We start from the raw sequence: 57,671 nt of genomic DNA on the forward strand, positions 1-57,671 counted from the left end.
GAAGCCCAGCAGCAGCTTCCACAGCATGGTGGGGTCGCGCTGCAGCAACGCCGACGCGGGCGGCACGGTGAGCGGGCGTGAGGCACCGCGCTCCAGCGCCAGCAGGAATTCTTCGGCGGTTTCGAAGCGCAGCGACTTGTCGCGCGCCACGGCTTTGAGCACCACGTGGTCGAGCCAGATGGGCACTTCGGGGTTGTGGCGGCTGGGGGCGGTGGGGTCGCGGTAGTAGCGGCCCAGCTGGTAGGGCAACACCTCGCCATAGGGCAGCTTGCCGGTGAGCAGCTGGTAGAGCGTGACGCCGAGCGCGAACAGGTCGCTCTGGGCGTCGGGCAGTTCGGGTTCGCCTTCGGTGGCGTGGCCATGGGCGGATTTGCCGTGGTGGCCCCACTGCTCGGGGTTGATGTAGCTGGGCGTGCCGGCGTGCAGCCGGCGCATGCTCTCGGGCTCACGCCCGCTCAGGGCCACGCCGAGATCGAGCACGCGCAGCACGCCGTCGTCGCCCTGGTGCAGGTTGGCGGGTTTGATGTCGCGGTGGATCACGCCCTGGCGGTGCAGCAGGCCGAGCACGCGCAGGGTCTGCATGGCGGCGCTGACGGCCTGCAGGGCGCCGAGTTTGTGTTGCTGGTCCAGCGTCTGCTGCAGGGTTTCGCCACCGTGCCAGTCGTAGAGCAGGTAGTAGGCCGAGCGCGCCTGGCCGGTGGGCAGCTGTTCGTGCACCTGGACCAGGTTGCCGGCGGCGCGGGACGACACCATGCGCCGGGCGAGCCAGGCTTCGTGCGCGAGCATGGCGCGTTCGTCCTGGTCGTGCGCGCGGGCGGGGTGGAGGGTCTTGAGGGCGTAGAGGCTCTGGGTGGCGGGGTCGCGCAGCTGGTAGAGGAGGTTGATGCCGTTGTCGGCCACGAGCGCGGTGACGGTGAAGCCGTCGATGGCTTCGCCCACGCGCAGGCGCGGCGGTATGGGCAGGCGCTGGGCGGCGCGGTTGGCGTCGTGCAGGTTGGCGTCGAGCAGGCCCAGCACGCGCACCACGACGGCGGTGAGGTTGTCGTCGCTGCCGGCGGCGTGGGCGGTGTCCACCAGCCAGCGGGCGGCTTCCTGCGCGGTGGGCAGGGCGGCGCATTCGCGCCAGCGGCGCTCGGGCAGGCGGCCGTGCACGCCGTCGGTGAGCAGCACGAAGCTGTCACCGACCTGCAGCTCGCCCTGCAGGTAGTCCACGACAAGGTGGTCTTCGGCGCCCACGGAGCGCAGCAGCTGGTGTTTGAAGTCGGGGTGGTTGACGACGTGGTCGTGCGTGAGCTGCAGGGTCTGCCCCTCGCGCAGCAGGTAACAACGCGAATCGCCCACATGGGCCAGGGTGTACGACTGGCCGCGCAGCACCAGCGCGGTGAGCGTGGTCAGGCCCATGGCGGGGTGGCGGCGGCGGTTGATGCCGGCGAGCCAGGCGTTCTGGGCGCCGATGATGCGGTCGAGCGCGACGGTGGTGTCCCAGGTTTCGGGGGTGCCGTAGTAGTCGCGCACCAGGCTGGTGACGGTGGTCTGCGCGGCTTCGCGGCCCATGCCACCCGCGCTCACGCCGTCGGCGATGGCGACGATGGAGCCCATGTCTTCCTGCCCTTCGGCTGGCAGCATGGCGGCGCAGAAGTCTTCGTTGACGGCTTTGCGGCCCGTGAGGGAAACAAAGCCGATGTCGAGTTCAAAGGCCATGCGTCAGCCCATCAGCATCTGCATGCTGCGCTCGTACTGTGCGGACAGGGTTTCGAAGTTGTCGAGCAGGCTTTCGCTGGCGGTGGCCAGACCTTCAAGGCGCAGCAGGCGGTCGCGCCCGGCCGGGCGGTGCACGTGGTCGGCGCCCGCGAGCAGCGCCTGCCAGCCCTGGGCGGCGTCTTCCAGCGTGCGGCGGATGTCGGGCGTGGACAGCGGCAGGCCCTGGAGGTAGGCCAGGCCTTGCTCAAACGCCTGGCGCGCGGCTTCCATGTCGGCCTGGTGTTGCAGCAGGGGATCGCCACGCTCCAGCAGACCCAGCAACGCCAGCTTGGCAAAACGCTGCGAAAGCATGCGCTGGCGCCCGGCCATGTTGAGCATGCGCAACGGGCTCACGGACCCGGCGCTCTCCAGGCTGGCGGTCAGGCGTTCGGCGTCCTGCAGCAGTTGCTCGGCGAGCGCGTTGATGGGGCCGACCTGATCGTGCGCGGGCTCGGCCTTGAGCGCTTTCTTCAGGACTTTCCAGGTGGCCACGACGCGGTCCAGCAGATCGCCAAAAGTGGGCTGCGAGAGGTTCTTGCCGAGCAGCGCGAGGTTGGCGTCGATGCGCTGGGCCGATTCGGTCTGCAGCGTCAGGTGACGCGCGGCCTGCACCCCCGCAAGCCGCAACAGCCAGTGTTTGACCAGGCGCTGCGACAACATGCGCAGCTGCCCGGCGCGGTTCACGCCTTCGGCAAAGTGGGCCGACTGGATGATGTGCTGCGCCACCTGGCCGAGGCGCTGGTTGCTGTGCATCGAAGCGGTGCGCAGGATCTCGAAAGCGGCGTCGTCGCTGACCTGGCGCGCGCTCATCAGGATGCCTTTGGCGCGCTCCACGGCTTTGCGCTCCTCGAAGCGCGTGGTCACGTCTTTCAGTTCGTCGAGCAGGGCCTGCTCGCGGCGAAAACGGGCCTGCGCCAGCTGCAGCAGGGGGCGCAGGCGCTGCGCGCTGTAGCCGTTGATCACCCAGGCGTGGATGCCCGAGGTCACCGCGCGCTCAATGCGGGCGGCGTCGCCGTCGTGCGTGAACACGATCACCGGGCACGGGGCCACGCTGGCCAGCGTTTGGGTGGTCTCAAACAGCGCGTCGCCGGGCTGCGGCACCTCGCCAATCACCAAGTCTGGTGCATGGCGCACCACGCCCTGCACCAATTTGCTGCCGGCATCCAGCACGGCGAGCACCTGGACCCCACAGGCTTCCAGGTCGTTCACCAGCGGTTGAGGACTCGCGGAGCCTTCGAGAAAAACCAGCGCAGAAGTCATATGAATCAAGGACTTGGATAAACCGGAGCGTTCCCCGGACAAGGCACACATCATCGTCGCTGGCGCCCCGACGTGCCACCCGCAGCGAGCGCCGGATCATATGGCACAGCTTTTGCATTGTCTGTGGCGAGCGTGACGAAGCGCTCGACCCCGACCGCAGCGTCGTGGGCTCTGCATACAACGACGTGTGCAGCGTGATACCGGTCTTGCAACTTGGCAAGCCCGGCTTTGGCCAACGGCCACTGAATCTGCATTTTCCCCAGACCTTTCCTGGTGCCACATGGCGCCCGTGCGCCTCTGCGCCGGCCATGACCAGCACCCCCTTTTGCGAATCACAACTGGAGTAGCCGCGATGAAAAAATCTAAATTGGTGATGGTGGGCAACGGCATGGCCGGTGTGCGCACGCTCGAAGAGCTGCTGAAGATCGCGCCGGAGTTCTACGACATCACCGTCTTCGGCGCGGAGCCGCACCCGAACTACAACCGCATCCTGCTGTCGCCAGTGCTGGCGGGCGAGCAGACGCTGGAAGAAATCGTGCTGAACGACTGGTCCTGGTACACCGACCACGGCATCACCCTGCACGCCGGCTACAAGGTCACCGAGGTGGACCGCATCAAGCGCATCGTGCACGCGGTCGGACCGAACGGCGAGAAAGTGTCGGCCGAATACGACCGCCTGATCATGGCCACGGGCTCCAACCCCTTCATCCTGCCCATCCCCGGCAAGGACCTGGAGGGCGTGCTCGCCTACCGCGACATCGCCGACACGCAGGCCATGATCGACGCCGCCAAGACCTACAAGCACGCGGTCGTGATCGGCGGTGGCCTGCTGGGTCTGGAAGCGGCCAACGGCCTGATGAAGCGCGGCATGAGCGTGAGCGTGGTGCACGTCGCACCCTGGCTGATGGAGCGCCAGCTCGACGACGTGGCGGGCAAGATGCTGCAGGCTTCGCTGGAAGAGCGCGGCATGAAATTCCTCATCGGCGCACAGACGCAGGAGCTGGTGGGCGACAAGGACGATGGCAAGGGCGGCCGCGTGAAGGCGATCCGCTTCAAGGACGGCACCGAGCTGCCGGCCGACCTGCTGGTGATGGCCGTGGGCATCCGCCCCAACACCGCACTGGCCGAAAGCATGCGCCTGCATGTGAACAAGGGCATCGTGGTGAGCGACACCATGCAGACCATCACCGACGCGCGCATCTACGCGGTGGGCGAATGCGCGGCGCACCGCGGCATCGCCTACGGCCTGGTGGCCCCGCTCTTCGAGCAGGGCAAGGTGCTGGCCACGCACCTGGCCGAGTTCGGCATCGGCCGCTACACCGGCTCGCTCACCTCCACCAAGCTCAAGGTCACGGGGATCGACCTGTTCAGCGCCGGCAACTTCACCGGCGGCGGCGACACCGAAGAGATCGTGATGAGCGACCCCTCGGGCGGCGTCTACAAGAAGCTGGTGATCCAGGGCGACAAGCTGATCGGCGCCTGCCTCTACGGCGACACGGTGGACGGCAGCTGGTACTTCAAGCTGCTGCGCGACGGCCGCAGCGTGGCCGACATCCGCGACAAGCTGATGTTTGGCGAGAGCAACATCGGCGACGTGGGCCACCAGGGCCAGAACAAGGCCGCCGCCATGAAAGACAGCGACGAGGTCTGCGGCTGCAACGGCGTGACCAAGGGCACCATCTGCAAGGCCATCCGCGACAAGGGCCTGTTCACCCTGGACGAGGTCAAGAAGCACACCAAGGCCAGCGCGTCGTGCGGCTCCTGCACCGGCCTGGTCGAGCAGATTCTCATGTTCACCGCCGGCGGCGACTACTCGGCCACGCCCAAGCTCAAGGCCATGTGCGGCTGCACCGACCACGGCCACGAGGCCGTGCGCGAAGCGATCCGCACGCCGCTGGCCGACGGCAGCAAGCTGCTGACCACCGCTGCGGTGTTCTCGCACCTGGGCTGGAAGACGCCCAACGGTTGCGCGAGCTGCCGCCCGGCCATCAACTACTACCTGATCAGCACCTGGCCCAAGGAGGCGAAGGACGATCCGCAGAGCCGCTACATCAACGAGCGCTCGCACGCCAACATCCAGAAAGACGGCACGTACTCGGTGATCCCGCGCATGTGGGGCGGCGAAACCACGGCCGATGAACTGCGCCGCATCGCCGACGCGGTGGACAAGTACAAGATCCCCACCGTCAAGGTCACCGGCGGACAACGCATCGACCTGCTGGGCGTGAAGAAGGAAGACCTGGTCAACGTCTGGAAAGACATCGGCATGCCCTCGGGCCACGCCTACGCCAAGGCGCTGCGCACGGTGAAGACCTGCGTGGGCAGCGAGTGGTGCCGCATGGGCACGCAGGACAGTACGCAGATGGGCAAGGACCTGGAGCGTGCGATGTGGCGCATGTACGCGCCGCACAAGGTGAAGTTCGCCGTCTCGGGCTGCCCGCGCAACTGCGCCGAGGCCGGCATCAAGGACGTGGGCGTGATCGGCGTGGACTCGGGCTGGGAGATGTACATCGCCGGCAACGGCGGCATCAAGACCGAGGTGGCGCACTTCCTGGTGAAGGTGAAAACCGCCGAGGAAGTGATGGAGTACACCGGCGCCTTCTGCGAGCTGTACCGCCAGGAAGGCTGGTACCTGGAGCGCACGGTGCACTACGTCAACCGCGTGGGCCTGGACTACGTGAAGAAGCGCATCCTCGACGACGCCGCCGGCCGCAAGGCGCTGTGGGAACGCCTGCAGTTCGCGCTCGACGGCGAGCCCGATCCCTGGTTCGACTTCAAGGAAGCGGCCGTGGACACGCGCCAGTTCATCCCCCTCGTGCCCGCCTGAGGACCGTCGCCATGCAACGCCGACATCTGATGATCCTGGCCGCAGCAGCGGCCACCACCCCGGGCGTGCGGGCCCAGGTGGTGGACCTCAACGACGCCATCAACAAGGCCGGCCGCCAGCGCATGCTTTCGCAGCGCATGGGCAAGGCCTGGCTGGCCCTGGTGCACAAGACCCAAAGCGCCAACGCGCAGGTGGTGCTCGACAAATCGATGGCCCTGTTCGACCGCCAGCTGGTCGAGCTCAAGGCCTACGCGCCATCGAACGACATCCGCGACACCTACATCAAGCTCGAAGGCGCCTGGAGCGACTACAAGACCGCGCTCGTGGGCGCAGCGCCGGGCAAGCCGGGCGCAACCGCCGTGCTGCAGGCCGATGCCCGCGTGCTGGCGCTGGCCCACCAGGGCACGCTGCAGTACGAAGCCGCCTCGGGCCGCCCGGTGGGCAAGCTGGTCAACGTGGCCGGCCGCCAGCGCATGTTGTCGCAACGCATGGCCAAGTTCTACTTCGCCGCCACGCTGCCGGTGGATGCCCAGGCCGCCACCACCGAAATCGGCAAGGCCCGCACCGAATTCCTGGTCGCCATGGACCTGCTGCGCAACGCCCCCGAGGCAACCAGCCGCATCCGCGACGAACTGGCGCTGGCCGATGGCCAGTGGTTCTTTCTCGACCAGGCCCTGCAGCGCATGCAGAACTCGGGCGCCGCCGCCAAACCTCTGTCCGATGTGTTCGTGACGAGTGAAAACCTGCTGAGCGTGATGGACCGTGTGACCGGTCTGTACGCCGCCATCAAAACCTGAGGACCCCGACATGAACCCATGGAAAGCCATCTGCCGCGTTGAAGACATCCCCGTGCTCGGTTCGCGCCGCGTGGCGCGCGACCAGGGCCTCGATGTCGCTGTGTTCCGCAACGACAAGGACGAGGTGTTCGCCCTGCTCGACCGCTGCCCCCACAAGGGCGGCCCGCTGTCCCAGGGCATCGTGTTCGGCACCAGCGTGGCCTGCCCGCTGCACAACTGGACCATCGGCCTGTGCACCGGCCAGGCCGCCGCGCCCGACGAGGGCTGCACGCCGAAGTTCACCGTGAAGGTGGAAGACGGGCAGGTGTTCCTGGACGCGAACGAACTGGCCACGCAGGCGCTGGACCAGACCCGCCCCATCGCCGGCCCCGCCCGCCGCACCACCTGCGCATGACCATGAGCACGTCCATCACCCGATCTACCTGCCCCTACTGTGGTGTGGGCTGTGGCGTGCTCATCGAAACCGAGGGGCAGCAGATCACCGGCGTGCGCGGTGACCCGGACCACCCGGCGAACTTCGGCAAGCTCTGCACCAAGGGCACCACGCTGCACCTCACGGCCACGCCCGAACTGGCGCGCCAGACCCGCCTGCTGCAGCCGCTGCAACGCCTGGCGCGCCAGGCCGCTCCCACGCCCATCGCCTGGGACGCGGCGCTGGATCTCGCCGCCGACCGCTTTGCAAAGACGATCACCGAACACGGCCCCGACGCCGTGGGCTTCTACATCAGCGGCCAGCTGCTGACCGAGGACTACTACGTCTTCAACAAGCTGGCCAAGGGCCTGATCGGCACCAACAACGTGGACACCAACTCGCGCCTGTGCATGAGCAGCGCGGTGGCCGGCTACAAGGCCACGCTGGGCGCCGACGCGCCGCCGGCCTGCTACGACGACGTGAACCACGCCGCCTGCCTGTTCATCGTCGGCAGCAACGCGGCCTATGCGCACCCGGTGCTGTTCCGCCGCATCGAGGAAGCAAAGAAAAAGAACCCGGCCATGAAGGTGATCGTGGCCGACCCGCGCCGCACCGACACCGCCGAGCTGGCCGACCTGTTCCTGCCCCTCCAGCCCGGCAGCGACGTGATGCTGTTCCACGGCCTGCTGCACATCATGTTGTGGGAAGGCTGGATCAACGCCGATTACATCGCCGCACACACCACCGGCTTCGACGAACTGAAGGCGCTGGTGCGCGAGTGCACGCCCGAGCACGTGGCCCAGGTCTGCGGCCTGAAGAAGGAAGACCTGTTCACCGCGGCCCAGTGGTTCGCCACCTCGCCGGCCACGCTCAGCCTCTACTGCCAGGGCCTGAACCAGAGCAGCAGCGGCACGGCGAAAAACGCCACCCTGATCAACCTGCACCTGGCCACCGGCCAGATCGGCAAGCCCGGCGCCGGCCCATTCAGCCTGACCGGCCAGCCCAATGCCATGGGCGGGCGCGAAGTCGGTGGCCTGGCCAACCTGCTGAGCGCGCACCGCGACATGGGCAACCCGGCGCACCGCGCCGAAGTGGCCGCGCTCTGGGGCGTGGCCGACGTGCCCTCGAAGCCCGGCAAGACCGCCGTGGAGATGTTCCAGGCCGCGGCCGACGGCGAGATCAAGGCGCTGTGGATCGCCTGCACCAACCCGGCGCAGTCCATGCCCGACCAGGCCGCGGTGCGCCGCGCGCTGGAGCGCGCCGAGTTCGTCGTGGTGCAGGAGGCCTACGCCACCGCCGCCACCTGCGACTGGGCCGACCTGCTGCTGCCCGCCACCACCTGGGGCGAAAAGGAAGGCACCGTCACCAACAGCGAACGCCGCATCAGCCGGGTGCGCACCGCCGTGCCCGCGCCCGGCGAGGCCCGGCACGACTGGCGCATTGTGGTCGACTTCGCGCAGCGGCTCGAAACCGCGCTGCGCCCCGGCCAGCCCACGCTGTTCCCCTACCCCGACGCCGAATCCATCTGGCTCGAACACCGCGAGTCCACCCGTGGCCGCGACCTCGACATCACCGGCCTCTCGTACGAAATGCTGGACGAGCAAGGCCCGCAGCAATGGCCGCTGCGCGAAGGCGAAACACAGGGGAAGGTCCGCCTCTACGCCGACGGTGTGTTCCCCACCGCCGACGGCAGGGCCCGCTTCGCCGCCCTGCCCTTCCGCCCGCTGGCCGAGCCGCGCGAATCGCGGTTTCCGTTCTCGCTCACCACCGGCCGCCTGCGCGACCAGTGGCACGGCATGACACGCACCGGCACGCTGGGCCGCCTGTTCGGCCACGTGGCCGAGCCCGCGGTGCAGCTGCACCCGCAGGACATGGAGCGCCGCGGCCTGAAAGACGGCGACCTGGTGCACGTCACCAGCAAGCGCGGCTCCATCGTGCTGCCGCTGCAGGCCAGCAAAGAAATCGGCCTGTCGCAGGCCTTCATCGCCATGCACTGGGGCGCGGAATACCTGAGCGGACGCGACAGCCACGGCGAGCCGCTGGCCGGCGTCAACGCGCTGACCACCTCGGCCTACTGCCCGACGTCGAAGCAGCCCGAGCTGAAACACGCGGCGGTCAAGATCCTCAAAGCCGAACTGGCCTGGAACCTGCTGGCCGTGGCCTGGTTGCCCGCCGACCGGGCGCTGTCCGCGGAATCCGAACTGCGCGCGCTGATGCCTTCGTTCGAATTCGCTTCCTGCGTGCCCTTTGGCCGCGAACGCAGCGGCGTGCTGTTCCGCGCCGCGGCGCACGAGGCGCCCGAAGCCGCGGTGATCGAACGCATCGAGGCCCTGCTCGGCCTGGGCGGCACCGATGCGCTGCGCTACGTGGACAAGCGGCTGGGCCAGCGCCGCACCGCGCGCCTGCTGCGCACCGAAGGCGCCACCCGGCTCGAAGGTTTTGTGCTCGCGGGCGACGTGCGCGCCGAAGCCTGGATCAAGCCGCTGCTGCAGGACGAACTGCCGGCCGAGGCCTACGGCCGCCTGCTGCTGATGCCGGGCGCCAAGGCGCCGGTGGCGGTGGTGGCCAAGGGCAAGCAGGTCTGCACCTGTTTCAACGTGAGCGAAGACGACATCGGCGCACAGTTGAAGTCCAACCACGGCACCAACGACCAGCGCCTGGCCGCGCTGCAAAGCGGGCTCAAGTGCGGCACCAACTGCGGTTCCTGCATCCCCGAGCTGCGGCGCCTGGTGCGCGCCCACCCGGCGACCGGGCATGTGCTGCAGGTGGCGTGACAGCCTGCATATAACCCGAAGTCATCTGGCTTGCCGGACAATCGCCACCCATGAGCATCAGCCACTACATCAAGGACATCGGTCGCGGCAAAGACGGCGCGCGTTCGCTGCAGCGCGAGCCGGCCACCGACCTGCTGGGCCAGGTGCTCGACGGCGCGGTGACCGACCTCGAAATCGGCGGTTTCTGCCTCGCCATGCGCATCAAGGGCGAGACGCCGCAGGAGATGGCCGGCTTCCTGGATGCCACCCATGCCCGCCTGCAGCGCGTGCCGGACAACGGCCTCACCACCGTGGTGCTGCCGAGCTACAACGGTGCACGCAAACTGCCGGTGCTCACGCCCCTGCTGGCCCTGCTGCTGGCGCGCCGCGGCGTGCCGGTGCTGGTGCACGGCACGGCCACCGAAGACCGCCGCGTGACCAGCGAGGCCGTGTTCGCGGCACTGGGTATCGCAGCGGCGCGCAGCGTGCCCGCGCTCGGTGCGGGCGAGCTGGCTTTTGTGCCCACCGAGGTGCTGTTGCCCGGCCTCAAGCGCCTGCTCGACGTGCGCCGCGCCGTCGGCCTGCGCAACCCGGCGCACAGCCTGGTCAAGCTCATGAACCCTTGCGAAGGCCGGACGCTGATCGTGGGCAGTTACACGCACCCCGAATACGCCGTCTCCATGGCTGAAACTTTCGCCCTGACCGGTGCGCACGCGCTGCTGCTGCGCGGCACCGAAGGCGAGCCGGTGGCCGATGCGCGCCGCACGCCGCAGATGGAAGCCTTCCGCGACGGCCAGCGCCACCTGCTGCAGGCCGCGCAGGACGGCCCACTGGCCAGCCTCCCCGATCTGCCACGCGAAGTGGACGCGGCGAGCACCGCGGCCTACATCCGCTCGGTGCTCGACGGCGAACGCCCGGTGCCCGCACCGATCGCGCTGCAGGTGGAACACATCTTGCGAGAAGTGCAGCATCAGCCCACAACACAGACCGCAGAGACAACTGCCGTTCCAGAGGTCAACCCACCATGAACATGCCCGCCACCGTCACCGCATCCACCACCCGGTTCGACCCCGGCACCGTCACCCTCGTCGGCGCCGGCCCGGGCGACCCGGAACTGCTCACCATCAAGGCCGCCAAAGCCATCGCCGCCGCCACCGTGCTGCTGGTGGACGACCTGGTCAGCGATGCGGTGCTGGAGCACGCGTCCCCCAAGGCGCGCATCGTGCATGTGGGCAAACGCGGCGGCTGCAAGAGCACGCCGCAGGCCTTCATCGAAAAGCTCATGATCATGGCCGCGCGCGAAGGCGAGGTGGTGGTGCGACTCAAGGGCGGCGACCCCTTCATCTTCGGGCGCGGCGGTGAAGAAGTGGAGCACCTGCGCGAAGCCGGCATCGAGGTGCAGGTGCTCAACGGCATCACCGCCGGCCTGGCCGGCCTGACTTCGCTCGGCGCCCCGCTCACGCACCGCGATCACGCGCACGGCGTGGTCTTCATCACCGGCCACGCCAAGCCCGGCGACGCGGGCACCGACTGGCAGCAGCTCGCCGCCACCGCACGCGACGCCAGGCTCACGCTGGTGATCTACATGGGCGTGTCCAGCGCCGAGCAGATCGAGGCCGATCTGCTGACCGGCCTGCCCGCCAGCACGCCGCTGGCCATCATCCAGCACGCCAGCCTGCCCCAGCAGCGCCACGCGCTCAGCACGCTGGGTGAGTTGCGCGCCACCATCGCCCGCGAACAGCTGGGCAGCCCGGCCGTGATCGTGGTGGGTGACGTGGTGCGCGGCGTGGCCGCCATCGCCCAACCCGACACCTTCCACGACACCCCCGATCGCCGGGTCGCCAACCTCCGTTTCTGAAGTTTCACAGCCCGCGCACAGCGCCGTCACGCCGGCGGGCGCGCGTCGCTCACGACCGCGGGTCTGGCGCTGCGGCGTGTCTCGGCGAAGACGCTGGCGCCGAGCCAGCGCCAGAGGCTCTGCGCTTCGTGACGCGCCCCTTCCACGCGCAGGTCCCGGCTGCTCAGCACCTCTTGCGGTGACCTGTCGCCGGTCCAGACCTCGGTCAGTGCGCGCACCGTCGAGTCCACGACCAGGGTGAGTTCACGGCCGGGGTCGTCGCGGCACAGGTCAGCCGCACCTTCTTCGACCACCAGCCACCAGGTTTTTTCGCCCGAGCGGGCGTCGCGAAACCGGAAATGCACCACCACGGCATGGGCCGGGCATTCGTCCAGGCGCACGAAGCGCCGGATGTCCCACATCAGCAGCCCCGCGTCCAGCTCGTCATCGCGCAGGCGGCTGCCGATCCAGCGCGCACCCCAGTGGCCCAGCGCCATGATGATGGGACGCAACTCTTCGCCCGCGTCGGTCAGGGCGTACTCCCAGACCTTGCCCACCGCGCTGCGCCGCACCACGCCGATCTCCTCCAGGTGCCGCAGGCGCTGCGCCAGCAGGCTGGTGGACATGCGCGGCACCCCACGGTGCAGGTCGTTGAAGCGCCGGCTGCCACACAGCAGTTCGCGCACCACCAGCGGTGTCCAGCGCTCACACAACGCTTCGGCGCCCCGCGCCACGGTGCAGAACTGGCTGTAGCTGTCCGTCATCGGGTGACCCTCGGTTCCGGCTGCTGATCGGCAAACGCTTCAGATTCTGGACTGGTCAAGCCGGCCTGTCACGCGCAATCTGGGGACGTCTCCAGCCCGGAGCGCCCCAAGGAACCAGCCATGACCACCGTCGCCATCATCCAGCGCCCGCCCGTGCTGCTCGACCAGCGTGCCACCCTGGACCGTGCCATCGCCGCCGTCGGTGAAGCCGCTGCCGCCGGCGCTACGCTGGTGGTGCTGCCGGAGTCGTTCATTCCCGGTTATCCGGCCTGGATCTGGCGGCTCGCCGCTGGCAGGGACGGCGCCCTGATGGGGCAGTTGCACGCCCAGCTGCAGGCCCACGCGGTGGACCTGGCCGCCGGCGACCTGCACCCGCTGTGCGAGGCGGCGCGCCAGCAGGCCGTCACGGTCGTCTGCGGCCTCTGCGAGGCGGAGCGCGCCACCGGGGGCGGCACGCTCTACAACAGCGTGGTGGTGATCGGGCCCGATGGCCAGGTGCTCAACCGCCACCGCAAGCTCATGCCGACCAACCCGGAGCGCATGGTGCACGGCTTCGGCGATGCCTCGGGCCTGCGCGCCGTGGACACGCCGGCCGGGCGCATCGGCACGCTCATCTGCTGGGAAAACTACATGCCGCTGGCGCGCTACGCGCTCTACGCCCAGGGGGTACAGGTGTATGTGGCGCCCACCTACGACTGCGGCGACGCCTGGATCAGCACCCTGCGGCACATCGCACTCGAAGGCCGGTGCTGGGTGATCGGCAGCGGTGTCGCGCTGCGCGGCAGCGACATCCCCGACGATTTCCCCGGCCGCGCCCAGCTGTTCCCGGACCCGGACGAATGGATCAACGCCGGCGACTCCGCCGTGGTGGACCCGCAGGGTCGGGTGGTTGCCGGACCGATGCGGTGCGAGGCCGGCATCCTGTACGCGGAGATCGACACCGCGCGCGTGGCACCGGCGCGGCGGGCGCTCGACGTCAGCGGGCACTACGCGCGCCCCGACATCTTCCAGCTCCGGGTGAACCGCGCGCCCGCAGCGGCGGTGCACTTCAGCGACGACAACAGCGCCGGGGCCCCGGCGGCTCCTTCAACCACCCACTGACCATCAGGAGAAACACCATGAACATGCATCTGACAGGCCTGGACGGCCGCCCGGTCGAGGTTCCGGCCGACGCCTGCGCGGCCTTCAAAGCCGGCTTCAGGGGCGTGCTGCTGACGCCGCAGGACGCCGCCTTCGACGAGACACGCAAGCTCTGGAACGGCATGATCGACCGCCGCCCCGGGCTGATCGCGCGCTGCACCGGCACGGTCGATGTGGTGCAGGCCGTGCGCTTCGCGGCGCAGCACCGCTTGTTGCTGTCGGTGCGCTCGGGCGGCCACAACATCGCCGGCCTGGCCACCAGCGAGGGCGGCCTGATGATCGACATGTCGCTGCTGCGCGGCATCTGGGTGGACCCGGCGGGGCGCACGGCCTGCGCGCAGGCCGGCTGCACCCTGGCCGACCTGGACCGCGAGACGCAGCTCCACGGGCTGGCGGCGGTGCTCGGCTTCGTGTCCACCACCGGCATCGCCGGGCTCACGCTGGGCGGTGGCTTTGGCTACCTCACACGCCGCCACGGCTGGACCTGCGACACCCTGGTCTCGATGGAGGTGGTCATGGCCGACGGCCAGGTGCTGCGGGCGTCTGCCGACGAGCACGCCGAGCTGTTCTGGGCCCTGCGTGGCGGGGGCGGCAATTTTGGCGTCGTCACCGCCTTCGAGTACCGGCTGTTCCCGGTCGGGCCCGAGATCCTGGGCGGCGCCATCGCCTGGCACGGTGCCGACGCGCGCCAGGTGCTGCAGGCCTACCGCGACGTCAGTGCCCGGGCGCCGCGGGAGATGACCAGCGTGGCGGTGCTGCGTGTCGCCCCGCCCGCGCCCTGGCTGCCGCCCGAGATCCACGGCCAGCCGATGGCCGCGATCTTTGTCTGCCACACCGGCGACGCGGCCGAGGCCAACGCCCTGCTCGCCCCCCTGCGCGAGGTGGCCCGGCCGGTGGCCGACACGGTGATGCGGCGGCCCTACGTGCAGATGCAGAGCCTGCTCGACGCCACCCAGCCCAAGGGCCGGCGCTACTACTGGAAATCGCACTACCTCTCGGACATCGGGCCCTCGCTGATGGACCTGGCGGTGGAGCACGCCGGGCGCATCACTTCGCCGTTTTCGGCCTTGCTGATGTTCCAGATCCAGGGCGCACTGGGCGAGCAGAGCGCCGGCCATTCGCCCGCCGGCAACCGCGACGCCGCCTACGTGCTCAACATCGCGGCCTCCTGGGAGAAGCCCGAAGACGACAGCACCCAGATCGGCTGGGCGCGCGATTGTTTCGAGGCCACCCGGGACTGCTCCACCGGCGGAACCTACATCAATTTTCTGACCGAAGAAGAAGGTGCCGAACGCATCCAGGCGGCCTACGGCAGGGCCAACCTCGACCGGCTGGCGGCGCTCAAGGCCCGGTACGACCCACACGACCTGTTCCGCCGCACCAAGGGCCTGACCGGCTGAGCCGCGATGGATCTGCCGCTGTCGCGCGCCGCCTGGGCGTTTCGCGGGCGCAAAGCCGTGCGCCGCCAAGACATGCTCAACGGTGGCCCGGCGATTGCTTGGTGTCGGCCATGACACAACTCGCCACCCGAAGCCCCGCCCCATCGCGCCAGGACACGCCGGACCACATCGCCGGCCTGTCGCTGGTCAACCTCGCCGCGCGCCAGCGCATGCTCTCGCAGCGCATGATCCTGCAGACCGTGCTGGCCGCCAGCGGTGACGCCGAATGGCACCGCGCCGCCCAGCGCAGCCTGCGCATGTTCACCGAAAGCCAGCAACACCTGCAGGCCACCACCGCACAGCTCGATCCCGCCAGCGCGCGCAAGATCACCGAAACCTACCAGGGCCCGCGCGGGGTCGGCCCCGTCGTGCAGGCTTTCATGCAGCTCATGCGCAGCGCGCTCGACCAGATCGAGGCGCACAGCCCGCGCGTGTCCGCCACCACGGCCGAACTGGTCGGTCACACCGATCGCATCCTCGAAGCCCTCAACACCGCGACCACCGCGTTCGACGAGGTCGCCAAGGCCCACTCGGACGCCCTGATGAAGGAACTGGTGGGCATCGTGGACGACATCCAGAGCGTGGCCAAGGAGGCCAAGGTGGTGAGCTTCAACGCGCAGGTCATGGCCGCGCGGGCCGGGCAACACGGCCGCGAATTCGCCGTGGTGGCCAACGTGCTGTCGGACATCACCGGCGAAATCGACCGGCTCACGCGCAAGGCGGCGGTGCTGGCCGAACGCAGCAGAGGACGGTAGAGCACCCCCGCCGGTCCGTGCGCCTACACTGCGCGCCATGCAAGATTTCGACGCCATCGTCATCGGCGCGGGTGCGGCCGGTCTTTTCTGTGCCGGTGTCGCGGGCCAGCGCGGCCTGCGTGTGCTGGTGCTCGACCACAGCGAGAAGGTCGCGGAGAAGGTCCGCATCTCGGGCGGCGGCCGGGCCAACTTCACCAACCGCGACATCGATCCGCGCGCGCCGCACAAACACTTCCTGAGCGAGAACCCGAACTTCTGTCGCTCGGCGCTCTCGCGCTACACGCCGGCCGACTTCATCGCGCTGATGCAGAAACACGGCATCACCTTCCACGAGAAACACAAGGGCCAGCTGTTCTGCGACCGCTCGGCCGAAGACCTGATCGCCCTGCTGCTGGCCGAATGCGAGGCCGGCGGCGTACAACGCTGGCAGCCCTGCGGCGTCAAGGCCCTGCGCGTGGCGGGCGACGGCTCGTACCAGATCGACACCGAGCGCGGCACGGTGTCGAGCCGCGCGGTGGTGATCGCCACCGGCGGCCTGTCCATTCCGAAGATCGGCGCCACCGATTTCGGCTACCGAATGGCGAAGCAGTTCGGCCTGCGCACCGTGGAGCCGCGCCCCGGTCTGGTGCCGCTCACTTTTGATGGCGAAGCCTGGGCACCGTATGCAGGTCTGTCCGGACTGTCGTTGCCGGTGCTGATCGAGACCGGCGACAAGAAGACCCGCATGTCCTTCGCCGAAGACCTGTTGTTCACCCACCGCGGCCTCTCCGGCCCGGCCGTGCTGCAGATTTCCAGCTACTGGCGCGAAGGCACGCCGATCCGCATCAACCTGGCGCCCGAGGTGGACCTGCCCGCGGCCCTGGCGCGCGCCAAGGCCACGTCGCGCAAGCTGATCGCCAACGAGCTGGCCGCCCTCGTGCCCAGCCGGCTGGCCGATGCCTGGGTGGCGCAGGACAAGGATTGGCAGCGCCCCATCAGCGAAGCCTCGGACAAGGCCCTGGCCCGGCTGGCCGAACGCCTCTCGCGATGGGAACTCACGCCCACCGGCAGCGAAGGCTACAAAAAGGCCGAGGTCACGCTCGGCGGCGTGGACACGCGCGAACTCTCGTCCCAGACCATGGCGTCGAAGCAGCCCGGGCTGTACTTCATCGGCGAGGTGGTGGACGTGACGGGCTGGCTGGGTGGCTACAACTTCCAGTGGGCCTGGGCCAGTGCCCACGCCTGCGCCGTGGCCCTTTCGGAACAGAAAACCGCCTGAAGCCGGCCGCTGGCGCCCATGAAAGGCGGCAAAGGGCTGGAAAATCAGCGTGACAAGGCTATAATCCAAGGCTTTGCTGGCAAACCCCCGTCGGCCAATACTAGTTAACAGGCGGGGGAACTTTGCAGAAACGATGCCTGGGCCCGATCTTCCCGTTCATCCTCTTTCTGTGCATTCTGGAATTTCTTCTTCAATGACGACCATCCGTGTAAAAGACAACGAGCCCTTTGACGTCGCTCTGCGTCGCTTCAAGCGCACCATCGAAAAACTCGGCCTGCTGACCGACCTGCGCGCCCGCGAGTTCTACGAAAAGCCCACCGCTGAGCGCAAGCGCAAGAAGGCCGCCGCCGTCAAGCGCCACTACAAGCGCGTGCGCTCGATGCAGCTGCCCAAGAAGCTGTACTGATCGCTGTCCCGGCCTGCCGGGGCGCACAAAAAACCCGCTCGGGACGCTGCAGCGGGTTTTTTTACGTCTGTACGGTCCGGGCCAGCCGCGCCTGCAAGGCATCCACCGCCTCGGCCAGCGCCGCCTCAAAAGCGCCCCGCAGCGGGTGTTCGGCCCGCCAGGCTGGCCGGATCAGCGCCACATGAAACGGGATGCTCACCGACAGCGGCCGCACGACCATGCCCTCCCCTGTCAGCTCCAGCGCCGTCAGCGGGTTGACGATCCCCAGACCCAGCCCCTGGCGCACCAGCGCACACACCGACACCGCGCTCGGCGTCTCCAGCCGCAGGCCGCGCTCCACCCCGGCGGCCGCGAACAGCGCGTCCACCTGCTGACGGTAAGGGTCGGTCGGCGCGAAGCTGATGAAGGACTGGCCCGCGAAGTCGTCCGGCGCCAGCCGCACCTTGCACGCCAGCGGATGGCTGGCGGGCAACACACACACCTCGTCAGCCACCAGCAGCGTCTGCAGCGTGCAGGCTGCGGGCGCCTCAAAGCGCTCAGACAGGCCCAGGTCGAAGCGCTGCTCGGCCAGCGCCGCCTCCAGCTGGGGCGACTCGATGGGTGTCAGGCTCACGGCCGCTGCGGGCTGTCGCTGCACAAACCGTCGGACCGCGTCGGGCAACAGCGCGTGCGACAGCGCGGGCAGGCAGGCCAGCTGCAACCGCCCCTGGGCATAGGCCTGCAGCGCCACCGCCGTGGCCGCGATGCGCTCCAGCCCCACGTAGGACTGCTCGACCTCCTCCATCAGCGCCAGCGCCCGCACCGTGGGTTTGAGGCGCCCTTTGATCCGATCGAACAGGGCAAAACCCAGCACCTGTTCCAGCCGCGCCAGCTCGCGGCTCACCGTCGGCTGCGAGGTGTGCAGCAACTCGGCCGCGCGCGTGACGTGGCCGGTGCCCATCACGGCGCGGAAGAAGTCGATCTGGCGGTGGGTCAGTTTCATATCAAATTTGAATGACAACGCGATTATCTGGCATTGCTCAATATGAAAGAAACCCGGATCATCGGCGGCATGAATCCCTTTGCCCCCGCCCTCCTCCAGTCCCTCGCCCGCCAGCACGGCACCCCGCTGTGGGTCTACGACGCCGCCACCATCCGCCAGCGCATCGCCGACCTGCGCGCCTTCGACACCATCCGTTTTGCCCAGAAAGCCAACTCCAACACCCACCTGCTGCGGCTGATGCGCGAGCAGGGCGTGGTGGTGGACGCGGTCTCGCGGGGCGAGATCGAGCGCGCACTGGCCGCTGGGTACACCGCAGCACCCGACGCCCAAGGCGCCTCCGGCATCGTCTTCACCGCCGACCTGTTCGACCAGGCCACGCTGGCCACCGTGGTGGAGCACCGGGTGCCGGTGAACGCCGGCTCCATCGACATGCTGCACCAGCTGGGCGCCGTCTCGCCCGACCACGCGGTCTGGCTGCGCATCAACCCCGGCTTCGGCCACGGCCACAGCAACAAGACCAACACCGGCGGTGAACACAGCAAACACGGCATCTGGCACACCGAGCTGCCCGCCGCGCTGGCCGCGGTGGCGCAGCACGGCCTGCGGCTCGTGGGCCTGCACATGCACATCGGCTCGGGCGTGGACTACGGCCACCTGCAGCAGGTGTGCAGCGCCATGGTGGACCTAGTCAAGGGCTGCGGCGCCGACCTGCAGGCCATCTCGGCCGGCGGCGGCCTGTCCATCCCTTACCGCGAGGGTGAAGCGCCCATCGACACCGCGCACTATTTCAGCCTCTGGGACGCCGCGCGGCGCGAGATCGGCGCCCACCTCGGCCACGCGGTGCACCTGGAGATCGAACCCGGCCGCTACCTCGTGGCCGAGGCCGGCGTGCTGCTCACCGAGGTGCGTGCCACCAAGCCCATGGGCGGCAACCGCTTCACCCTGGTGGACGCGGGCTTCTCGGACCTGATGCGCCCGTCCATGTACGGCGCCTTCCACGGCATGAGCCTGATCCCTGCCGATGACACCCCGCGCCCGCAGACCACCACCGTGGTCGCCGGCCCGCTGTGCGAGTCGGGCGACGTGTTCACCCAGGCCGAAGGCGGCGTGGTGCTCACGCGCGAGCTGCCCGAAGCCCGCGTGGGCGACCTGCTGGTGCTGCACGACGCGGGAGCCTATGGCGCGTCCATGTCCAGCAACTACAACACGCGCCCTCTCGCGGCCGAGGTGCTGGTGGATGGCGATGCGCACCGCCTGATCCGGCGCCGGCAGACGGTGGACGAGCTGCTGGCGCTCGAAAACACCTGATCCACAAGACCGTCTGCGAAAATCGCAGGTTTTGCGATTGAACGAGAGCACACCATGAGCCTGAAAGAACAGATCACCGAAGACATGAAGGCCGCCATGCGCGCCAAGGACAGCGAGCGCCTGGGCACCATCCGCCTGCTGACCGCCGCGATGAAGCAGAAGGAAGTGGACGAGCGCGTGGAGCTGGACGACACCATGGTCATCGCCATCGTCGACAAGCTGATCAAGCAGCGCAAGGACAGCGTCGAAGCCTTCACCAAGGCCGACCGCATGGACCTGGCCGACAAGGAGTCCGCCGAAATCAAGGTGCTGCAGGCCTACCTGCCCGCGCGACTGTCGGCAGAGGAAGTGGCCGCCGAGGTCAAGGCCATCGTGACCGAGCTGGGCGCCACCGGCCCCGGCGACATGGGCAAGGTCATGGGCGCGGTCAAGACCCGCCTGGCCGGCAAGGCCGACATGGGCCAGGTCTCGGCCGCGGTGAAAGCCGCCCTCGCCAGCTGAATCCGCTCCGGTGGGTGCGGGTCAGCGCCCGCCCCGGCCCCAGCGGCCACCCAGCTGGTTGACCCCCATCCCGGTCAGCACAGCCGCCGTGCCCACCCACTGCCAAGGCGCCACCCGCTCGCCCAGAAAGTACGTGGCCGCGAGCAGCCCCACCACCGGCACGAGCAGCGAAAACGGCGTCACCCGCCCGGCCGGGTGGCGTTGCAGGAGGCGGGTCCACAAGGTGTAGGCCAGCAGGGTCGCCAGCAGGCCCAGGTAGAGCACCGCGAACGCGGCCTTGCCATCGAACCCGGCCAGTTGCGACCCCACAGCCTGCGGCCCGTCGACCCAGGCCGCCAGCGCAAAGAACGGCAGGATGGGCACCAGACTGCTCCAGACGATGAAGGCAAAGGGTTCGTAGCTGCCCGTTTGCGTGGCCCGACGAACCACCAGGTTGGACACCGCCCACATGAAGGCAGCGCCCGCGGTCAGCACGAAGCCGATCAGCGTCATCTGCTGCGCACCCTCGCCGTGTGAGCCGGCGATCAGCAGCAGGCCGGCAAAGGCGATGCCCAGTCCCAGCCATTGCGAGCGGCGGGCCGGTTCGCCCAGCAGGGTTGCCGCCATGAGCAGCGTGAAGAAGGCCTGTGTCTGCATGACCACCGAGGCCATACCCGCCGTCATGCCCCAGTGCAGCCCGAGAAACAACAAACCGAACTGCCCCACGCCCTGGGCCAGACCGTACGCCACGAGGAAACGCCAGGGCAAAGCCGGCCGCGGCACGAACAGCAGGAACGGCAAGGAGGCCACCACGTAGCGCAAGGCGCCCAGCAGCATGGGGCTGAGCGTCTGCAGGCCGAGCTTCATGACCACGAAGTTCAGACCCCAGATGACGATCACGGCGAAGGCGCGCAACAGGTCGCCCGTTGACAGGGGCGTGGCGTTCACGCCTGTGGCCCCTGCGCCAGCGGCCGGCCCTGCCGCGCCCGAGCGGCCACCAGGGCGTCGAAGGCCTGTGCGCTGGTCTTGGCCGGCACGTAGCCCAACTGCTGCTTGAGCGCCGTGTTCAGCAAGACCGGCCGGTAGCGCAGGAAATCCAGTTGCTCAGGGCCATAGCGCGTGAGCCCCAGGCGTGAGCCCACGGCCAGTGCCGCCTGGAGCAGACCGGCCGGCAACACGCGGGTGCGTTTGCCCAGGCGTGCCGCGATCTGCTGGAGCGTCAGCGCCCCGTCGCCCGCCAGGTTGTAGCAGCCCGGTGCCAGTCCCTCCAGCGCACGCAGCAGGGCGCCGGTGACGTCCTCATCCCAGATGAAGACGAACGGACTGTCGCTGCCCCGGATGGCCAGCAGGCGCGGCTTTTCGAACAGCGCCGTGATCTGGTTGTCCACCCGCTCGCCGAGGATGGTGCCAATGCGCAGCACCGTCTGCGCCAGCGCGGGGTGCTCCTGCCGCCACTGGGCCAGCATCTCTTCCACCAGCCGCTTGTGGTGCGAATAGGCGAAGCTGTCGTTGCCGCGCAAGGCATCGGACTCGGTGATCCATGCCGGGTTGTCGGCGTGGTAGCCATAGGCAGCGCCACTGGACGAAACCACGATGTGGCGCACGTTCGCGGCCAGGCAGGCCTGCAGCACATTGCGCGTGCCGTTGACGTCCACGTCGTATTCGAAGGCCCGGCTCGAACCGCGGCCGGGAGTGACGATCGAGGCCAGGTGGACCACCGTGTCGATCGCGTGCTCGCGCAGGGTGTCGGCAACCAGCGGGTCGCGCACGTCCTGCGGGTGGTAGGTCACGCCCGGCACGCGGCGCTCGGCCGGCACCTCGCGCACGTCCAGCGCCACCACCGCGTCGGTGCCCTCGCGCCGCGCCAATGCAGCCACCACGCCGCGTCCCAGGAAACCATCACCGCCCGTCACCAGCACCCGCCGGGCTCGCACAGTGGCCGCTTGTTCCCCCGCTGCGCTCACTGGTGTACCTTCGCCCTGCGGGCTGCGGTGCGAGCTTGCTTGGGAACGGCCCGGCGCTGCGCTCACTGGTGTACCTTCGCCCTGCGGGCTGCGGTGCGAGCTTGCTTGGGAACGGCCCGGCGCTGCGCTCATGGGGCCACCTCCTGCGCCGTCAGGGGCGGGTGCCGGCCCCACCAGCTCGCCAGCGCGAGACCGGCGATGATGTCCCAGAACCCCCAGACACCGGCGACGACCGCCATGCCGCCCAGTCCGCCGAAGAAGCCGAAGACCAGCACCAGACCCAGGCCGGCATTGCGGATCCCCACCTCGATGGACAGCGCGCGGCGGTCGTAGTCGGCCAGGCCGAATGCCCGTGCGCAGACCCAACCGGTGCCAAAGGCGAGGGCATCGTGCAGCGCCACCGCGACGATGACCAGACCCACATAGTCCAGGAAATAGCGCCAGTTGCCCGCGATGGCTCCCACGATGAAGGCGATCAGCGTGAGGAAACTCAGTATCCGCATCGGCTTCTTGAAGCGCGCTGTCCAGCTGGGAAAACGGTGGGCGCAGGCAATGCCCAGCGCAAAGGGCAGGCCGATGATGATGAGGATGTGCACCGCCATCTCCAGCGGGTCCAGCGAGATGGTGCGCAACAGCGCCGAGGCCGTGGGGTGCAGGCCGCCCCAGAACGCGAAGTTCAGCGGCATGGCGACGATGGCGATGGCGTTGGAGACCGCCGTCATCGACACGCTCAGCGCCACGTTGCCTTTGGCCCGGTGCGTGAGGATGTTGCTGATGTTGCCCGGCGGACAACAGGCCACCAGGATCATGCCCAGCGCAACGCTGGGCGTCACGCCCAGCATCAGCGTGAGCACGTAGGTGATGGCCGGCAGCACCACGAACTGCGCCCCCACGCCCACCGCAAAAGCCAGCGGCATGCGAAGCACGCGCCGGAAGTCCTCCACACGGGTGTCCAGCGCGATGCCGAACATCAGGAACGCCAGCACCGCGTTGAGCGCCACCAGCGCGGCGGGGTTGAAGTTCAGACGGATCTCGTCGACAGGCAGCATGGCAGGGCTCCGGTGGGCTTACTGGAAGGCCTGCGCGGCGGCGCGGACCGCGTTGCGGTAGGTGTCCTTGTGGACGTAATAGGCCATGCGTTCGAGCTGCAGGTATCTGTAGCCGCCCGAGAGGTCGGGGGGAGGCCCCAGCTTGGCGGCCTGGAGCGCGGTGGCCTGTGGCCCACCGGTGTCCAGCGCCTTCAGGTAACGGGCCACCAGCTCGGCCTGCTCGTAGCGGCCTTGCCAACCCAGACCGCTGGCCTCCACCATCCCCAGCACCGCCAAGCGGTCGAAACCGGGCGCGAAGATGTTGAGGTGGAGTTGTGGCGCCATGCCCTGCCAGTTGAGCAGGGCATGGTCCAGAAAGGGGTAGTGCAGCTTGTACCCGGTGGCGGTGACGATGAGGTCGTAGTCCTTCGCCGTGCCGTCCTTGAAGTGCACGGTGGGGCCGTCGAGCCGTTCGATGTCGGCGCGCACGCCCACGTCGCCGTGCCCGATGTGGTACAGGATGAGCGAGTTCACCACCGGATGCGACTCGTACATCCGGTAGGTCGGCCTGGGGAAACCAAAACGCACCGGGTCGCCAGTGAACCACTTGAGGATGGTGCTGTCGATGCGCTGCTTGAGCCAGGGTGGCAGGGTGAGCTTGCCGCCGACCGTGTCGGCCGGCTTGCCGAACACGTACTTGGGCACGAAGTAGTAGCCACGGCGCACCGAAATGTCCACGCTGCTGGCGTGATGCACCGCGTCCACCGCGATGTCGCAACCCGAGTTGCCCGCGCCCACGATCAGCACGCGTTTGCCCGTGAACTGCGTTGCGCGCTTGTAGTGGGCGGTGTGCCAGAGCTCGCCCGAAAACGCGCCCGTGAACTTCGGCACGTTGGGCTCGGCCAGGGTGCCGTTGGCGATCACCACCCCTTTGTATTCGGCCACCTCGGGCGCCGCGTCACCGGTCTGGGTGGTCAGGCGCCACAGCGTGTCGGGGGCATCGGACACCGGCTCGACCTTGAGCACGCGGGTGTTGAAGCGGTAGTGCCGGTACAGGTCAAAAGCTTGGGCAAACGCGCGGAAGTAATCCAGCAGCTCGCGGTGACTGGGGTAGTCGGCCACCGATTCGGCCATGGGAAATTCGGTGAACTCCGTCATGCGCTTGCTGGAAATCAGGTGTGCCGACTCGTAGACCGTGGAGCTCGGGTTGGCCATGTTCCACAGCCCACCCACGTCGCTGTAGGCCTCGAAGCCCTGGAAAGGAACGCCCAGTTTCTGCAGGTTGCGGGCGCCGGCCAGGCCCGAGGGGCCCGCGCCGATGAGCGCGATCATCTGCCGGGTGGCGCTCGGCGGGGCGGTGCTGGCAAGGGGGGCTGATGCGGCCATCGGAAGGGGTCTCCTCGGTTCTGGTTGTGTTCTGGGTCAGCGGTCGTTCGGATCGTGGCGTCAACGGGCAGGAGGCCCCAGCCCGGGAATGTCCGTGGCACCCGACTCGCCGACGCGGGGTTTGCGTGGCTGGCCACGCAACAGAGCGTCGTGCCAGCGTGCGGGCAGCCAGCCCAGCGCGTTCGCCAACCAGCCGATGCGCCGCGGCAGCACGATGTGTTCCCGCCCGGCCGCCACACCATCCAGCAGCGCCCGAGCCGCGTCCCCCGGCTCCAGAAGGCCGGGCATGGCAAACCGGTTGCCCGCCGTGAGCGTCGTGCGCAAATAGCCCGGGCTCACGGTGTGCACCCGGATGCCGCTACCCCGGCATTCGGCGCGCAGGCTCTCCAGGTAGCGGATCAGGCCGCCCTTGCTGGCGCAGTAGGCGCCGTTGCCCGGCATGCCGCGCCAGCCGGCGATGCTGGCCACACCGACCAGTGCGCCACGCTCCGCGCCGCCCTGCCCGCGCCAGGTCTGCAAAAAAGGCTGAAAGGTGGTGGCCGGGCCCAGCAGATTGATCTCCAGCATGCGCCGCATCACGGCCAGGTCCGACGCCTCGGCGGTGTCAAAGCCGCCAGCCACGCCGGCATTGGCGACCACCAGATCGGGCACACCGGCGCGCCCGATCCAGTCGACCGCCATGGCCTGCATGGCGGCACTGTCGGCCACATCCGGGGTGTAAACGGCGCAACGGTCCGGGGCGATGGCCGCCAGGGCCTCCAGCACCGGGCGGTTCATGCCCACCAGCGCCACCTGGGCACCCGCAGCCAGCAACTCGCGCGCCAAAGCCCGGCCCAGGCCACCACAGGCGCCCGTGAGCACGGCATTGCGAAACGGCAGTTCAGAGCGCGGCATAAAAAGGGAGGCCCACAAAAAGTACTGGACTGGAATGTAGGCGCCTGCAAGAATGTTCCGAAATATTTCTAATATTCGTCTCGGATTTCGAGACAACCGATGGAAAACCCCAACACCACACCCGGCCTGCGGCTCTTCGATCTGATCGAAGTGCTGTTGCGCGAAGGCCGTCCCCTGAGCCTGGCCGAAGCCGTCGCCGCCAGCGGATGGCCCAAGCCCACGGTGCACCGACTGCTGTCCCAACTGGAAAGCGGTGGCCTGCTGCTGCGCGAGCCCGATGGGCGCCGCTACGCGCTGGCACCCCGCTTGTTCCGGATCAGCGAAGACGCACTGGCCAGCAGCAGCCAGCACGGTGTGCGCCATGCGGTGCTGCGCCAGCTGGTGGCCGATGTGGGCGAGAGCTGCAACTACACCATGCTCTCGGGTGGCGAAGTGCTGTACCTGGATCGCATCGAATCGGCGTTCCCGCTGCAGTTCAACCTGCGGCCAGGCACACGCGTTCCGGTGCACTGCTCGGCCAGCGGCAAACTGCTGCTGGCCCATTTGCCAGCGCCACGCCGGGAGGCCATGCTGGGCGGCCTGCCGCTGAGCCGACACACCGGCACCACGCTGTGCACGCGCGAGGCGCTGGAAGCGGAGTTCCGGCGCATCCGGCGTGACGGCTATGCCGTGGATGCGGAAGAGTTCGTCGAAGGCTTGGTCTGCGTGGCGGTGCCCGTCCCGGGCACCGATGGCCTGCCGCGCAGCGCGGTGGCTCTGCAAGCACCTGCCGCACGCATGTCACTGGTCCAGGCGATGGAAAAACTGCCGCGTCTGCAACAGGCAGCGTTGGCGCTGGCGCGCAGCTGGAACTGAGGGGTTTTGGAAGCTGAGCGTTCTGTCAAGGTGGGCCGACACCGGCAAAAGCGCGCCCAAGCGCTCAGCTGCCCGCCACCTTCATGCGGTTGGTCAGGATCGAGCCCACGGTCTTGGCACCGTAGTTGTAGGCATCGGCGCCCACGGCCTCGATCCCCTGGAACATGTCCTTCAGGTTGCCGGCGATGGTGATCTCGTGCACCGGGTAGGCGATTTCGCCGTTTTCCACCCAGTACCCGGACGCACCGCGCGAGTAATCGCCGGTCACGTAGTTCACGCCCTGCCCCATCAGCTCGGTGACGAACAGGCCGCGGCCCAGCTTCTTCAGCATGGCCTTGAGGTCGTCGCCGGGCTGGGTCAGGCGGCTGGTGAGCACGAGGTTGTGCGAGCCACCCGCGTTGCCGGTGGTGCGCATGCCGAGCTTGCGTGCCGAGTAGGTGGAGAGAAAGTAGCCCAGCACCTTGCCGGCGCTGAGCACCTTGCGTTTCTGCGTGCGCACGCCTTCGTCATCAAACGGCGCGCTGCCCTTGCCGTTGATGACATGCGGGTCTTCGACGATGTCGAGGTGTCTGGCCATCACGCGTTTGCCCAGGCTGTCGGCCAGGAAGGTGGTCTTGCGGTAGAGCGCGCCGCCGCTGGTGGCCTGCACATAGCCGCCCAGCAGGCCCGCAGCCAGCGGCGACTCGAACAGCACCGGGCATTCGGTGGTGGCGATCTTGCGGCCGTTCAGACGCGCCAGCGCGCGCTCGGCGGCGTAGCGGCCCACCGCCTGCGGGCTGGCCAGGTCTTCGGGCGCGCGCATCGAGCTGTACCAGTGGTCGCGCTGCATGTTGGCGCCCTTGCCGGCGATGGGCGCCACCGACAGGCTGTGGCGCGAGCTGGCGTAGCCGCCGCTGAAGATGCCGGACCGGCCGCGCTCGCCACCGCGCATGTGGGCCGTGAAAAAGTGCGACTGCTGGGCCGACACGCCCGCGCCTTCGCTGTTGCTGATCTTCTTGCTGGTGGCGAAGGCCGCGGCCTCGCATTCGAGCGCGATGCGCAGCGCGTCTTCGGAGTTGATCGCCCAGGGGTGGAACAGGTCCAGGTCGGGGTAGCTGTCGGCAATGTCTTCGGGGTCGGGCAGGCCGGCCACCGGGTCTTCGGCGGTGAAACGGGCGATGTCGTAGGCCGCCTGCACCGTCTGGCGGATCGCGTCGGGTGAAAAATCGGAGGTGGACGCATTGCCGCGCTTCTGCCCCAGGTAAACGGTGACGCCGAGCGACTTGTCGCGGTTGCGCTCCACGTTCTCCAGCTCGCCCTTGCGCACGCTCACGCTCAAGCCCGCGCCTTCGGACACCTCGGCGCCCGCATCGGACGCACCCAGTTTCTTGGCGTGGCCGAGTGCCATGTCGACCAGTTCCTCGAACTGACTCCGGGCGTACTGGAAGCCCGCGAGCGGCTGGCCGGCATGGGCGGCGGAGGAAGAAAGGGCTTGGGACGGGGTGTTGAGGGCTTTTTTCATGTCGACGGCTATGATACTTGCCGGTCTCCTTTTTTGTTTTCCTACCCATTCCCCCTTCCCGCCACGCAAGAGGCACGGCCGTCCAGGCCAGCGCAGAACCGGCTTTGCCGGGCTGCAGCTGGCGCCCCCTTGAGGGGGTGACGCCGCAGGCGGCGCAGGGGTGTACCTATACCGATGTCCCGCAAACCCACCAAAGGCTATTTCGTCCGTGGCCAGTTCGTTGCCGAGGGCAGCGAACTCGACCTGGAGCTCAAACGCGAGCTCAAGGGTTCGGTCGACATGAGCAAGACCGACCTGAAGAAGGAAAGCGACCGCCTCCAGTTGCTCGGCGAAAACCTGCTCACGCTCAATGCGGGGTTGATGACGCGCCTGATCGAAAACAACGGTCTGCCCGAGAAGCTGGTGGATGCCGTGAACGATGCCAAACGCATCACCAACTTCGAAGGCCGGCGCCGCCAGATGCAGTTCATCGGCAAGCTCATGCGCAAGCTCGACGAAGCCACCGTGGCCGCCATCGAAGCCGCCATGGAAGAACAGCGCAAGCCTTCGGCCCAGGCCACGCTCGCGCTGCACCAGGCCGAACAGTGGCGCGACAAGCTGATCGCCGACGACAACGCGCTCACGCGCTGGCTGGAGCAAGACCCGGCGGCCGACGTGCAGCACCTGCGCGCCCTGATCCGCCAGGCGCGCAAGGACGCACAGGCCGTGACCGAGCGCCCGGGCGAAGCCCTGCGCCACGGCAAGGCCTACCGCGAGATTTTCCAGATCGTGCGCACCGCCCTCACGCCCGACGACACACCGGAAGACAACGCCGAAGACCCGCAGGAAGACTGATCCATGACCGACCACCTCAACCACGATCCGGTGCGCATCGGCATCGTTTCCATCAGTGACCGCGCCAGCAGCGGCGTTTATGAAGACAAGGGCCTGCCCGCGCTGCAGGACTGGCTCACGCGCGCCCTGAAAAACCCCATCACCTTCGAACCGCGCCTGATCCCCGACGAACAGGCCACCATCAGCGCGACGCTGATCGAACTGGTGGACGCCGGCTGTGCCCTGGTGCTCACCACCGGTGGCACCGGCCCGGCCAAGCGCGACGTGACGCCCGAAGCCACGCTGGCTGTGGCGCACAAGGAGATGCCCGGCTTCGGCGAGCAGATGCGCCAGATCAGCCTGGCCTTCGTGCCCACCGCCATCCTGTCGCGCCAGGTGGCCGTGATCCGCGACAAAAGCCTGATCATCAACCTGCCGGGCCAGCCCAAGGCGATCGCCGAGACGCTGGAAGGCCTGAAAAACCCGGACGGCAGCCAGAAGGTCAACGGCATCTTCACGGCCGTGCCCTACTGCATCGACCTGATCGAAGGGCCTTACCTGGAAACCAACGACGAGGTCTGCAAGGCCTGGCGGCCAAAAAACGCCGTGCGCCCGGCCCGCTGAGGGCCATCGGCCTTCACGCGCCACGGGCATTGTCAGGACACAAAGAGAACCGGTTTCAGGGAAGTTTCTATGCCTGTCTATCGCTGCAACCAGTGCGGCCATGTGAGCGAATCGCCCGTCGCTGGCACACAAGTGCCATGTTCCGCGTGCCAGGCGCCTTGCTCTGTTTTTGATACGGCGTTCTACGTCCGCAAGTTGATAGAGCGCTACGCGGCGGCCATGCGTGAGGTCAAGGCCCTGCAAGCCGAAGAACGACGCGATCCTGAAAATGCCACGGCCACGGCGCCAGAAGAAACCTCCGTGGCAGAGGCAGGAAAAGAGGCTGGCAACAACGACAACCTGGCCACGGCAGCCCAACACGCGCCCATCGAGAAGTGGCTCAAATCGCGTCAGATTGAAGCCCAGTTCGACCACAGCAACGTGGATACGAGCGGCTACTTTGATGAAGCTGCACAGCAGATCGGGCGTCAATACGACCTGTTTGGTGAGCTCGTCCAACGGGTTGCATACGCTTACCGCAAGAGTCACACCGGGCTCAACATCGACCTCACGGGCATGAGCCAGAAAGACGCGCAGGCTTTGAACAACCTGTGCAGGCAGCTCTACAGCCACACGCTGTTCTCTCGCTACTTCTACCAAAAGCAGGAGAAGGTGGTTCGGCTTTCATTGCAGCCAGCGCCTACGGTACGCCAGTTTTTTGCAGGTGCCTGGCTGGAGTGGTACGCACTGCTGGAACTGCTGGAATCCCTGCAAAACAAGAAACTGGCCTTCTCTTGCGCTCGGGGCGTGAACGTGCTGTTCCCCAATGAAGATGTGCATGAACTCGATGTCGTGGCGCTGCCTGCTGGCCAGTCGCCGATCTGTATCGAATGCAAGTCCGGTGAATTCCGCCGAGATATCGACAAATACCAGCGCCTGCGCAAGCGCCTGGGCGTCGAGCGCAGCCGCTTCATCATCTGTTCGACGGACATCACCGATGAACAGGCGGGCAGCCTCACCGCCATGTACGACCTCACCTTTGTCAGCCTGCAGACCTTGCCTCGCCACCTGGCCAGCATCGTCTGAACCCACCCCAGAGTGAACCCATGAAAATCACCAAAGACACCATCGTCACCATCACCTTCCGAGCCACCGACGCGCAAGGCAAGCTGCTGGAAGACGGCAAGGAGCCGCGCGCGTATTTGCACGGCGGCTACAACAACACGCTGCCCGGCATCGAGAAAGCGCTGGAGGGCCAGGACATCGGCTTCTCCGCGCAACTGGTGCTCCCGCCGGAGGACGCCTTTGGCGTGCGCGACGAGAGCCTGGCCACCACGATTCCCAAGAGCGAGTTCCCGCCCGGCGTGAAGGTCGGCGGGCAACTGCAGGGGCACGATGATCAGGGCAACCAGCAGGTCTTCACGGTCATGAAGATCAAGGGCGATACCGTGCACCTCGACGGCAACCACCCGCTGGCCGGGCAGACGCTGCGCTTCGCGGTGAAGGTGGTCGATGTGCAGCCAGCTTCAGCCGAGGAGGTCGCTCACGGCCATGCCCATGGTGCCCACGGGCATCACCACTGACCCTCCCTCGCACCCCCTGCCGAAGGAACTTCGCGCGAACAAGCGCCCCTCGTGACCCGGAGCACCGGGTGGCTGACGCAGCGAAGTCAAGGAGGAGGATCGGGCGCAGCCCGATCCGGGGGACATGAGCGGAGTCAGCCGCCCGGTGCTCCGGGTCACATGGCAAACAAGCCAGAGCGAGGGGAAGCTTACTTCCCCACCAGCTGATTCAGCTTCTCTGCCTCGAAGCACTCGCTGCGAGCCGCGTCCGAAGGCACACAGTCACCCTTCTGCTGCGAAGACAGTTTCTCGATCGCCTGCCACAGCAAGGCAATCTGATGTTCCTGTCCGGAAGCGCTGTCGATCAACCCACGCATCGCCTGCGACAGCGGGTCGTCTTCCTGCGTGATGCCGTAGGCCTGGAACTTCGGGTGCGCTTCGGTCACGTCGGCACTCTCGCCGGTTTTGCTCGGAATGATGCGCGCCGGAATGCCGACCGCCGTGGCGCCCGCAGGCACCGGCTTGATCACGACCGCGTTGCTGCCGATCTTGGCGCCGTCGCCCACCTCGAAACCGCCCAGCACTTTGGCGCCCGCGCTGACCACCACGTCCTTGCCCAGTGTCGGGTGCCGCTTGGCGCCTTTGTAGAGCGAGGTGCCACCGAGCGTCACGCCCTGGTAGATCGTGCAGCCGTCACCGATTTCGGCCGTCTCGCCGACCACCGTGCCCATGGCGTGGTCGAAGAACACCCGGTCGCCGATCTTCGCGCCCGGGTGGATCTCGATGCCGGTCAGCCAGCGCGCGATGTGCGAGGTGAAACGCCCCAGCCACTTGAAGCCATGCGTCCAGCACCAGTGCGCCGGGCGGTGCAGCCAGACGGCGTGCAGACCGGGGTAGCAGGTGATGACTTCCCAGGTGCTGCGCGCCGCGGGGTCGCGCTCGAGGATGCACTGGATGTCGGAGCGGAGTCGGGCAAACATGGAACGGGCCGTTGGTTTTCTGTATCGGGTCGGCCAGTCTAGCGCTTTGCCTGCGCGGCGGTCTGCAGCATGGCCTTGGCCACACCACGCAGGATGTGGATTTCTTCTTCGGTCGGTGCAGCGCGGTTGAAAAGCTGGTTCAGGCGCGGCATGAGCTTTTTCGGCGCCTCGGGGTCCAGGAAGTCCACCGCCACCAGCGCCTGCTCCAGGTGCTGCAGCATGCCCGCCAGGGCCTTGGCGTCGGCCAGCGGGCGTTCGGGCGCGCTGGCGGGCGGCAGGGCGTAGCCGCCCAGCGCCTGGCGCCAGTCGTAGGCGATCAACTGCACCGCGGCGGCCAGGTTGAGCGAGCCAAACAACGGATCGGTCGGAATGCTCAGGCAGGTGTGGCAGCGGTAGACGTCCTCGTTGCGCATGCCGAAGCGCTCGGAGCCGAAGAGGAAGGCCACGCCGCCGGGGCGGGTGGGCGCGGGCGTTTCGGGTACGCCCAGCAGCGCGGCAAAGTGGTCGCGCGGGTGGCGCGTGGGCGGCCCGAAGTCGCGCGGCGTCATGGCCGTGGCGCACAGATGCTCGATGCCGTCGAGCGCTTCGTCCAGCGTGTCCACGATGCGCGCCTTGGCCAGCACGTCGTTGGCGCCGCTGGCGCGCTGGATGGTCTCTTCGCGCCGCAAGACGTTGGCCCAGCGCGGCGCCACCAGCACCAGGTCGTCAAAACCCATCACTTTCATGGCGCGCGCGGTGCCGCCCACGTTGCCGGCGTGGCTGGTCTGGATCAGGATGAATCTCGTCTTCATTTGGAATCCCCCCGCGCCGCTTCGCGTCACCCCCCAGGGGGGCCACACCAGCAGCCTGGCAAAGCCAGTTCTGCGGTGTGTGCTGGGTGGGGCACTTGCTCCGGTGAGGTGTTTGGTGTGTTGAAACGGTAAAATCCCCGATTGTCGCCGCCCCGCATCGCCTGGGGTCCAGCCATTCCCCGCTCTTCCACTGTCACGCGAGCCGCCCAGCGGCCGCGCAAAGGTATACAACCCATGTCGTCCACACTCCACCCCATGCTCAACGTGGCCATCAAGGCCGCTCGCCTTGCCGGCACCATCATCAACCGCGCCGCGCTGGACGTGGAGTCGGTCCGGGTCTCTGCCAAGCAGACCAACGACTTTGTGACCGAAGTCGATCACGCGGCCGAAGCCGCGATCATCGACACCCTGCTCACCGCCTACCCCGACCACGCGATCTGGGCCGAAGAGTCGGGCAAACGCGATGGCAAACACGGTGGCGCAGACCATGTCTGGATCATCGACCCGCTGGACGGCACCACCAACTTCATCCACGGCTTCCCGGTCTACTGCGTGAGCATCGCGCTCATGGTGGGCAACAAGCTGGAACAGGCCGTCATTTACGACCCGAGCCGCAACGACCTCTTCTGCGCCACGCGCGGGCGCGGCGCCTACATGAACGACCGCCGCATCCGCGTGGCCAAGCGCATCGCCCTGCGCGAGTGCCTGTTCTCCACCGGTTTCCCGTTCCGCCCGGGCGATGCCTTCCAGACCTACATGCAGATGCTGGGCGACGTGATGCCCAAGTGCGCAGGCGTGCGCCGCCCCGGCTCGGCCGCGCTGGATCTGGCCTATGTGGCCGCCGGCTTCACCGACGGTTTCTTCGAAATGGGTCTCTCGCCCTGGGACGTGGCCGCGGGCGCGCTGCTGGTGACCGAAGCCGGTGGCCTGGTGGGCAACTTCACCGGCGAAGCCAACTTCCTGGAACAGAAGGAATGCCTGGCCGCCAACCCCAAGATCTACGGCCAGCTCGTCAGCACGATCGGCAAGTACAGCAAGTTCGCCAGTGCGGGTGACAAGGCGGCTGTGCGTCAGGCAAGGGGCCCGCTTGCGGCTTCGACCGAAGAAACCGACACCAGCGGCCACAACGAGCCGTCTGGGGACGATGCTCCGCCCGCCGAGCAAGCTGCTCCCTTCTGAAGCCGCGCGGCCTCAACGGCCTCAGCACAGGGGCAACGTCCACCAGAACGTGGCGCCTGCCCCGGCCGTTGCGTTGGCCCAGATGCGTCCGCCGTGGCGCTCGATGATGCGCGCCACGATGGCCAGGCCAACACCGGTGCCCGGCACCTCGGAGCCCGCATGCAGGCGCTGGAACAGGCCGAACAGCTTGCCTGCATGGGCCATGTCGAAACCCATGCCGTTGTCACGCAGGTAAAAGGCCTGCCGCTCCGCGTCAAAGCCCAGCGCCAGCTCGGGCTGCGCCTGGTGGCGTGAGTACTTCAGCGCGTTGTCCATCAGATTGACGAGCACCTGCCGCAGCAGGGTGGCGTCGCCCATGACAGCGGGCAAAGGCTGCAGATCGATGCGCGCCTGCGGCACATCGGGCGCCAGGGTATCGACCACCGAATGCGCCAGCGCATTCATGTCCACCGGCACGGCGGTCAGATCCACCCGCACCACGCGCAGCAGCTCCAGCATGTCTGAAATCATCTGGCCCATGCTGCGTGAAGAGCGGGCGATGCGCCCGAACATGTCTTTGGCCACCGGACTCAAGCCATCGCCCTCTTCTTCGGCAATCAATGAAGCAAAGCCGTTGACCGAGCGCAGCGGCGCGCGCAGATCGTGCGCGATCGAATATGAAATGGCCTCCATGTCCTTCATGGAACGCTCCAGTTCGGCGGTGCGCTCGGCCACACGCCGCTCCAGGGTGGCATTGAGCGCGCGCACTTCTTCCTGTGCGGCCACCCGGTCGGAGATGTCGAGGTGGGTGCCCGACATGTACAGCGCCTTGCCACTGTCATCGCGCCGGTGAACCTGGCCGCGATCGTTGATCCAGACCCAGTGACCCGCCTTGTGGCGCATCCGGATGTCGCACTCGTAGTAGGGCAACTCGCCCGACCAGTGTCGCTGCAACACCCGCTGCGCACGTTCCAGGTCCCGCGGGTGAACCAGCGCGCGCCAGGTGTCGAACGTGGTGGGTTGCAGTTCCGCGACCGTGTAGCCCAGCATCTCGGCCCAACGGTCGTTGATCGTCATGGCCCAGGTCTCGATATTGGTTTCCCAGATGCCTGGACGCGTGGCCTCCAGCACCCATTGCAACCGCTGCCGCTCCTCGCGCAGGGCGTCCTCGGTTTCGACATAGGAGGTGACATCGGTGTAGGTGCGCACCATGCCCCCCTCGGGCAGCATGCGGGTGTAAATCTCCAGCACCCGGCCGTCGTGTGTGCGCCGCAGGTAGGTTTCGGGAGGCACCACACGCGGCTCCTGCCCGAGGATGGCCCGGAGCGCGACATCCACCAGGTTCAGGTCTTCCCCAAAATCGCCCCGGTTCACCTGAAACGCCGCCACCTCGCTGAAAAGCGGCTGGCTGGCCAGCAACGCCTCCGGTAGGTCCAGCAGCGCCAGCATGCGCTGGTTGTAGAACCGCACCCGCCCGTCCGAGTCCACCATGGTCAGACCCTGGCTCATACTGTCGAACGTCACTTGCAGCGCTGCGCTTTTTTCGACCAGCAGGGCGCTCGTGGCCTGGAACTGCAGGCGCGCCCGCTTGCGTTCGGCATGCCCGCGCCAGGCCAGCACCAGCTGGCGCACGGCGCCCAGCAGCGGCTGCAGAAACTCCACATCGGTGGGGCTGTAACCACCGGGCTGGTTCGCCAGGCCGACCATCGCGACCAGGCGGTCGCCCACTGCGATCGGAATGCCCAGGAAGTTCGTCATTTCCGGGTGGCCCGAAGCCAGTCCACCCGATCGCGAATCGTGGTCCGGATCGTTGGCGATCACCGTCTCGCCGGTGAGCATGGCGTGGCCGAACAGGGTCTTGAGGTTGCGGAACTCCATGCCCGAATCGACTTGGGCGTCGTACAGGCGCCGCGAGGCTTCGTCCCAGGCGATGTCGGTGATGGCGTGGGTCTTGAGGTAGGGCTGCTCGCGCATGTCGTACAGCACCTCGCCCACGAACCCGTAGCCGCTGCCGGTCACGCCCAGGAACGCGTCCAGCAAACCTTCAAAGGCATGCCGCTTGTCATCGGCTTCGATGAAAACCGCTTGCGCCTGGCGCACTGCGTCGAGCATGCGGTGCTGGCGCTCCAGCGCCTGGGCCGCGATCCGGGCCTCGGTGACGTCGAAGGTGAATCCGTGCCAGAGCACCGACCCATCGGCTTCGCGCTGCGGCACCGCCTCCGCGCTGTACCAGCGCAGCCCTGCGCGGGGCAACTGGATGCGATAGACCTGCCGCCACAGCGTGAGATCGCGCGCGGACGCCGCCAGGGACGTCACCATCTGGGGAAGATCGTCCGGGTGCACCCGTTCAAAAAACAGTCTGGCGTCGCGCGCGAGGTCGCTGGGGTCCAGCTCCACCATCTCGTGCACCGCGTCGTTCACATACGGAATCGTGCTGCTGCCGTCGGGATACCGGCGTATCTGGTACACCAAACCCGGCACCCGGGCCGCGATGTTCTGGATGAACCGCAGCTGGCCCGCCAGCGCCTGGGTGGCTTCGCGCTCGGCCGTGATGTCCTGGACCACACCGAAGTCGGTCTGCGGATTGCCCGCCACCGCGGTCTGGCTGATGCGGGTGCGCAACCAGCGCTGCTGGCCATCGGGCCGCTGCCAGCGGTATTCCACCTCGCGACCGTCTTTCGCCGCGCGCGCGCGTTGCCAGGCCGGCATGTCCTCGGGGTGGATGCCGGAGCGGCCTTCGCGGCGGCTCATCACGGGCGCTGGCTCCAGTCCGGTGATGGCGAACAGGCCGGGTGACCAGAGCACGTCCTGGTCGTTGGGGGCATTGGTCCAGTGGCCCACGCGCGCGAGCTCTTCGATGGCGCCGTGCAGTTCCACCTGCTGGTGCAGCTCCCGGTTGGCCGTCTGCAGGGCGAGCTCGGTCTCCTGTTCCTTGTCGACTTCCGTCAGGTACACCAGCAAGAGTGGCTCGCTACCCATGTCGAGCCGCCGAGTACGAAGACAGATGCGCCGGGTTTTGTGGTGGCTCAAGCACAGATCGACCACCTTGTCCGCCTGCGACAACGAAGCCACGTAGCGGGCACGGTCCGCAGCGTCTAACCAGTGACCCAACTCGATCGTCGTGCGGCCCAGCGCCTCCTCGCGGGGCACCCCGCACAACTCAACCCAGGCATCGTTCACGGCCAGGAGCCGGCCGTCGGCCATGCGGCTCAGGCTGGCCGCCACGGGCATGGACAGGAACATCGCCTCAAAAAGCGACGGATCCGTGACACAGGCGGCCATGGAAGACGAGGCAGGCGTCTCACCGACCGGGCAGTCGCCAGCCGTCAGATGGGTCTCGTTTTCTGGCATGGAGGATAAAGATGTTTCGCACACGGTGTGCTGCGACAACTTCCTCGCATTCTGTCTCAATTCCAGCGCCCGGGTCGATGGAGCTGGGGCGGGAAAGGCGCCTATTTCCCGGACCCTGCGTCCGCCCGCGCCATTGACAGAAGGTCGGGCAGACCTGAAGTCAACACGGGAAAAGGCGCCGCTCGTCAGAACTGGCTGTAGATCTGAACACTTGCCGTGTAGCGCCGTTTCTGTTCCGGCAACTCACGCAGCGCATAGGCGAGCGTCACGCGCGCCGACAGGTAGCGCCCCATGGCCGCTTCCACGCCCCAGCCCAGGCTGGTCAGGCGCTTGGTCTTGTCCTGGGTGGAGTCGGGCGGCAGAATCTGCCGGACCTGGCCGGTGTCCACAAAGAAAAAGCCCGTGGCCGAATACGCCTGACCGCCGCCCTCGGCGGAGGGACCGGTGATCGGGTGATGCAACTCCAGACTCAGCAAGGCACCCTGGTCACCCGAAAAGGCACCGACCGGATAACCGCGCACGCTGCCTTCCCCTCCCAGGAAAAAATGCTCGCTGGAGGGCAGCTCATCGCTGCTGGTGTGCTGCGCCGACAGCGCACCACGCAAAGCCCAGCCGGGGGCCAGAAACTGCGTTCGGCGCAGCGCACCCCGGCCCACCGTGTAGCGTTTGCTCACACCAGCGGTTTTTGCATCGCCCTTGTAGAGCGAGTAGCTCGTCAGCCACTGACCCGAGTCATCGGCAGACTGGTACTCGACGCCCAGTTGCACATCCTGCGTGGCGGTGCTGGACAGAAAGACATCACTGACCTTGTTTTCGACATCGCGCTTGCGCAGGCTGGCGAGCAGGTCGATTTGCGAGCGCTCCCCAAAGTGGAGCGGTTGACGCAGCGACAAAGCGGTCGAGGTGGACTGGCCCGTGATGCCCAGGGAGGCAAAGGGCCCGTACTTCAGCTGGGTGTCGTCCTGGTTGTGGGCGAGGTTCAGGCGCCCGCCCGAGCGGCTGACCGGAATGCCGTAGTCAACGGAATAGCTCTTGAGACCGCTGGCGGACATCGCAGCCAGACTCAGCGAATCCCGCCAGCCCAGCAAGCTCTGGTTGGAATAGGACAAGCCCACCCGGGTTTCCCCCGTCACCTCGCTGCCCAGGTTGTCGACGCCGATGCGAAAGTTGTGCTGCTTGGGTTCGATGATCCCGATTTCCAGATCGGTGCTGCCAAAACTCTGGCCCGGCTTGAGCTCCGCACGCAACTGGGCGGCGTTCGTGCGGTTGAAGCGCAAGAGACTGGTCTGCAGGGTGGGCAGATCCACCAGCCGGCCGGGCTCGGCATCCACCCGGCTCAGGACGTAGCTCGCGCGCGTGGATTCGTTGCCCTTGACCCGGATTTCACCCAGCTTGCCTTCGACCAGCTGCAGGGTGATGTTCCCGCTGGATACATCCTGTGGCGGGATGATGGCGCGCGCGGTCACCACACCGCGCTCGCGATAGGCCGCGTTGACCTGCTCGGCCAGGCGCTGCAGGTCGGCAAAGCTGACTTCCTTGCCCACGAACGCATCGGCCAGCGCCTTGAGCTCTTCGGCAGAAAGCACCTCTGACGCTGGCGCAAACTTCACCGCATTGACCTTGAAGCGCACCTGGCTGGCCACCGGCGCGGTCGCAGGCGCCTTCGGCGCTTCGATCACCGGCGCAACCGCCGGCGTGCGCTCCAGGCGCTCCTGCTCCAGGCGGCGCTGATCTTCCTCGATACGGCGTTGCTGCAAGGCGCCCGGATCGGCCGACGGAGGGACGACAACCTGGGCGTAGGTCGAACACGTGACAAGGGCGGCCGCCGCCGCACAGCTGAGTTTCATCAGTTTTCTTCTTTGCATTTGGAGTTGTTGGAATCGCCAGCACCTTGGCCCGCTTCAGACCCGCATTCGTCACCGCCATTCACCGGCGTGCCCACGAAGGTCACCAGACCGGCCAAGGCTTCGGCATCGGGCTGACCGTTCGAGAACCCGTCGGTCGGAGACGGCAAGGTGCCCAGCATCGAGAGTTCGCGATCGCCCAGTTCGACCGCACTCAGGTTGTTGCCATTGGGCGAAATCACCTCGTGACCCGGGCCACGCGAGATCACGAAAGCCCCCGTCAGCACCCGGTTGCCGGTGAGACCAAAGGCAAACGGGCTGCCCGCCGAGTAGAGCTGGACATCAAACGGCTGGATGCTGCGGTCGTTCTGATCGATCAACAACGTGGTCCTGGGGTTGCTGATGGTCAGGCGGTTGCCCACCCCCATGGCGTCAACGAACAGGTCACCGGAGTACACATTGATGGCGCCGGTCGAGGTCGAGAGCCTGGAGAAGCGGAATGCGAACGGGCTGTTCAGCCCCAGCTGCACGTCGTTGGCCATGCCACCCTGGTAGCCGGTGACCGAACCGCCCACATCGCCAGTGCCCGTCCCGGTCGCGTTGGCCACGATGTTCCGGCCTGCCAGATTCAGCAGCGACCCCACGTTCAGCTGCTGCGCCGTCACGGAACCCGGTGCCGAGAGCGCGATGTTGTTGGCCGTCACCGTGCCGACACCGACGTTGCCACCGGTCGAGCCGGCCTGGAAGGTCCCGGCCGTGCTTCTGCCGACGTTGATGTTCCGCGGCGCAATCAGCTGGACCGTGCCGTTGCGGGCGGTCAGACTGCCCGCATCGATGGAGCCGCGTGCACTGGTCAGCGTCACGTCCTGGCCCGCCGTCGCGCTGCCGACCTCGATGGACTGCCTCGCGTCCATGTTCACCGAGCCCCGGATGGCGCGCGTGGTGTCGGCGCTGATGCTGCCCCCCGTGCTCGTGAGGTCGACCGAACGTCCCGCGATGACGGTCCCGGTGGTGATGTCGCCCGCCGTGTTCAGCACAAAGGAGCCCCGGGTATTCACGACATCGACGTTGATGTCGCCCAGCACACTGTCGATCCCAATCGTGCCACCGGCCGAGAGGCTGTCGGTCTTGATGTCGCCCAGTGCGCTCAGGTCGATGTTGCCGGCGATGGCACGCACGGTCCCGGCGGTGATCGTGCCCGCCGGGGCGCTCATCGTGACGTTCTGTGCCGCCGTGGCGGTACCGACGTTGATGTTGCCGGCGTTCGTGTTCACCCCGATGCTGCCACCCGTGCTCGTCACCGCGCCCAGGGTCACGCCGGTCTGGCCGTCGATCTCCACGTCGTTCACCGCAGTGGTCTGGTCCATGTTCACGGCACCAGCCAGGCTGGTCACGGTAACCCCGCCGCCCGCCGTGGTGTTCGTGACGCCGATGTTGCCCAGGGCCTGAAGGTTCACGTTTCCAGCCATGGCCTGCAGGGTGCCGGCCGTGATCGTGCCCGCCGGGGCGCTCATCGTGACGTTCTGTGCCGCCGTGGCGGTACCGACGTTGATGTTGCCCGCGTTCGAGTTCACCCCGATGCTGCCACCCGTGCTCGTCACCGCGCCCAGGGTCACGCCGGTCTGGCCGTCGACCGCCACGTCGTTCACCGCAGTGGTCTGGTCCATGTTCACGGCACCAGCCAGGCTGGTCACGGTAACGCCGCCGCCAGCCGTGGTGTTCGTGACGCCGATGTTGCCCAGGGCCTGAAGGTTCACGTTTCCAGCCATGGCCTGCAGGGTGCCGGCCGTGATCGTGCCCGCCGGGGCGCTCATCGTGACGTTCTGTGCCGCCGTGGCGGTACCGACGTTGATGTTGCCCGCGTTCGAGTTCACCCCGATGCTGCCACCCGTGCTCGTCACCGCGCCCAGGGTCACGCCGGTCTGGCCGTCGACCGCCACGTCCTGCTGCCCCGACACGCTGTCCAGGTTCACGCCGCCGCCCGAGGACGTCACGCTCACGCTCTTGTCAGGCCCTTGCGTTCCGGTGCCGGTGCTGGTCACCGCATTGCCCGTGATATCGCCAGTCGCGGTGAGTTGCACGCTGTCGCCAGCGGTCACGGTGTCGATGTTCACCCCACCGACAGCCGCCAGCGCCACGCTCCCTTGAACGGACGAGGCATTGAGATCGCGCACGCGCACGTCCAGCGGATTGCCGTCCGAGCCCACGCCCAGCATGCCCGCCACGGTGAACTTAGCCGCCGGTGCGGTGTCTGCGATCACGTCGAGACGGGTGTCTCCACCGTCCAGCACGCGCCCGCCCGTGCTCACCACCCGCACCGCGCTCGCGGTGCCGTTGCCGCTCTCGATGCCGGTGATCACGGCGTCACCCACCGTCTCGACGTCGATCGTCCCTGTCCCGGAGCGAACGCGCGCTGCGTCAACACCGTCGTCTTCCATGGTCAACGACCCGGCGCGGATCTGGATGTCCGCTGCGGTCGAGGTCACATCGGCCTGCGTGGTCAGGGTGGTCTGACCGCCGGAGACCAGGCTGATGGTGCCCAGCCCGGTCACGGTGCCATCGACCTTCATGCTTTCGGCCGCCGACAAGACCGTGGCCCCGCCCGAAGTCGAAGCCCCCACGTTGAAGTGCTCACCAGAAGGACCGTTCAGGTAAATCCCCTGGCCCACCGTGTCCGCGGTGGCCTCGACATGTCCGTCGGGGTTCACGCCCACATCCAGCGCGTTGTCGTCCTCCCCGATGCTGCCCGTGCGTGAAACCAGCGTCACGTTGTTGCTGCGGATGTTCACCGCAGGCGTGACCACCGAGTCGCCCGGCATGTCCAGGATCGAACCCACCGCATCCAGACTCACATTGCTGCGGGAGAAGATGGTGTCCACCGTCAGATCCGCTGGCGCCTCGATCCAGATGTCACCGGCCGCGCGAGCGATCAGCGACGAGCCCGCGGTCGGGTTGATGCGCAGGGCCGATCCCGCTGCACCGATGCCGCCGTTGGCCGCCTCCAGAATGATGTTGTCACCCACCACGTTGTTCGTGCCGGCCACGGTCGCGGCATTGATCAGGGCCCCTGCCACCTTGATCCGCACGTTGTCGCTGGCGGTGACCTGGTTGATGCGCAAGTCTTTCTCGGACCCGATGAACGCGTCGCCCGCAGCGGCACTGGCGGTGAGCGCTCCCGTTCCGGTCTCCACGTTCACTGCGCGGGGCCGGATGATCGAGATCACGTTGCCGGTCACCGTCGCATCGCCACGCTCTGCCGCCGCCAGCGCCGCCTTCTGATCGGTTGTCAACGCGGCCAGGAAGGCAGCGATCTCCGCGGGTGTCGCACCGGCAGGCAAGGTGATGTCGACATTGGGGTTCATCGAGCCGATCGACGTGCCCGCGACCAGCGTGATGTTGTTGCCCTTGACGTTGGGATCCTTGACCGAGGTCACCGTGTCGGTGATGTTCTTCAGCAGACCGGCACCCACCGAAAGCGCGAGCTGGGCGTCGGTCCAGGTGGCCCCGGTGCGGATTTGTGCTTCTTCGCCCGTACCGGTCGCCACCGAAGCGTCGTACGCAAAACCACTGTCAAAGGTTGCTGTCAGGCCGCCCACTTCCGCATGCAGGTCGTGGTACTGGTCCGTCCGGCTCTGGGCAAACTCATCGATCTGCAGAGGTGTCAGACCGGCGGTTTCCAGCGCGCTGCGCTCGCCCGCGGAGACGGCGTAGACATACCCCGGATCGTAGACCGCACCCTGATCCGCCTGCCCTTTGCGCAACTGCCAGTACTGGCGGTAGTTGTTGTTCTTGCCGCTCTCGAATGCCGCGACCGCCTCGTTGGCTTTTTCAACCGAAGGCGCACCGCGCAGGCGCAGTTCGTCCCAGAGATTGGCCAGCTCCGTCTCGGTCCGGGTGTCGATGGTCTCGAACGGGTTGTTGTCGATCACGGCACCGCTGGTCTCGATGCGCACATCACCCGTTTTCGACTCCGCCGAAATCAGCAACAGGTTGCCGTTGTAGATGGCGGGGTTGGCGGCGTCCGCGAGGTTGCGGATGTTGATCGAGTCGCGCGCCGTCGCCAGCAACCCGTTGTTGGGCCACTGTGACATGTTGGTGGTGTAACCGGTCCGCACGGTCAGTGGCGCGCCGGTCAAGCCGATGCCGCCATTGTTGGACAGCAGCTCCACGCGCCGGCCCTGGACGTAGGACCCCGCTGCGGCGTCGACGATGTTTTTGTCGGCCTCAAGCACCACATTGCTCACGCCAGCACCGCCAATGGTGCCCACGTTCAGGTTGCCCACCATCTCTTTGATGTGCACCTCGCCCGCGCTGGAGGTGGCATTGAGCCGGCCACTGTCGCTGATGTTGGTCTGGACCGCCTGCGTTCCGGAACCGATGCCCGTACCCGCCGCCAGGTTGACATTCACGCCGCTGATGATGTTCAGGTCACCGTTCTGCGTGATGCTGCCCCCCGAGCTGACGCTGGTTTCACCACTGGCGTTGTTGATGGCGCCATTGAGAACCACATCACCGACCGACGCCACATTCACCGTGCCCTGATCGAATCCGATGAATTCGATGCCGATGCGCTGGTCGGCCTTGACGCTTTCGGTGATCGTGGTCTTGGTGGCCGTGGTGACCGTGAATTCCTGGTAGTGGGTGGCGTTGGCGCACAGCGTCCACCAGTTGCAGTCACGCCATGAATTGCCGGGCGTCAGGATGGGGGTTGCGGTGTTGATGGTTTCCTGGTCACCACCGGTAATGGACGAGGCGCCATACACGGCACTGGTGGTCGGAGAGTAAACAGCCGTGTTGGCGCCCGACACCACTTGAAGGTACTCCGCCTGCGACAGCGGATCGTTGTTGCGGACCTGCGAGTCGATCCGGTACTCGTCCAGCACTTTGCTGTCGAGAATGGCGCCGCCAAACCACCCGTTTTGCGAGTAGCGGTAGTAGTCCACACGACCCTCGTCATAACCGACGGTCATCGTGTAGCGCAAGCCGGCCTGCGGATCGTAGAAGGCGCTTCGAGATCCTCCTGCACCGCGCAGGAACTGGGTGGTGGTGATGATGGGCACGCCACTGGCGTCAACGCCACTGATGTTGGTGATGTTGATTTCACCCTGCACACCCTTGCCGGTGTCCAGCAGGTTGACCCACATGGGCAGGCTGCTTTCGTTGTCGACCTTGATCTGACCGTAGCCATCCATCACCCGCAGCTTCCCGCCGCCGACCTGGTTGGTGTTGAAGATCTGGCCGAACAATTCGATATAGCCGCCCTGCACGCGCACGCCGCTGAGTTCGAGGCGGTTTTCCTTCGCGTTATAGCTCACCTTGATGTCTTCCCAGGCGCCTTGCTGGTTGCCGCTGAGTCCGCTCACGGTGGCACCGCTGACCTGGAAATACTCCGATCCGAGCACCGCTTTTTGAGCGGGCGTCAAGCCGTTGTAGTGCGCCTGTGCTTGCGCGAACGTCATGGGCACGCCACCCACCGACACGGAGGCGCTGGCGGGAATGCGCACACCCCACTCAGGGATGCCGCTCTGGATGGTGCCGTTGATGTTGAGGTAGCGGGCGGCGATCAGCACGCTGCCGTTGGCCACGATGCCCGACCCCGCAGCCTCAGGCGTGCGGGAGATTTCGGCGATGTTGTCCGGGAAGGCCAGGTTGGGGTTGCCGTTGGTGGTCGTCAGCGGGGCGCCGGCCACATGGCTGAACGTGTTGGTGTAGCTCTGAACGAAGTCGCCATTGCGCGTCTTCACCTCCACATCGTCGGCCCGGATGCTGGCAGTCTCCTCGATGCGGATGCTGCCCGCGGCGCTGTCGATCTTGACCAGGCCACGCAGGTTGCTGATGTCTCCCTTGAGGATGATGTCTGGCGCCACCGTGGCCGCGCCCCCGGCCAGCGTCTGGCTGCTGTAGAAAGGATCCAGCGGGTCGTACTTGCTTTCGACCACGATCTTGGGTTTGCCCGGCAAAACCGTGCTGCCACTGAAATCGGTGGTGCTGTCCGCCGTGAAGATGTCGAAATTCGCCCCCCCGGCGGCACCATTGATGCCATTGATCTGGGCGTTGTCCTTGACGTCCACGCTGTTGAGGTAAATCCTCCCGCCCTCATCCGCCGGGATGGTCAGGTCGTTCAAGATCAGGAAGCTCGGGCCATTGTTCGTGATCCTGATTTCGGCGTCGCCCGGCGCGTCCAGCACGCCATCGCCTTGCAGCTTGTCACCCCGCACATAGATGTTGCCCAGCTTGGCCTCTGCATCGCTGATGGTCAGGAACTTCGCCGTTGGGCCCGCAGCGGCGACGTCGCTGTACACGTTGTTGGTGATATCGGTTTGCACATTGACGATCTGCCCATCCAGACTGGTGATGCGGGTGGTCAGCAAGCCGATTTCGGTGTTGTTCGCATTGATCGTGCTGGTGTTCGCGTTGATCGTGCTGGTGTTCGCATTGATCGTGCTGGTGTTCGCATTGATCGTGCTGTTGTTGGCGTTGATCTGATTGTTCTTGGCGGTGATCTGGGCCTGAATAGCAGGCTTGTCCGCAGCGTCCGCGGCATTGAGAGCCGTCGTCAACATCGCAATTTCACTGGCAAGCGTGGCGTTGGCATTCGTCAGATTGGTGTTGGCCGTCGTCAGGTTGTTGTTGGTTGTCGTCAGGTTGGTGTTGGTCGTCGTCAGGCCCGTGTTGGCCGTGGTCAGATTGGTCTTGGTGGTCGTCAGGCCGGCCTGGGTCGCCGTCATGGCTGTCACCGCTTCCTGCGCCGCCTCTTTGGGGCTCAAGCCCGCCACCCCCGCAAATCCGCCGCCCAGGGGGTCGGGCTGGAAGCCCAATTCCACCAGCTTGCGCTCCAGGAAACGGATCTCGGACTGGTAGGCCGCCACGGCGATCGCCGCGTCGGTTCCCGCCGAACCACCGGAGTATTCCCGGATCAGTATGTTCAACGCGTCAATGCGGTCAAGGATGTCTTGAGCCAGACTCGCGACGCCCGTGTTGGCAATGCTGATGCCATCGGTCTTGGCGACAACGTTGCCGTTGATGTCAATCTCAAGGTTCTGCTTGCGGTGCGTACCCACATGGATCTCACCGTTCACCGTCACGCCGGAGGTCTGGGTCTTGACCGAGTTGCCCGTGCGGGTCTCGAAGGACACATCGCCACCGCCAAACGCGTTGCTGATGGCGCTGCCCACCGCCGCGAGCGCTTCGCGGTAGAGATCCTTGCCAATGCCGACGCCCGATGCCGTTGCACTGCCCTTTTCAGCGAACAGTGCGACGTCGCTCACCGAGTTCAACACCGCACCATCGGCGATGGTGATCTGGCTGTTGGTTTCAATGACGGCGTCGGCAATGGGATCTCGATTCACCGGGATCGCGGTGTTGTTGAACACATCGGTTCTCGCAACGACCGAACCCGAATTCAATCCTGTGTTGGAACCTGTCTCCGGGTTGTACAGCGTGCTCGCACCCGCATTGAGGCGGATGTCGTTTTGTGCTTCGAGAGAAGCCGCACCGATTTCAATGCTGTTGTTCGCCTTGAAACGTGAAACGGAGTCGCCCTTGGGTGCCACGCCGACCAGACCCCAGACGTCAACCGAAGTCTGGGTGGAGATGTCGGCAACAGAGCGGGCGCCCATCATCAGGTCACCGGTTGCGCTCAATGCAGCGCCATCGCCCACCTTGACTTTGGCCACATTGGTGTCTGCGAGCACCTTGGAACTGCCGCTGGCGGCCGAGATCGCGCCGCCCGAAGCCATCTTCACCCGGTCTTCGGCGGTCACATCGTTCCACGCATCGAACTTGTAGGCGCCCGGGGCCATGAAGCTGCCCGTCTGTTGCACCGTTGCACCGGCACCCACCTCCGCCACCGCACTGTTGGTGATCGTGGTCAGGCTGTCGGCAGCGGGCACATCGGCCAGCCCGCCCGAGGCGGAATTCACGTTCCAGCTCGGCACGGCAATCGCCGCGCCCGTCACCGAGGTCACGCCCGGCAAGTTGGCCGTGCCAGGGCCACCTTTTTCAACCGTGTTGCTGGCCTGCACCGATACGCTGTCAGCCTCCACATAGCCGTTGGCACCCACCGTGGAGCTGGTCGTTGCACCGCTGCTGTTGGTGGCCTTGGCGCCGCTCACGCCGATCAGGGACGCGTTGGTGCTCTGCATCCAGGCATCAAACAGGCCGTCGTAACTGGAGCGCATCACGAACGCATCCACATCGATCTTGCGTCCATCGCCGCCCACGTTGTCGCCACTGCCGGTGCTGGCGCGGGTCTGGCTCGTCGACACCGTTTTGGCTTCAGAGAATGGCGCTGACACCAGGCCACCACTGCCCGCGATGCCGTGCGCAAAGTTGGTGTCCGAGCTGTCGGCCAGCACGCTGAGCGACACGCCGGTCAGCTTGACGCCGTTGCCCACGGTGGCTTCGGTCAGGGTGTTCGAGGAGGCCTGGGAATAGTCCGCACCGACGGCCAGCAAGCCACCCACCGAAATGCCCACGCCCGAAGACACCTGCTGGGTGTGGCTGTCGGCGTGCACGGTGGTGGCGCCGCCCATGGTCAGCGTGGCGTTGTCGCCAATGGCCGACCGGGTGGTGCCAGCGCTCTCGGCTTTGGCCAGCGTGGCGTTGATGCCAAACAGCACACCGCCCGACGCACCAAAGGCTTGAGCGGCCGTGGTGGGGTTGGCGCCGACCAGCCGCTGCGCGACCACATCGAGTCTGTCGCCCGAGATGCTGGCATCGCCATCGATACGGGCTTCGACGTTCGAGGTGGTGCTGGCGGTCGCCAGCGATGCGCCCACGGACCCCGCACCAATCGAAACACCCTTCGCTTCGGCACGGGTCTCCGGGGTGGCCTCTGCGGTCACGCTCACGTCGTCCTGCGCGATCACCTCCGCGCCACTGCCCATGGTGGCGGACACACCCGACGTGACTTCCGCCGTGGCCACGGCCCCCGACCCCGAGACAATGCCCGCCGCACCTGCGATGGCGCTGGCGGAGGCCACCGAACCGTCGGTTGCCGAGATCGTCACATCGTTGACCAGCTTGCCAGCGGTCTTGCCCACGTCCACATTGGGCTGGAAGTAGGCCGAGGTGCTGCCACCAAAGGTGGCGCTCGCCACCGACGCACCAATCGCCAGACCACCGGCTGCAGCGCCGATGGTGGTGGCGGAAGCCCTGCGATCCGTTTCGGCGCTCACCAGCAGGGCATCGGCACGCTCGATCGAAGCGTTGTTGCCCACGTACGCCTGCGTGGTGCTTGAATCCTTGAGCACCGATACCGCGGCGCTCACGCCGATCACACCGCCGGCGCCCGCCGTGCTGCGCACCCGGGACCCGGTCGCGTTCAGGTTGCCGGCCGCGGCCGTGATGCTCACGTCACCCGCGGCATCGACCGCGGTCGACGTGCCCACAAACGCCTCGGTCGTGCTGTGGGTGATGCCCACGCCCACGGCGGCGCCAATGCCCACCGCACCGCCCGCCGCGCCGACAACTTCCAGATCGAGCTGGGTCTTGTCGGACGCGGAGACATCCACCTGGCCCCCCGCCGTCACTCTGCTGTTGTTGCCAATGAACGCCTGCGTCTTGTCTTGCGAAGCCGTCGAGCTGCTGTTCATGTCAGCGGCGACACCGAGACCGGCCGCCTTGGTGTTGACCGTCGATTTCGCGCCCGTCAGGTGCGCCGAACCACTCACGTCGTCCAGCTGCGAACCCGCATTGGTCTGCTGGGCCTGCTGGTCGGCACGACCGGCCGTTGCACCATCGCCCAGACCTTCCTGGGCTTCGTCATCCAGGCTGGCGCCGATCACCGCCACCGATGCCGAGCCGGCGCCGCCGAACAGGGCGCCCGCCGCGATGGCGATGGCGGTGGACTCCACGTTCTTGCTGGACGCCGCCGTGACGCCCACATCGCGATCGGCATCCACCACCGTGCTGTTGCCGATCGACGCGGTGGTCGTGTTGCGCACGATGTTGGTGTCGGACATGGCACCCACGCCAAACCCGCCCACGGCACCCGCCAGGCCACCGCCCTTGAGGTTCACCGTGTCGCTGGCGCTCACCTTGACGTCTTGTGCAACGCCACCGCGTGTCTGGTTCACCCGCGTGTTGTCACCGATCGAGGCGGTCGTGCTGGACGTCAGCACCTTGACCCCCACCGATCCGGCCACGCCCACGCCGCCGGCCGCGGCACTGCCGATCACGCTGCTCATGGCTGCGCTGGAGGTCGCCGCCACTTCGGTGGTGCCGCCCGCGTTGAGTGTGGCGGCCTCGGCCGGCGAGGCTGCACCTTCCACATAGGCCTGCGTGGTGTTGTCCACCACGCCGACCGACACCGCGCCCGACACCGCCACCACACCGCCCGATCCGGCGAGTGTGTACATGTCGATGGCCGTGTCCTGATCCGCGTTCACACGCAGGTCGCCGGTGGCATCCACGTTGGCACCGGCATCGATGCCGGCCGTGGTGGTGTTGGCCACCGAGGCCACGCTCACCGCCGCGCCAATGCCTGCTGCGCCGACCGACACGTTGGCCGTGGCGAGGAACAGGTCTTCGCTCGCCTCGGCGCGCACGTCGACGTTGCGTGCCTTGACGTCGGCGTCGCCGATGGTGGCGCTGGTCTGCTTGTCCACCACCACGGTATTGACCGAGCCGCTCACGCCGGCGATACCACCGGACATCGTGCCCGAGGCCATCACCACCAGGGTGTCGTCCGTGGCGCGCACGCGCACCGATGGCGCGGTACCGAGGGCATCGGCGCCCACGGGGGCACCCGCTGCATCGGTCTTGTTCACCTGGGCGCCATCGCCGATGCGCGCCTGGGTGACCGACGAAATCACGTTCGAGGTCACCGTGCCGGTGACGCCGGCCGCACCTGCGGCGGCCACGCCAAGCGAGGCGGTGATGATCTTTTCACTGCCCACGGCCGTGACCGAGAAGCCCTTGACCTGCTCGGTGCCCCGCGTGCCCAGACCTCCGGCGATCCCGGAGATGGCATTGCCTTCCGAGTCCCTGGTGGTCTCCGGGTTGCTGGTGTCGCTGGCGTCGCCACCGCCATCGCCGCTGGCACTCATGTTGAAACTCGCGCCGTCGTTGACGTCGCCGTCCTTGACGCCATCGCCATCGACATCCAGATCGCCCTTGCCCGTCGGCGCCGTTGGCAAGGCGCGCGCGGTCGTCTGGTCGATGCTGCCGTCGTAAACCGTCGCGCCGTTGACCGCATTGCCGCGCGCGTTGACCGAGGAGTTGTCCCCCAGATAGGCGAGCGTCTCACTGGTGACCACGTTCACCCCGACCGCGCCACCCACGGCCGCGATGCCGGAGCCCGTGGCGCTGGCCGACACCCCCATCAACAGCGTGTCATCGGCCGCCGAGATGGCCACGTTGCCATCGGAGTCGATGTGGGCAGCCGTCTTGGTCGCATCGTCTTGCGCCGAACCGATGAAGGCCTGGGTGTTGTTGTCGATCACATTGACCGCCGCCGCACCGCCCACGCTGGCCGCACCGGATCCCTGGACCGAGATGCCCGCGCCGATGATCTGCTGCTGCGAGTCCGCCGCCACGCGCACGTCCAGGTCGGCGTCCACGCTGGCAGCCTCGCCGATGTGGGCGCTGGTGTTTTTGGACAGCGTGTTCACGTTGAGCACGCCACCGACCGCCGCCGCACCGCCGCCGCCGCCGGAGCCGGCCACCGTGATCAGCTCGCTGTCGCTCTGGGCTCGCACCAGCACCGACCGGTTGCCGGAACCCGCCACCGACTGGTTGATCTGGGCAGCGCCGATGGCCGCCACCGTTTCCGAAGAGATCACGTTGATCGCCACCGAGCCGCTCACGCCGGCCGCACCGCCGCCCGCAGCCGACACGCCGATGTTGAGCACCGACTCATGGGTTTCAGCGTTCACGTCCAGCGTGCGCCCGGCGTCCACGTGCGCGCCATCACCCACCGTCGCGGCAGCGGAATCGCGCAGCAAGGTCACCCCCAGGGAGCCGGCCACTCCGGCCGCACCGCCGCCCGCGGCGCCGCCACCCACCTGCAGGACCTCGGTCTTGTCGCTGGCCGCAACGGTCACGTCGCGCCCGGCCTTCACCGTGGCGCCCGTGCCAATGGACGCGATGGTGTTCTGGTCCGGCACCGTGGCCGAATCGGACACCGCGCCGCCAACGGCCATCTTGCCGGTCTTGCTGTCCAGGTCGCTCTTGGTCTGCTGGGATTGGGCCGAACTGCCGAGCATGTCGCCCACCTTGCTCTTGCCCGTTTCGCTGTCGGTGTTGAGGACGGTATTGCCCAAACCGTCGCTGGAGTCACCGTCCAGCTTCATCCCCACGGCCACGATGGAAATCGCACCGGCCACGCCCGCTGCACCACCACCGGCGCCAGCGGCGGCCACCGAATCGATCAACTTGTCGGACGAAGCGTCGACGCTGATGTCCTGGCTGGCAGATACCTGCGCGTTGTTGCCGATGTAAGCCTGTGTCGTGTTCTGGGCCACGGTGACCGCCACCGCTGCACCCACGCCCGCGGCGCCACCGCCAGCGGCCGCACCCGTCACCGACAGGCTTTCAATGCGATCGGTCGCCCTGACATCCACGCTCTGCCCGGCAGCCGCCAGCGTCTGGTTGACCTGGGCGTTGCTGCCAATGCCGGCCTCGGTGTTCGAGGTCACCACGTTGACACCGATGCTGCCCGAGACACCCGCCGAACCTCCGCCCGAGCCCGCCACCGTGATGGTGTTGACGCTCTCCGTGGAGTCGGCATGGACCGATGTGATGCCCGTGGCATTCGTCTCGGCGAAATTGCCGATCCGCGCTTGGGTGGTGCTGGCGTTCACCGCCACGCTCAGCGAAGCGCCCACGCCAGCGGCGCCACCGCCGGCTGCGCCGCCCGAAATCATCCAGCTGTTGGCGAACTCCTCCGCTTTCACGGACAGATTCCCGCCCGTCACATTCACTTGGGCCGCGTCGGCCACCGACGTGCCATCCTCGATGAGCGCCTGGGTGGTGTTGGCAATGCCGACACCCGCCACCGCACCACCGACGCCCACGCTGCCGCCTCCGGCGAGACCGGCCGTGGTCGAGAGGGTGGAGTCCAGCGACGCCGCTTCCACTTCAACCGCCTTTTTGGCGTTGACCAGTGTGTCCTTGCCAATCTTCGCCGTGGTGGTCTTGGTGATCACGCCCACGTTGGCCGCCGCGCCGACGCCCGCACTGCCGCCGCCGGCCGCGCCGCCGGCCGTGTTGATCAGGCTGGTTTCATCGATCGCCTTGACGCGCACTTCCTGGTCCGCGTGCGCCAGGGTGTTGGTCTGGTTGATGCGCGCCGACTGGCCGATCGACGCTTCGGTCGTGTTGGCGATCACATCGGCCGACACCGTGGCCGCCACACCGGTGGTGCCGCCGCCGCCAGCACTGAAAACCGTGGTGATCAGTTCTTCCCGGTTGTACGCCGTGACCGACAGGCCCTTGGCGAGTTCGGTCTTCTTCGCGCCCAGATCCGCCGGCTCGATCGAGGTATCGCCCCCGGTGGTTTCGCCGGTGTACACGGTGCGGGCGTCGCCCAGGCCGCGCGCATTGACCACGGCGCTGTCGCCGATGGTGGCCCTGGTCGTTCCGAACAGGGTGGCCACGCCGATCGATCCGCCCACACCCGTGGTGCCGCCGCCAGCGACACCGCCGGCCGCCAGCACGGCCTTGATGTCGTCCTGCGCGTTCACGCCCACGTTGCCGTCGGCGTCCACGCCGACCTGGCTGCCGATCATGGCGTGCACATCGTTCTTCACCACGGCCACCGACACCGCGCCCCCCACGCCGGTGGTGCCACCGCCACCGAAACCGACCGTGACCGAGGTCAGGTCTTCCGAGGCCGAGGCATCGATGACCACGTCCTTCTTCGCGTTGACCTGTGTGCCCGCGCCATCGGCGATGCCCGCCGTCACGGTTTTCGCCATCACGTCCGTGTCCAGCGCCGCGCCCACGCCGGTGGTCCCGCCACCAGCGCCACCGCCGGTGATCGCCAGAATGGTCGTGTCATCGCTCGCCGTGATGGCCACGCCCTGATCCGCGCTCGAATACCCGGCATCGGTGTTGACCTGCGCACCCTGGTTCACCAGGGCTGTGGTGTCGCCCACGATCACGTTGACCGACAGCGCACCGGCCACCGCCGTGGTGCCCGCGCCCGCACCCGCCACCACCGCGGAGGTGACGCTCTCGTCGGCCTGCGCGGCAACCGTCAGCTGCTTCGCCGCCGACACATCGGCGGCACCGATGGTGGCCGAAGTGGCATTGGCCAAGATTTGCGCCGCGATCGACGCACCGATGCCCGTCTGGTTTGCCGCCGACACACCACCGGACACCATCACGCCGGTCACGTCGGTCGTGGCCTTCACGGACACATCGCCCAGGGCCTTCACCGCCGCCCCATCGCCGATCAGGGCTTCGGTCTTGCCCAGTGCGACCACCACGCCCAGCACGCCGGCCACGGCGGTGCCGCTGGTCGAAGCGCCCGCACTGACCCCCACGTTGGTCATCTCCTGCAAGGATTCGGCCTGGACCTTCACGCCCGCGTTGGCGCCATTGGCGAGCACGGTCGAGTCGGCCCCGATGGCGGCGCGCGTCTCGTCCAGGTTGACGGTGTCGGCGTTGGAAATGCCCACACCGGTCTGCTTGGCGCCAGCGGCGGCGCCGGCGATCGTCACGGACTGCATGTCCGAACTGCTGGAAACGTCCACCCCCAGGGATTGCGGCCCGGTGCTGCCGATCGTGGTGACAGCGACGCCCTCACCCAGCTCGGCGATGCTCTTGTTGGTGAACACATTGACCGCAAACGCGCCGGCCACCGCCGTATCGCCCTGGGAAGCAGCGCCGGCGATGGCTTCGGTGTAGTAGTTGTTCGAAGCCAGGTAGTCCGCCGGATCGAAGGTGTCAAAGTCGAGGTTCTTGACGCCGTCGACAGTGAGGTTCTTCGCGGCCGGCGTCGACACCCGGTTCTTCGTCGCCAACACGGTCAAGGATTCGGCGTTCACCGCGGTCGGGTCGAACGTGTCGCTCTCATCGGCGTCGCGCCCCACCACCGCGTGGTTCTCGTTGAGGGACACCAGCACGGCAAACGAAGCGCCCACGCCGGTCTTGCTTTCGCCGCCCTTGGAGAGCGCGCCCGCGCGGGCCTGCGCGGAAATCTTGCTGGTGTCGGTTGCAGTGACCGACACATGCCCCACCTCGTTGCCCGCCGATCCCAGCGTGGCGCCTTCGTCGATGGAGGCGAGCGTCTGGTTTTCGTTGACCACCAGGGCCAGGCCGCCGGCCACCGCCGTGCCACCCCCGCTGGCGCCCGAGACGGCCTCGGCGCTCATCTTGGTCTGGAAGGCCGCATCGCGGTTCTGGCGCGACTCGGCGCTGATGTTCACATCACCCGCCTGGCTCACGGTGGTGCCCGCGCCCAAGGTGGCCTGGGTGACGTTGTGGGTCGCCGTGACCGCCACGGCCACGCCCACGGCGTTGTCTTCCGACACGGCTTCGCCGCTGGACTTCGTGGTGTAGTTGGTGTCGGACTGTGCGTCGAGCTTGAGCTCGCCGGTACCGGCGTTGATGTTCAGGCCCTGTCCGATTTCGGCCCGGCCCTGGTTGCGCGCCACGCTCACGCCAATGGCCGCGGCCACGCTGATCTTTTTGCCGCCCTGGTCTTTGCGGCCCTGCTCGGAAGTCTGGGTCGGCTTGTCGGTGCCAGGGGTCTTGCTGCTGGTGTCCGGCGTCTTGGCCTCTGGCGAACTGGTGTCGACACCCGAGGCTCCCGCGTTCTTGCTCTTGGCGAAATCGAGCTGGTTCTTTTTCTGCTCGTCAGCGGTGGTATTGGCTTCCGGCTCTTCTTCACCCGTGGTGGCGTTGGTCTTGGCCTTCTTCGCACCTTTGGCGCCGGCCGTGGTTTCGGTCGTGATCGAGGTCTCGGACAACGCGATCAGTTCGACCCCGGTGGAGCTGTCGATGTCGCGCTGCAGTTCGGCCGACACATCGTCCACCGCAATCGCCGCCGCCAGCGACGCGCCCACCGCCGTGTCGCCCTGCGCCTGGGCAGTGGCCTTGGTGGTCATCACGTGGCTCTGCTCGGCCGAGCTGCTGAACGCACCCGACAGATTCAGACCCGTGGCCGATGCACCGACGCGTGCCTGCGTGGTGTTCACGCCGATCGACACCGCCACCACGGGCGTGATCGAAGTCTTGGCGCCGGCCGAGCCACCCACGAGCTCGGTGCTCATGGTGTGGTCGGCCTTGGCGTTCACCGCCATGTTGGCGCCGCCCGTGAGCACCGCCAGGTCGGCCACTTCGGCCACCGTCCTGTTGACCGCCACGTTCACGCCGACCGACGCACCCACGCCCACTTTGGCGGTGCTGCCGGTGCCTTTCACGTCCGCCACGGCTTTCACCGTGCTGGTCGACGCATTGCCGGCTTCGATCAGGATGTCGCCCGCGCCGGCATTCACCGTGGCACCCACGCCAAAGCCCACACCTGCGGTGTCGGTATCACCTTGCACCTGGGCGGTGGTGGCGTTGTCCACGATGTTGATCGCCAGCGAGCCCGCCACACCCACATTGCCCGCGCCCGCGCCACTCTTGGCGTCGGCCACGAAGTCGTTCGTCGCCGCGCCATCCATGCCGGCCTGGACCGTCAGGCCTTCGGTGTTGACGACCGCGTTGTCGCTCACGAGGGCCGTGTTTTTGGCGGTCGCGGCGTTCACGGCCACCGCGGCACCGATGCCCACATCGCTGCCACCGGCATCGGTCTGGCTGCCATCGGCCAAGGCCTTGGCATCGGTCTCTGCCAGGCTGGTCACGCTCAGAGCGCCACCCGAACTGGTGATGCTGCGGCCCTTGCCGATCGACGCTGTCGTCTCGGACCGGGCCACGTTCACGCCCACGGCCGCGGCCACGCTCACGCCTTCACCCGTCCCGTCGCCATCGCTGTCGGCTTCTGCCTTGCCCGCCTGATTGGAGGTCTTGTTGGCCTCGACGTTCGTGTCCAGCTTCCCGCCGGTCTTGCCACCCGAGCTCTCGGGTGCCGCAGGTGCCTTGTCGGCGTTGGCCTTGCCCTTGTCCTTGGCCGAGTCGCCTTGTGCGGCGACCTGCTCGTCCACACTCTTGCCCGGCGCACCACCGGCTTCTGCCGGCGCATCGCCGTTTTCGTCGGCTTCCTGTCCGCCAGCCACGCTGGCCGTGGCCGAGGTGTCGCTGCGGGCCACCGATGTGGCGCCCACGCTCACACCATCAACGGCACTGACGTTGCGATCGACCGAAGCGATCACCGTGTCGTTGGCAATGCCCACCGCAATCGAGGCGCCCACCGCCACCTGGCTGCCCTGGGTCTGGCCCGTGGCCACCGTCGTCTGCTCGCTGCTGTGATCGGCCTGGCTGCTGTACGCACCGCTGATGCCCAGCCCTGTCGCGTTCTCGCCCAGGCGCGCCACCGTGGTGTTGTCGCCGACGGAAACGGCCACCACCGGCGTCACGGAGATCTTGGCACCCGAGGCACCGCCCTCCACGCTCGTGCCCATGGTGTGGTCGCTGCTGGCGTTCAGCCCGAAGTTGGCCCCACCCGTGATCGTGGCCTTGTCGGCCACCTCGGCCACCGTCTTGTTGGCCACCACGTTCACACCGACCGACGCACCCACGCCCACTTTGGCCTCTGCACCGGCCTCCACTTCGGCGCCGGCGGTCACCGTGCTCGTCGAGGCGTTGTCCGCTTCGATCAGGATGTCGCCCGTGCCGGCATTCACCGTGGCACCCACGCCCAAGCCCGCACCTGCGGTGTCGGTATCACCCTGCACCAGGGCCGTCGTCGTGTTGGCCACCGTGTTGATCGCCAGCGAGCCGGCCACCCCCACCTTGCCAGCGCCCGCGCCACTCTGGGCCTCGGCCACGAAGTCGTTCTTGGCGTCAACATCCATGCCAGCCTTGACCGTCAGGCCTTGCGCATTGACGTTGGTGTTGTCGCTCACGATGGCCGTGTTGGTCGCCGTGGCCGCGTTCACGGCCACCGCCGCACCGATGCCCACGTTGGTGCCACCGGCGTCGGTCTGGCTGCCGTCGGCCTTGGCCGACGCGTCGGTCTCGGCCGTGCTGGTCACGCTCAGGGCGCCGCCCGAGCTGGTCACGCTGCGGCCGGCGCCGATCGACGCCGTGGTCTCGGAGCTGGCCACGTTGATGCCCACCGCGGCCGCCACGCTCACACCACCTTCGCTGGTCTCGGCCTTGGGCGCTTCATCGCCAGTCGGGTTGGTGGTCTTGTCGAGTTTCTTGCCGGTCTTGCCACCCGAGGTCTCGGGTGCCGCAGGCGCCTTGTCGGCGTTGGCCTTGCCCTTGTCCTTGGCCGAATCGCCTTGTGCGGCGACCTGCTCGTCCACACTCTTGCCCGGCGCACCACCGGCTTCTGCCGGCGCGTCGCCGTTTTCGTCGGTTTCCTGTCCGCCAGCCACGCTGGCCGTGGCCGAGGTGTCGCTGCGGGCCACCGACGTGGCGCCCACACCCACGCCCCCGTCGGCACTGATATCGCGCTCGACCGAGGCAATCACCGTGTCGTTGGCAATGCCCAGCGCCAGGGAAACGCCCACGGACACATCGTTGCCCTGGGTCTGGCCCGTGGCGACGGTGGTCTGCTCGCTGCTTTGGTTCGCGTCGCTGCTGTAGGCACCCGTCAGGTTCAACCCCGTCGTGTTTTCACCCAGGCGCGCGATCGTGGTGTTGTCCCCGATCGAGACCGCCACCAACGGCGTCACGGCAATCCCGGCGCCCGCGGCGCCGCCCGTGACGTCCGTGCCCATG

Annotated in this window: 34 protein-coding genes (2 of these 34 running past the window's edge); 19 read left to right on the top strand and 15 right to left on the bottom strand. The window is 67.3% G+C overall.

What is annotated here, in order from left to right:
* Positions 1-1,701 carry the 5' portion of a protein kinase domain-containing protein gene (locus ACN5W5_RS13565; protein ID WP_420049024.1) on the bottom strand. The gene continues 54 nt to the left of window position 1, outside the view, so the window shows 1,701 of its 1,755 coding nt (coding positions 1-1,701); the start codon lies at positions 1,699-1,701; its stop codon lies beyond the left edge, outside the window.
* A gap of 3 nt (positions 1,702-1,704) precedes the next feature.
* The gene (locus ACN5W5_RS13570) at positions 1,705-3,000 is read right to left on the bottom strand and encodes a type IV pili methyl-accepting chemotaxis transducer N-terminal domain-containing protein (RefSeq protein WP_420049025.1); all 1,296 of its coding nucleotides are present in this window, start codon (positions 2,998-3,000) and stop codon (positions 1,705-1,707) included.
* Positions 3,001-3,352: 352 nt separating this feature from the next.
* Between ACN5W5_RS13570 and nirB the strand changes: the two genes are divergently transcribed.
* The 6 genes from nirB to cobA are packed head-to-tail and all read left to right on the top strand — an operon-like array spanning position 3,353 to position 11,647.
* Entirely contained in the window at positions 3,353-5,827 is a 2,475-nt protein-coding gene (nirB, locus tag ACN5W5_RS13575; protein ID WP_420049026.1) for a nitrite reductase large subunit NirB, read from the top strand.
* An 11-nt stretch (positions 5,828-5,838) separates the two neighbouring features.
* Positions 5,839-6,624 (top strand): type IV pili methyl-accepting chemotaxis transducer N-terminal domain-containing protein, encoded by a 786-nt coding sequence (locus ACN5W5_RS13580; RefSeq protein WP_420049027.1) that lies wholly within the window; start codon positions 5,839-5,841, stop codon positions 6,622-6,624.
* Between the two features lie 10 nt (positions 6,625-6,634).
* The gene (gene nirD / locus ACN5W5_RS13585) at positions 6,635-7,018 is read left to right on the top strand and encodes a nitrite reductase small subunit NirD (protein ID WP_420049028.1); all 384 of its coding nucleotides are present in this window, start codon (positions 6,635-6,637) and stop codon (positions 7,016-7,018) included.
* 2 nt (positions 7,019-7,020) lie between these two features.
* On the top strand, positions 7,021-9,810 hold the full coding sequence (locus ACN5W5_RS13590) for a molybdopterin-dependent oxidoreductase (protein WP_420049029.1): 2,790 nt from the start codon (positions 7,021-7,023) through the stop codon (positions 9,808-9,810).
* A 50-nt stretch (positions 9,811-9,860) separates the two neighbouring features.
* On the top strand, positions 9,861-10,817 hold the full coding sequence (gene ybiB / locus ACN5W5_RS13595; protein WP_420049030.1) for a DNA-binding protein YbiB: 957 nt from the start codon (positions 9,861-9,863) through the stop codon (positions 10,815-10,817).
* 2 nt (positions 10,818-10,819) lie between these two features.
* Positions 10,820-11,647 carry a uroporphyrinogen-III C-methyltransferase gene (gene cobA, locus ACN5W5_RS13600; RefSeq protein ID WP_420049269.1) on the top strand — a complete coding sequence of 276 codons (828 nt, stop codon included), beginning with the start codon at positions 10,820-10,822 and terminating at the stop codon, positions 11,645-11,647.
* A gap of 26 nt (positions 11,648-11,673) precedes the next feature.
* On the opposite strand, the gene ACN5W5_RS13605 is transcribed toward cobA, so the two are convergent.
* Complete coding sequence (locus ACN5W5_RS13605; protein WP_420049031.1) at positions 11,674-12,390, bottom strand: winged helix-turn-helix transcriptional regulator; 717 nt, start codon at positions 12,388-12,390, stop codon at positions 11,674-11,676.
* 120 nt (positions 12,391-12,510) lie between these two features.
* Here ACN5W5_RS13605 and ACN5W5_RS13610 point away from each other — a divergent pair, with 120 nt between their 5' ends.
* The 5 genes from ACN5W5_RS13610 (at position 12,511) to rpsU (ending at position 17,388) form a co-directional block, all read left to right on the top strand.
* Entirely contained in the window at positions 12,511-13,491 is a 981-nt protein-coding gene (locus tag ACN5W5_RS13610; RefSeq protein ID WP_420049032.1) for a carbon-nitrogen hydrolase family protein, read from the top strand.
* Positions 13,492-13,508: 17 nt separating this feature from the next.
* The gene (locus ACN5W5_RS13615; protein ID WP_420049033.1) at positions 13,509-14,930 is read left to right on the top strand and encodes an FAD-binding oxidoreductase; all 1,422 of its coding nucleotides are present in this window, start codon (positions 13,509-13,511) and stop codon (positions 14,928-14,930) included.
* A 110-nt stretch (positions 14,931-15,040) separates the two neighbouring features.
* Positions 15,041-15,724, top strand: coding sequence for a methyl-accepting chemotaxis protein (locus ACN5W5_RS13620; RefSeq protein ID WP_420049034.1), 684 nt, complete (start codon positions 15,041-15,043; stop codon positions 15,722-15,724).
* Positions 15,725-15,761: 37 nt separating this feature from the next.
* The gene (locus ACN5W5_RS13625; protein ID WP_420049035.1) at positions 15,762-16,982 is read left to right on the top strand and encodes an NAD(P)/FAD-dependent oxidoreductase; all 1,221 of its coding nucleotides are present in this window, start codon (positions 15,762-15,764) and stop codon (positions 16,980-16,982) included.
* 193 nt (positions 16,983-17,175) lie between these two features.
* Positions 17,176-17,388 (top strand): 30S ribosomal protein S21, encoded by a 213-nt coding sequence (gene rpsU, locus ACN5W5_RS13630; protein WP_056273869.1) that lies wholly within the window; start codon positions 17,176-17,178, stop codon positions 17,386-17,388.
* A 61-nt stretch (positions 17,389-17,449) separates the two neighbouring features.
* Here the strand turns inward: rpsU and ACN5W5_RS13635 are convergent, their stop codons facing one another.
* Complete coding sequence (locus tag ACN5W5_RS13635; protein ID WP_420049036.1) at positions 17,450-18,370, bottom strand: LysR family transcriptional regulator; 921 nt, start codon at positions 18,368-18,370, stop codon at positions 17,450-17,452.
* Positions 18,371-18,439: 69 nt separating this feature from the next.
* On the opposite strand from ACN5W5_RS13635, the gene lysA reads away from it, so the two are divergent.
* Both lysA and ACN5W5_RS13645 read left to right on the top strand, forming a co-directional pair.
* The gene (gene lysA / locus ACN5W5_RS13640) at positions 18,440-19,678 is read left to right on the top strand and encodes a diaminopimelate decarboxylase (protein WP_420049037.1); all 1,239 of its coding nucleotides are present in this window, start codon (positions 18,440-18,442) and stop codon (positions 19,676-19,678) included.
* A 54-nt stretch (positions 19,679-19,732) separates the two neighbouring features.
* Positions 19,733-20,179 (top strand): GatB/YqeY domain-containing protein, encoded by a 447-nt coding sequence (locus ACN5W5_RS13645; protein WP_420049038.1) that lies wholly within the window; start codon positions 19,733-19,735, stop codon positions 20,177-20,179.
* A gap of 21 nt (positions 20,180-20,200) precedes the next feature.
* On the opposite strand, the gene ACN5W5_RS13650 is transcribed toward ACN5W5_RS13645, so the two are convergent.
* Genes ACN5W5_RS13650 through ACN5W5_RS13670 form a run of 5 tightly spaced genes read right to left on the bottom strand, consistent with a single transcriptional unit; the run spans position 20,201 to position 25,430 of the window.
* Positions 20,201-21,106 carry an EamA family transporter gene (locus ACN5W5_RS13650; protein ID WP_420049039.1) on the bottom strand — a complete coding sequence of 302 codons (906 nt, stop codon included), beginning with the start codon at positions 21,104-21,106 and terminating at the stop codon, positions 20,201-20,203.
* Positions 21,103-22,254 carry an SDR family oxidoreductase gene (locus tag ACN5W5_RS13655; RefSeq protein ID WP_420049040.1) on the bottom strand — a complete coding sequence of 384 codons (1,152 nt, stop codon included), beginning with the start codon at positions 22,252-22,254 and terminating at the stop codon, positions 21,103-21,105. Before ACN5W5_RS13655 ends, ACN5W5_RS13650 begins: the two co-directional genes overlap by 4 nt.
* Positions 22,251-23,171: a bile acid:sodium symporter family protein gene (locus tag ACN5W5_RS13660; RefSeq protein WP_420049041.1), complete on the bottom strand. Its 921-nt coding sequence runs from the start codon at positions 23,169-23,171 to the stop codon at positions 22,251-22,253. The genes ACN5W5_RS13655 and ACN5W5_RS13660 overlap by 4 nt, the downstream gene beginning before the upstream one ends.
* An 18-nt stretch (positions 23,172-23,189) precedes the next feature.
* Positions 23,190-24,536 carry a flavin-containing monooxygenase gene (locus ACN5W5_RS13665; RefSeq protein WP_420049042.1) on the bottom strand — a complete coding sequence of 449 codons (1,347 nt, stop codon included), beginning with the start codon at positions 24,534-24,536 and terminating at the stop codon, positions 23,190-23,192.
* A gap of 60 nt (positions 24,537-24,596) precedes the next feature.
* Complete coding sequence (locus tag ACN5W5_RS13670) at positions 24,597-25,430, bottom strand: SDR family NAD(P)-dependent oxidoreductase (RefSeq protein ID WP_420049043.1); 834 nt, start codon at positions 25,428-25,430, stop codon at positions 24,597-24,599.
* 99 nt (positions 25,431-25,529) lie between these two features.
* On the opposite strand from ACN5W5_RS13670, the gene ACN5W5_RS13675 reads away from it, so the two are divergent.
* Positions 25,530-26,285: an IclR family transcriptional regulator gene (locus tag ACN5W5_RS13675; protein ID WP_420049044.1), complete on the top strand. Its 756-nt coding sequence runs from the start codon at positions 25,530-25,532 to the stop codon at positions 26,283-26,285.
* Between the two features lie 64 nt (positions 26,286-26,349).
* Here the strand turns inward: ACN5W5_RS13675 and pmbA are convergent, their stop codons facing one another.
* On the bottom strand, positions 26,350-27,786 hold the full coding sequence (pmbA, locus tag ACN5W5_RS13680) for a metalloprotease PmbA (RefSeq protein WP_420049045.1): 1,437 nt from the start codon (positions 27,784-27,786) through the stop codon (positions 26,350-26,352).
* 174 nt (positions 27,787-27,960) lie between these two features.
* On the opposite strand from pmbA, the gene yjgA reads away from it, so the two are divergent.
* From yjgA to ACN5W5_RS13700, 4 genes are all read left to right on the top strand, one after another.
* Positions 27,961-28,620, top strand: a complete 660-nt coding sequence (gene yjgA / locus ACN5W5_RS13685; protein WP_420049046.1) for a ribosome biogenesis factor YjgA — start codon at positions 27,961-27,963, stop codon at positions 28,618-28,620.
* Between the two features lie 3 nt (positions 28,621-28,623).
* Positions 28,624-29,223, top strand: coding sequence for a molybdopterin adenylyltransferase (mog, locus tag ACN5W5_RS13690; protein ID WP_177135757.1), 600 nt, complete (start codon positions 28,624-28,626; stop codon positions 29,221-29,223).
* Positions 29,224-29,292: 69 nt separating this feature from the next.
* Positions 29,293-30,288, top strand: a complete 996-nt coding sequence (locus tag ACN5W5_RS13695; protein ID WP_420049047.1) for a hypothetical protein — start codon at positions 29,293-29,295, stop codon at positions 30,286-30,288.
* A 20-nt stretch (positions 30,289-30,308) separates the two neighbouring features.
* The gene (locus tag ACN5W5_RS13700; protein WP_420049048.1) at positions 30,309-30,785 is read left to right on the top strand and encodes an FKBP-type peptidyl-prolyl cis-trans isomerase; all 477 of its coding nucleotides are present in this window, start codon (positions 30,309-30,311) and stop codon (positions 30,783-30,785) included.
* 188 nt (positions 30,786-30,973) lie between these two features.
* Here the strand turns inward: ACN5W5_RS13700 and cysE are convergent, their stop codons facing one another.
* Together cysE and ACN5W5_RS13710 are read right to left on the bottom strand one after the other, a co-directional pair.
* Complete coding sequence (cysE, locus tag ACN5W5_RS13705; protein ID WP_291185318.1) at positions 30,974-31,744, bottom strand: serine O-acetyltransferase; 771 nt, start codon at positions 31,742-31,744, stop codon at positions 30,974-30,976.
* 38 nt (positions 31,745-31,782) lie between these two features.
* Complete coding sequence (locus tag ACN5W5_RS13710) at positions 31,783-32,535, bottom strand: RNA methyltransferase (RefSeq protein ID WP_420049049.1); 753 nt, start codon at positions 32,533-32,535, stop codon at positions 31,783-31,785.
* A gap of 234 nt (positions 32,536-32,769) precedes the next feature.
* Here ACN5W5_RS13710 and ACN5W5_RS13715 point away from each other — a divergent pair, with 234 nt between their 5' ends.
* Positions 32,770-33,714, top strand: a complete 945-nt coding sequence (locus ACN5W5_RS13715; protein ID WP_420049050.1) for an inositol monophosphatase family protein — start codon at positions 32,770-32,772, stop codon at positions 33,712-33,714.
* Positions 33,715-33,735: 21 nt separating this feature from the next.
* Here the strand turns inward: ACN5W5_RS13715 and ACN5W5_RS13720 are convergent, their stop codons facing one another.
* The 3 genes from ACN5W5_RS13720 to ACN5W5_RS13730 form a co-directional block, all read right to left on the bottom strand.
* Positions 33,736-37,044 (bottom strand): PAS domain-containing protein, encoded by a 3,309-nt coding sequence (locus ACN5W5_RS13720; RefSeq protein ID WP_420049051.1) that lies wholly within the window; start codon positions 37,042-37,044, stop codon positions 33,736-33,738.
* Between the two features lie 185 nt (positions 37,045-37,229).
* Positions 37,230-38,891, bottom strand: a complete 1,662-nt coding sequence (locus tag ACN5W5_RS13725) for a ShlB/FhaC/HecB family hemolysin secretion/activation protein (RefSeq protein WP_420049052.1) — start codon at positions 38,889-38,891, stop codon at positions 37,230-37,232.
* Positions 38,891-57,671 carry the 3' portion of an ESPR-type extended signal peptide-containing protein gene (locus tag ACN5W5_RS13730; protein WP_420049053.1) on the bottom strand. 2,996 nt of this gene lie beyond the right edge of the window, so only the last 18,781 of its 21,777 coding nucleotides appear in the window; its start codon lies off the right edge, out of view — the gene reads right to left on this strand; it ends in the stop codon at positions 38,891-38,893. Before ACN5W5_RS13730 ends, ACN5W5_RS13725 begins: the two co-directional genes overlap by 1 nt.

The organism is Hydrogenophaga sp. ZJX-1, assembly GCF_048590325.1.
In the GTDB taxonomy this organism is placed as follows: domain Bacteria; phylum Pseudomonadota; class Gammaproteobacteria; order Burkholderiales; family Burkholderiaceae_C; genus Hydrogenophaga.

What these genes read in the sequence shown, in the direction of transcription:
- ACN5W5_RS13570 (WP_420049025.1), bottom strand. Translation starts at nt 3,000, where the DNA reads ATGACTTCTGCGCTGGTTTTTCTCGAAGGCTCCGCGAGTCCTCAACCG.
- nirB (WP_420049026.1), top strand. Translation starts at nt 3,353, where the DNA reads ATGAAAAAATCTAAATTGGTGATGGTGGGCAACGGCATGGCCGGTGTG.
- ACN5W5_RS13580 (WP_420049027.1), top strand. Translation starts at nt 5,839, where the DNA reads ATGCAACGCCGACATCTGATGATCCTGGCCGCAGCAGCGGCCACCACC.
- nirD (WP_420049028.1), top strand. Translation starts at nt 6,635, where the DNA reads ATGAACCCATGGAAAGCCATCTGCCGCGTTGAAGACATCCCCGTGCTC.
- ACN5W5_RS13590 (WP_420049029.1), top strand. Translation starts at nt 7,021, where the DNA reads ATGAGCACGTCCATCACCCGATCTACCTGCCCCTACTGTGGTGTGGGC.
- ybiB (WP_420049030.1), top strand. Translation starts at nt 9,861, where the DNA reads ATGAGCATCAGCCACTACATCAAGGACATCGGTCGCGGCAAAGACGGC.
- cobA (WP_420049269.1), top strand. Translation starts at nt 10,820, where the DNA reads ATGCCCGCCACCGTCACCGCATCCACCACCCGGTTCGACCCCGGCACC.
- ACN5W5_RS13605 (WP_420049031.1), bottom strand. Translation starts at nt 12,390, where the DNA reads ATGACGGACAGCTACAGCCAGTTCTGCACCGTGGCGCGGGGCGCCGAA.
- ACN5W5_RS13610 (WP_420049032.1), top strand. Translation starts at nt 12,511, where the DNA reads ATGACCACCGTCGCCATCATCCAGCGCCCGCCCGTGCTGCTCGACCAG.
- ACN5W5_RS13615 (WP_420049033.1), top strand. Translation starts at nt 13,509, where the DNA reads ATGAACATGCATCTGACAGGCCTGGACGGCCGCCCGGTCGAGGTTCCG.
- ACN5W5_RS13620 (WP_420049034.1), top strand. Translation starts at nt 15,041, where the DNA reads ATGACACAACTCGCCACCCGAAGCCCCGCCCCATCGCGCCAGGACACG.
- ACN5W5_RS13625 (WP_420049035.1), top strand. Translation starts at nt 15,762, where the DNA reads ATGCAAGATTTCGACGCCATCGTCATCGGCGCGGGTGCGGCCGGTCTT.
- rpsU (WP_056273869.1), top strand. Translation starts at nt 17,176, where the DNA reads ATGACGACCATCCGTGTAAAAGACAACGAGCCCTTTGACGTCGCTCTG.
- ACN5W5_RS13635 (WP_420049036.1), bottom strand. Translation starts at nt 18,370, where the DNA reads ATGAAACTGACCCACCGCCAGATCGACTTCTTCCGCGCCGTGATGGGC.
- lysA (WP_420049037.1), top strand. Translation starts at nt 18,440, where the DNA reads ATGAATCCCTTTGCCCCCGCCCTCCTCCAGTCCCTCGCCCGCCAGCAC.
- ACN5W5_RS13645 (WP_420049038.1), top strand. Translation starts at nt 19,733, where the DNA reads ATGAGCCTGAAAGAACAGATCACCGAAGACATGAAGGCCGCCATGCGC.
- ACN5W5_RS13655 (WP_420049040.1), bottom strand. Translation starts at nt 22,254, where the DNA reads ATGAGCGCAGCGCCGGGCCGTTCCCAAGCAAGCTCGCACCGCAGCCCG.
- ACN5W5_RS13660 (WP_420049041.1), bottom strand. Translation starts at nt 23,171, where the DNA reads ATGCTGCCTGTCGACGAGATCCGTCTGAACTTCAACCCCGCCGCGCTG.
- ACN5W5_RS13665 (WP_420049042.1), bottom strand. Translation starts at nt 24,536, where the DNA reads ATGGCCGCATCAGCCCCCCTTGCCAGCACCGCCCCGCCGAGCGCCACC.
- ACN5W5_RS13670 (WP_420049043.1), bottom strand. Translation starts at nt 25,430, where the DNA reads ATGCCGCGCTCTGAACTGCCGTTTCGCAATGCCGTGCTCACGGGCGCC.
- ACN5W5_RS13675 (WP_420049044.1), top strand. Translation starts at nt 25,530, where the DNA reads ATGGAAAACCCCAACACCACACCCGGCCTGCGGCTCTTCGATCTGATC.
- pmbA (WP_420049045.1), bottom strand. Translation starts at nt 27,786, where the DNA reads ATGAAAAAAGCCCTCAACACCCCGTCCCAAGCCCTTTCTTCCTCCGCC.
- yjgA (WP_420049046.1), top strand. Translation starts at nt 27,961, where the DNA reads ATGTCCCGCAAACCCACCAAAGGCTATTTCGTCCGTGGCCAGTTCGTT.
- mog (WP_177135757.1), top strand. Translation starts at nt 28,624, where the DNA reads ATGACCGACCACCTCAACCACGATCCGGTGCGCATCGGCATCGTTTCC.
- ACN5W5_RS13695 (WP_420049047.1), top strand. Translation starts at nt 29,293, where the DNA reads ATGCCTGTCTATCGCTGCAACCAGTGCGGCCATGTGAGCGAATCGCCC.
- ACN5W5_RS13700 (WP_420049048.1), top strand. Translation starts at nt 30,309, where the DNA reads ATGAAAATCACCAAAGACACCATCGTCACCATCACCTTCCGAGCCACC.
- cysE (WP_291185318.1), bottom strand. Translation starts at nt 31,744, where the DNA reads ATGTTTGCCCGACTCCGCTCCGACATCCAGTGCATCCTCGAGCGCGAC.
- ACN5W5_RS13710 (WP_420049049.1), bottom strand. Translation starts at nt 32,535, where the DNA reads ATGAAGACGAGATTCATCCTGATCCAGACCAGCCACGCCGGCAACGTG.
- ACN5W5_RS13715 (WP_420049050.1), top strand. Translation starts at nt 32,770, where the DNA reads ATGTCGTCCACACTCCACCCCATGCTCAACGTGGCCATCAAGGCCGCT.
- ACN5W5_RS13720 (WP_420049051.1), bottom strand. Translation starts at nt 37,044, where the DNA reads ATGCCAGAAAACGAGACCCATCTGACGGCTGGCGACTGCCCGGTCGGT.
- ACN5W5_RS13725 (WP_420049052.1), bottom strand. Translation starts at nt 38,891, where the DNA reads ATGAAACTCAGCTGTGCGGCGGCGGCCGCCCTTGTCACGTGTTCGACC.